General features: G+C 73.5%; 50 protein-coding genes and 1 riboswitch (2 of these 51 cut by a window edge). Of the genes, 19 read left to right on the forward strand and 31 right to left on the reverse strand.

What is annotated here, in order from left to right; all coding sequences use genetic code 11:
- From AB0K03_RS07030 to AB0K03_RS07040, 3 genes are all read right to left on the reverse strand, one after another.
- Window positions 1–449 carry the 5' portion of a protein kinase domain-containing protein gene (locus AB0K03_RS07030; protein ID WP_364681596.1) on the reverse strand. It extends 994 nt beyond the left edge of the window, so only the first 449 of its 1,443 coding nucleotides appear in the window; the start codon lies at window positions 447–449; its stop codon lies off the left edge, out of view.
- A gap of 116 nt (window positions 450–565) precedes the next feature.
- Window positions 566–1,726 (reverse strand): DNA polymerase IV, encoded by a 1,161-nt coding sequence (locus AB0K03_RS07035; protein WP_364681598.1) that lies wholly within the window; start codon window positions 1,724–1,726, stop codon window positions 566–568.
- Window positions 1,727–1,775: 49 nt separating this feature from the next.
- Window positions 1,776–2,540 (reverse strand): alpha/beta fold hydrolase, encoded by a 765-nt coding sequence (locus tag AB0K03_RS07040; RefSeq protein ID WP_364681600.1) that lies wholly within the window; start codon window positions 2,538–2,540, stop codon window positions 1,776–1,778.
- A 153-nt stretch (window positions 2,541–2,693) separates the two neighbouring features.
- On the opposite strand from AB0K03_RS07040, the gene AB0K03_RS07045 reads away from it, so the two are divergent.
- The gene (locus tag AB0K03_RS07045) at window positions 2,694–3,134 is read left to right on the forward strand and encodes a MarR family transcriptional regulator (RefSeq protein WP_364681601.1); all 441 of its coding nucleotides are present in this window, start codon (window positions 2,694–2,696) and stop codon (window positions 3,132–3,134) included.
- 49 nt (window positions 3,135–3,183) lie between these two features.
- On the opposite strand, the gene AB0K03_RS07050 is transcribed toward AB0K03_RS07045, so the two are convergent.
- The 4 genes from AB0K03_RS07050 to AB0K03_RS07065 form a co-directional block, all read right to left on the reverse strand.
- Window positions 3,184–4,302, reverse strand: coding sequence for a GNAT family N-acetyltransferase (locus AB0K03_RS07050; RefSeq protein WP_364681603.1), 1,119 nt, complete (start codon window positions 4,300–4,302; stop codon window positions 3,184–3,186).
- A 134-nt stretch (window positions 4,303–4,436) separates the two neighbouring features.
- Entirely contained in the window at window positions 4,437–5,207 is a 771-nt protein-coding gene (locus tag AB0K03_RS07055; RefSeq protein WP_364681605.1) for an AbfB domain-containing protein, read from the reverse strand.
- A gap of 131 nt (window positions 5,208–5,338) precedes the next feature.
- On the reverse strand, window positions 5,339–6,334 hold the full coding sequence (locus AB0K03_RS07060) for a hypothetical protein (protein ID WP_364681607.1): 996 nt from the start codon (window positions 6,332–6,334) through the stop codon (window positions 5,339–5,341).
- Window positions 6,335–6,585: 251 nt separating this feature from the next.
- Complete coding sequence (locus AB0K03_RS07065) at window positions 6,586–8,289, reverse strand: alpha/beta hydrolase (protein WP_364681609.1); 1,704 nt, start codon at window positions 8,287–8,289, stop codon at window positions 6,586–6,588.
- A gap of 185 nt (window positions 8,290–8,474) precedes the next feature.
- Here AB0K03_RS07065 and AB0K03_RS07070 point away from each other — a divergent pair, with 185 nt between their 5' ends.
- Window positions 8,475–8,849 (forward strand): hypothetical protein, encoded by a 375-nt coding sequence (locus AB0K03_RS07070; RefSeq protein WP_364681611.1) that lies wholly within the window; start codon window positions 8,475–8,477, stop codon window positions 8,847–8,849.
- Between the two features lie 189 nt (window positions 8,850–9,038).
- On the forward strand, window positions 9,039–14,522 hold the full coding sequence (locus tag AB0K03_RS07075; RefSeq protein WP_364681613.1) for a carboxyl transferase domain-containing protein: 5,484 nt from the start codon (window positions 9,039–9,041) through the stop codon (window positions 14,520–14,522).
- Window positions 14,523–14,570: 48 nt separating this feature from the next.
- On the opposite strand, the gene AB0K03_RS07080 is transcribed toward AB0K03_RS07075, so the two are convergent.
- The gene (locus tag AB0K03_RS07080) at window positions 14,571–15,980 is read right to left on the reverse strand and encodes an NADP-dependent succinic semialdehyde dehydrogenase (protein WP_364681615.1); all 1,410 of its coding nucleotides are present in this window, start codon (window positions 15,978–15,980) and stop codon (window positions 14,571–14,573) included.
- 74 nt (window positions 15,981–16,054) lie between these two features.
- Between AB0K03_RS07080 and AB0K03_RS07085 the strand changes: the two genes are divergently transcribed.
- Complete coding sequence (locus tag AB0K03_RS07085; protein ID WP_364681617.1) at window positions 16,055–16,627, forward strand: cyclic nucleotide-binding domain-containing protein; 573 nt, start codon at window positions 16,055–16,057, stop codon at window positions 16,625–16,627.
- Window positions 16,628–16,629: 2 nt separating this feature from the next.
- Here AB0K03_RS07085 and AB0K03_RS07090 read toward each other — a convergent pair whose 3' ends face one another.
- The 3 genes from AB0K03_RS07090 to AB0K03_RS07100 form a co-directional block, all read right to left on the reverse strand.
- A complete protein-coding gene (locus AB0K03_RS07090; protein WP_364681619.1) occupies window positions 16,630–17,730 on the reverse strand; it encodes a CaiB/BaiF CoA-transferase family protein in 1,101 nt (366 codons plus the stop codon).
- A gap of 64 nt (window positions 17,731–17,794) precedes the next feature.
- Window positions 17,795–18,133: a hypothetical protein gene (locus AB0K03_RS07095; protein ID WP_364681620.1), complete on the reverse strand. Its 339-nt coding sequence runs from the start codon at window positions 18,131–18,133 to the stop codon at window positions 17,795–17,797.
- Between the two features lie 445 nt (window positions 18,134–18,578).
- The gene (locus AB0K03_RS07100; protein ID WP_364681622.1) at window positions 18,579–19,130 is read right to left on the reverse strand and encodes a hypothetical protein; all 552 of its coding nucleotides are present in this window, start codon (window positions 19,128–19,130) and stop codon (window positions 18,579–18,581) included.
- Window positions 19,131–19,390: 260 nt separating this feature from the next.
- On the opposite strand from AB0K03_RS07100, the gene AB0K03_RS07105 reads away from it, so the two are divergent.
- The 4 genes from AB0K03_RS07105 (at window position 19,391) to AB0K03_RS07120 (ending at window position 23,326) form a co-directional block, all read left to right on the forward strand.
- Window positions 19,391–19,948: an HD domain-containing protein gene (locus tag AB0K03_RS07105; RefSeq protein ID WP_364681624.1), complete on the forward strand. Its 558-nt coding sequence runs from the start codon at window positions 19,391–19,393 to the stop codon at window positions 19,946–19,948.
- Between the two features lie 660 nt (window positions 19,949–20,608).
- A complete protein-coding gene (locus AB0K03_RS07110) occupies window positions 20,609–21,013 on the forward strand; it encodes a hypothetical protein (RefSeq protein WP_364681626.1) in 405 nt (134 codons plus the stop codon).
- A 470-nt stretch (window positions 21,014–21,483) separates the two neighbouring features.
- Complete coding sequence (locus AB0K03_RS07115) at window positions 21,484–22,365, forward strand: alpha/beta hydrolase (protein ID WP_364681628.1); 882 nt, start codon at window positions 21,484–21,486, stop codon at window positions 22,363–22,365.
- A 487-nt stretch (window positions 22,366–22,852) separates the two neighbouring features.
- Window positions 22,853–23,326, forward strand: coding sequence for a hypothetical protein (locus AB0K03_RS07120; RefSeq protein ID WP_364681629.1), 474 nt, complete (start codon window positions 22,853–22,855; stop codon window positions 23,324–23,326).
- 58 nt (window positions 23,327–23,384) lie between these two features.
- On the opposite strand, the gene AB0K03_RS07125 is transcribed toward AB0K03_RS07120, so the two are convergent.
- The 3 genes from AB0K03_RS07125 to AB0K03_RS07135 are packed head-to-tail and all read right to left on the reverse strand — an operon-like array spanning window position 23,385 to window position 26,146.
- Entirely contained in the window at window positions 23,385–24,188 is an 804-nt protein-coding gene (locus tag AB0K03_RS07125; RefSeq protein ID WP_364681631.1) for an SAM-dependent methyltransferase, read from the reverse strand.
- A gap of 36 nt (window positions 24,189–24,224) precedes the next feature.
- On the reverse strand, window positions 24,225–24,758 hold the full coding sequence (locus AB0K03_RS07130; protein ID WP_364681633.1) for an AAA family ATPase: 534 nt from the start codon (window positions 24,756–24,758) through the stop codon (window positions 24,225–24,227).
- A 2-nt stretch (window positions 24,759–24,760) separates the two neighbouring features.
- Window positions 24,761–26,146: an APC family permease gene (locus AB0K03_RS07135; protein ID WP_364681635.1), complete on the reverse strand. Its 1,386-nt coding sequence runs from the start codon at window positions 26,144–26,146 to the stop codon at window positions 24,761–24,763.
- 102 nt (window positions 26,147–26,248) lie between these two features.
- Between AB0K03_RS07135 and AB0K03_RS07140 the strand changes: the two genes are divergently transcribed.
- Complete coding sequence (locus AB0K03_RS07140; RefSeq protein WP_364681637.1) at window positions 26,249–26,665, forward strand: universal stress protein; 417 nt, start codon at window positions 26,249–26,251, stop codon at window positions 26,663–26,665.
- Between the two features lie 15 nt (window positions 26,666–26,680).
- Here the strand turns inward: AB0K03_RS07140 and AB0K03_RS07145 are convergent, their stop codons facing one another.
- From AB0K03_RS07145 to AB0K03_RS07170, 6 genes are all read right to left on the reverse strand, one after another.
- The gene (locus AB0K03_RS07145) at window positions 26,681–27,013 is read right to left on the reverse strand and encodes an STAS domain-containing protein (protein ID WP_199509676.1); all 333 of its coding nucleotides are present in this window, start codon (window positions 27,011–27,013) and stop codon (window positions 26,681–26,683) included.
- Window positions 27,014–27,068: 55 nt separating this feature from the next.
- Entirely contained in the window at window positions 27,069–27,902 is an 834-nt protein-coding gene (locus AB0K03_RS07150) for a cyclase family protein (protein WP_364681639.1), read from the reverse strand.
- Between the two features lie 78 nt (window positions 27,903–27,980).
- Complete coding sequence (locus AB0K03_RS07155; RefSeq protein ID WP_364681641.1) at window positions 27,981–29,528, reverse strand: serine/threonine-protein kinase; 1,548 nt, start codon at window positions 29,526–29,528, stop codon at window positions 27,981–27,983.
- Between the two features lie 82 nt (window positions 29,529–29,610).
- Window positions 29,611–29,850, reverse strand: a complete 240-nt coding sequence (locus AB0K03_RS07160; RefSeq protein WP_364681643.1) for a PspC domain-containing protein — start codon at window positions 29,848–29,850, stop codon at window positions 29,611–29,613.
- A gap of 107 nt (window positions 29,851–29,957) precedes the next feature.
- The gene (locus tag AB0K03_RS07165) at window positions 29,958–31,157 is read right to left on the reverse strand and encodes an aminotransferase class V-fold PLP-dependent enzyme (RefSeq protein ID WP_364681724.1); all 1,200 of its coding nucleotides are present in this window, start codon (window positions 31,155–31,157) and stop codon (window positions 29,958–29,960) included.
- A gap of 63 nt (window positions 31,158–31,220) precedes the next feature.
- Window positions 31,221–31,337, reverse strand: a riboswitch (SAM riboswitch).
- A gap of 85 nt (window positions 31,338–31,422) precedes the next feature.
- Window positions 31,423–31,974 (reverse strand): ABC transporter permease, encoded by a 552-nt coding sequence (locus AB0K03_RS07170; RefSeq protein ID WP_364681645.1) that lies wholly within the window; start codon window positions 31,972–31,974, stop codon window positions 31,423–31,425.
- A 188-nt stretch (window positions 31,975–32,162) separates the two neighbouring features.
- On the opposite strand from AB0K03_RS07170, the gene AB0K03_RS07175 reads away from it, so the two are divergent.
- From AB0K03_RS07175 to AB0K03_RS07185, 3 genes are all read left to right on the forward strand, one after another.
- The gene (locus AB0K03_RS07175; protein ID WP_364681647.1) at window positions 32,163–33,170 is read left to right on the forward strand and encodes a DMT family transporter; all 1,008 of its coding nucleotides are present in this window, start codon (window positions 32,163–32,165) and stop codon (window positions 33,168–33,170) included.
- 115 nt (window positions 33,171–33,285) lie between these two features.
- Window positions 33,286–34,890 (forward strand): methyl-accepting chemotaxis protein, encoded by a 1,605-nt coding sequence (locus AB0K03_RS07180; RefSeq protein WP_364681649.1) that lies wholly within the window; start codon window positions 33,286–33,288, stop codon window positions 34,888–34,890.
- Window positions 34,891–34,898: 8 nt separating this feature from the next.
- The gene (locus tag AB0K03_RS07185) at window positions 34,899–35,933 is read left to right on the forward strand and encodes a BMP family ABC transporter substrate-binding protein (protein ID WP_364681651.1); all 1,035 of its coding nucleotides are present in this window, start codon (window positions 34,899–34,901) and stop codon (window positions 35,931–35,933) included.
- A 1-nt stretch (window position 35,934) separates the two neighbouring features.
- On the opposite strand, the gene AB0K03_RS07190 is transcribed toward AB0K03_RS07185, so the two are convergent.
- Complete coding sequence (locus tag AB0K03_RS07190) at window positions 35,935–36,921, reverse strand: DUF6461 domain-containing protein (RefSeq protein WP_364681653.1); 987 nt, start codon at window positions 36,919–36,921, stop codon at window positions 35,935–35,937.
- Between the two features lie 53 nt (window positions 36,922–36,974).
- On the reverse strand, window positions 36,975–37,379 hold the full coding sequence (locus AB0K03_RS07195) for a four-helix bundle copper-binding protein (protein ID WP_364681655.1): 405 nt from the start codon (window positions 37,377–37,379) through the stop codon (window positions 36,975–36,977).
- Window positions 37,380–37,490: 111 nt separating this feature from the next.
- Between AB0K03_RS07195 and AB0K03_RS07200 the strand changes: the two genes are divergently transcribed.
- Window positions 37,491–39,134, forward strand: coding sequence for a serine/threonine-protein kinase (locus tag AB0K03_RS07200; protein WP_364681657.1), 1,644 nt, complete (start codon window positions 37,491–37,493; stop codon window positions 39,132–39,134).
- A gap of 2 nt (window positions 39,135–39,136) precedes the next feature.
- Here AB0K03_RS07200 and AB0K03_RS07205 read toward each other — a convergent pair whose 3' ends face one another.
- Entirely contained in the window at window positions 39,137–39,484 is a 348-nt protein-coding gene (locus tag AB0K03_RS07205; RefSeq protein WP_364681658.1) for a hypothetical protein, read from the reverse strand.
- Between the two features lie 395 nt (window positions 39,485–39,879).
- Here AB0K03_RS07205 and AB0K03_RS07210 point away from each other — a divergent pair, with 395 nt between their 5' ends.
- Both AB0K03_RS07210 and AB0K03_RS07215 read left to right on the forward strand, forming a co-directional pair.
- Window positions 39,880–40,089 carry an endonuclease/exonuclease/phosphatase family protein gene (locus tag AB0K03_RS07210; RefSeq protein ID WP_364681660.1) on the forward strand — a complete coding sequence of 70 codons (210 nt, stop codon included), beginning with the start codon at window positions 39,880–39,882 and terminating at the stop codon, window positions 40,087–40,089.
- Between the two features lie 127 nt (window positions 40,090–40,216).
- The gene (locus AB0K03_RS07215) at window positions 40,217–40,615 is read left to right on the forward strand and encodes a DUF1992 domain-containing protein (protein ID WP_364681662.1); all 399 of its coding nucleotides are present in this window, start codon (window positions 40,217–40,219) and stop codon (window positions 40,613–40,615) included.
- Here AB0K03_RS07215 and AB0K03_RS07220 read toward each other — a convergent pair.
- Entirely contained in the window at window positions 40,612–42,276 is a 1,665-nt protein-coding gene (locus AB0K03_RS07220) for a DUF6114 domain-containing protein (RefSeq protein ID WP_364681663.1), read from the reverse strand. The two genes, AB0K03_RS07215 and AB0K03_RS07220, sit on opposite strands and share 4 nt — an antisense overlap.
- Before the next feature lie 87 nt (window positions 42,277–42,363).
- Window positions 42,364–42,993 carry a DUF6230 family protein gene (locus AB0K03_RS07225; RefSeq protein WP_364681664.1) on the reverse strand — a complete coding sequence of 210 codons (630 nt, stop codon included), beginning with the start codon at window positions 42,991–42,993 and terminating at the stop codon, window positions 42,364–42,366.
- A gap of 441 nt (window positions 42,994–43,434) precedes the next feature.
- On the opposite strand from AB0K03_RS07225, the gene AB0K03_RS07230 reads away from it, so the two are divergent.
- Together AB0K03_RS07230 and AB0K03_RS07235 are read left to right on the forward strand one after the other, a co-directional pair.
- Window positions 43,435–45,063: an ATP-binding protein gene (locus tag AB0K03_RS07230; protein WP_364681666.1), complete on the forward strand. Its 1,629-nt coding sequence runs from the start codon at window positions 43,435–43,437 to the stop codon at window positions 45,061–45,063.
- 1 nt (window position 45,064) lies between these two features.
- Window positions 45,065–46,984, forward strand: a complete 1,920-nt coding sequence (locus AB0K03_RS07235) for an ATP-binding protein (RefSeq protein ID WP_364681668.1) — start codon at window positions 45,065–45,067, stop codon at window positions 46,982–46,984.
- 8 nt (window positions 46,985–46,992) lie between these two features.
- Here AB0K03_RS07235 and AB0K03_RS07240 read toward each other — a convergent pair whose 3' ends face one another.
- Together AB0K03_RS07240 and AB0K03_RS07245 are read right to left on the reverse strand one after the other, a co-directional pair.
- Window positions 46,993–48,345, reverse strand: a complete 1,353-nt coding sequence (locus tag AB0K03_RS07240; RefSeq protein WP_364681670.1) for an AI-2E family transporter — start codon at window positions 48,343–48,345, stop codon at window positions 46,993–46,995.
- Window positions 48,346–48,845: 500 nt separating this feature from the next.
- Window positions 48,846–49,601, reverse strand: coding sequence for an SGNH/GDSL hydrolase family protein (locus AB0K03_RS07245; RefSeq protein WP_364681672.1), 756 nt, complete (start codon window positions 49,599–49,601; stop codon window positions 48,846–48,848).
- Window positions 49,602–49,872: 271 nt separating this feature from the next.
- On the opposite strand from AB0K03_RS07245, the gene AB0K03_RS07250 reads away from it, so the two are divergent.
- Entirely contained in the window at window positions 49,873–50,445 is a 573-nt protein-coding gene (locus AB0K03_RS07250; protein ID WP_364681674.1) for a hypothetical protein, read from the forward strand.
- A 52-nt stretch (window positions 50,446–50,497) separates the two neighbouring features.
- On the opposite strand, the gene AB0K03_RS07255 is transcribed toward AB0K03_RS07250, so the two are convergent.
- The 4 genes from AB0K03_RS07255 to AB0K03_RS07270 form a co-directional block, all read right to left on the reverse strand.
- Window positions 50,498–50,863 (reverse strand): hypothetical protein, encoded by a 366-nt coding sequence (locus tag AB0K03_RS07255; protein ID WP_364681675.1) that lies wholly within the window; start codon window positions 50,861–50,863, stop codon window positions 50,498–50,500.
- 132 nt (window positions 50,864–50,995) lie between these two features.
- Window positions 50,996–51,910 carry a carbohydrate ABC transporter permease gene (locus AB0K03_RS07260; protein ID WP_364681677.1) on the reverse strand — a complete coding sequence of 305 codons (915 nt, stop codon included), beginning with the start codon at window positions 51,908–51,910 and terminating at the stop codon, window positions 50,996–50,998.
- On the reverse strand, window positions 51,907–52,848 hold the full coding sequence (locus AB0K03_RS07265; RefSeq protein ID WP_364681726.1) for a sugar ABC transporter permease: 942 nt from the start codon (window positions 52,846–52,848) through the stop codon (window positions 51,907–51,909). The genes AB0K03_RS07260 and AB0K03_RS07265 overlap by 4 nt, the downstream gene beginning before the upstream one ends.
- A 110-nt stretch (window positions 52,849–52,958) precedes the next feature.
- Window positions 52,959–54,329 carry an ABC transporter substrate-binding protein gene (locus tag AB0K03_RS07270; RefSeq protein WP_364681679.1) on the reverse strand — a complete coding sequence of 457 codons (1,371 nt, stop codon included), beginning with the start codon at window positions 54,327–54,329 and terminating at the stop codon, window positions 52,959–52,961.
- Window positions 54,330–54,707: 378 nt separating this feature from the next.
- Here AB0K03_RS07270 and AB0K03_RS07275 point away from each other — a divergent pair, with 378 nt between their 5' ends.
- Window positions 54,708–56,466, forward strand: the 5' portion of a protein-coding gene (locus tag AB0K03_RS07275) for a diguanylate cyclase domain-containing protein (protein ID WP_364681681.1). 101 nt of this gene lie beyond the right edge of the window; the window shows 1,759 of its 1,860 coding nt (coding positions 1–1,759); its start codon is at window positions 54,708–54,710; its stop codon lies beyond the right edge, outside the window.

Raw genomic sequence — 56,466 nt, forward strand, 5'->3', positions numbered from 1 at the left:
ACCTTCACGCCGCCGGGAGTGAGCATGACGTTGCGCGGCTTCACGTCGCGGTGCACGAGGTTGCGCTCGTGGGCGGCGGCCAGCGCGGCGGCGGTGTCGGCGCAGATCGCGGCCGCCTCGCGCCAGTCGAGCGCGCCGGACGCGGCCAGCCGGTCGGCGAGGGTGTCGCCCTCGAGGAACTCCATCACCAGGTACGGCACCCGCTGACTGCCCTCGGTCGCCTCGCCGTAGTCGTACACCCGGGCGACGTGGGGGTGGTTGAGCGCCGCCGCGGTGCGGGCCTCGCGCAGCACGTCGATGGAGGGCGCGGTGCTGTCCGGCCGGTACGGCGAGAACAGCTTGATGGCCACGCGGCGCTTGAGCGTGCGGTCGTAGCCGCGGTGCACGACGGCGCTGCCGCCCCGCCCGACGGCCTCCTCGACCCGGTAGCGACCGGCGAGTGATCGCATCGTGACCCCTCCCCGCCGTCGTCTTCGCACCGGCTGTGATCAAGCTGTGAGTGCCGCAGATCCTACCCGACCAGGGGCTGCGGGAAACACCCGCGAGTCGTGGCCCGGGCAGGCCTTCATACCGGTCGTTCCGGGACGGCCGGGGCCCAGTCGGGCGGCCCGGCCGGGTGCAACGCGGGGTCGTCGGCGGCGAAGGTGCGTACCGGGCCGGGCGGGGTGGTGGGGCCCTCGAAGCGGACACTCACCCGTCCGAGCCCGCTGCCCCAGACCCAGCCGGCCCCGTACGTGTCGTGCCGGACGTCCTGGCCCGGCCGCCATCCCGCGGTGGCCGCCGGCGCCGGGGGTGATTCGCCGGCCGTCTGCGGCTGCTCCTGCGGCCCGTCCGCCTCGGCGGTGGCGGGGGTGGTGAACAGGTCGTCCTGGACGAAGCCGGCCAGCGTGGTGACCCCGACGCCGAGCAGGCGGATGCCGGCCGACGTGTCCACCTCGGCGAGCAGCCGGTGGGCGAGCTGGGCGACGAGCCGGGGGTCGTCGGTGGGCTGGGAGCGGGTGAGCGAGCGGGTGATCGTGGTGAAGTCGTAGTGGCGGATCTTCACCGTGACGGTGCGTGCGGACAGGCCCGCGGCGCGCAGCCGGGCCCCGACCCGGCCGGCGAGCTGATCGATCTCGGTCCCGAGGCGGACCCGGTCGGTGAGGTCCACATCGAACGTCTCCTCGGCCGACAACGACTTGGCCTCGTGCTCGCCGATGACCGGACGGTCGTCGTCGGCGCGCGCCAGCCGGTACAGCCCGGCGCCGTGGGCCTGGCCGAACCAGTCGAGCAGGTCCGGCAGCGGCACCCGCGCGAGGTCGCCGATGGTGCGTACGCCGGAGCGGCGCAGGCGTTCGTCGGTGGCCGGGCCGACACCGGGCAGCCGGGTCACCGGCAGCGGGTGCAGCACGGCCTGCTCGTCGCCGGGCGCGACGACCGTCAGCCCGCCGGGTTTGCGCAGGTCCGATCCGATCTTGGCGACCAGCTTGGACGTGCCGGCGCCGATCGAGGCGGTCACCCCGCCGGTCGCCGCGGCGATCGCGGCCCTCAGCCGGTCCGCGAGCGCGGTGACCGCGGGTACGGACAGGTCGTGGCCGCCCGCCGCGAGATCGAGGTACGCCTCGTCGATCGAGACCTGCTCGACCAGCGGTGACACGTCGCGCAGCAGCGCCATGACGACCTCGCTGGTCCGGCGGTACGCGGCGAAGCGCGGCGCGAGGAACGCCCGTCCTCGCACCGGCCCCATGCCCCCAGTGTCCAGCCCGCGGGCGGGGCCGGACGTCCGGGGGCGCTGATCAGGCGCGGGCGGGGCCGGCGGTGGCGTGCTTCTCGGCGAAGTCCCACACGGTGGTCAGGGTCTGCTGCGGGGTCTCGATCTGGGGCATGTGGCCGGTGTTCTCCAGCGGCTGGTAGGTGGCGGTGGGAATGGCGGCCGCGTACGCGCGCCCGTAGTCCGGGTCGACGACGCGGTCGCTTCGGCCCCACAGCACCAGGACGGGGACGGTGACCGCGGAGAGCCGGCCGGCCAGGGTGGGGTCGGCCATGGCGTGGCCCGCGTACAGCTCGATGGCCTGCCGGTTGCCGGCCATGAGGGCCTTCTGGGCCTCGGGGAGGCTCGCGGGGTCCATCCGGAACTTGTCCGGCTCGTGGTACGACAGGTCCGTCAGCTGGTCCATGGTCAGGGAGAAGAAGTCGGCCACCGGGTGGCCGGGCACGTCGATCCCCACCCCGTTGACGATGACGACGCTGCTGACCCGGGGGCTCGCCAGCAGGGCCATCTCGGCGGCGATCCACCCGCCGATCGAGTTGCCGACCACGGTGACGTCGCTCAGGCCGCGCTCCTCGAGCAGGCCGGCGTAGAGCCGGGCCAGCCCCGGGACGTCGGTCAGCCCGCCGGGCCGCGGGGTGCCGTTGAATCCCGGGTGGGTCGGTACGAGCACGCGGGCCGGCCGGGCCGCGGCCAGGCGCTCGGCGAACCCGGCGACGGACACCGGGCCGGCGCCGCCGTGCAGGAGCAGGAACGGGTGGCCGGAGCCGGTCTCGGTGAGGGTGACGGTCATCGGGTTCTCCTTGCGGCAGGGGTGGGGTTCCGGCGGCGCGGGAGCGCGCCGGGACGTCAGCGGCGGCCGGCGAGCACACTTTAAATCAGCAACCTGATATAAGCAACCTTGGATAAGGACGTTGATTTAAGCAACCTGGGTTAGGCTGCCCGCATGGCAACCACCGCCGAGGAACTCGGCATGCTGGTCAAACGCGCGCAGCACCGGCACCACCGGGCCCTGACCGCCGCCCTCGCCGATCTCGGCATCTCGCTCGTGCAGTGGGACACCCTGCGACACCTGCACCGGCAACCGGAGGCGTCGCTGCACGATCTGGCGCAGCTCACGTACCAGACCGACCAGTCCTTCGGCACGCTCGCGGCCCGGATGGTGGACCGCGGGCTGATCGAGCGGGTGCCGGGCCCCGGCCGCGCGGTACGGCACCGGCTCACGACCCGCGGCGAGCAGCTGCGGGCGGCGGGGGAGGAGCGCGTACGCGCGGTCCTGACGCAGTCGTTCGCGGGGCTGGGCGAGGAGGATCTCGACCACCTCGCCGCTCTGCTGCGCCGGGTGCTGGAGCAGCCGCTGTCCCCGGTGTCGGCCGCGCCCGTCTGAGCGGCGGCCGGGCAGGTCAGCGGCTCCGGCGGGTGCCAGACGCTCGGCCTCACACCCCCGGCCGGAGCAGCGCGTACGTGTAGATGTCGGCGCGCCCGCCGCTGCCGTCGGGGATGCGCCGGCGCTCGTGTCCTTCCCGGACGAAGCCCGAGCGTTCCAGCACGCGCTGGGACGCGAGGTTCGCGGTGTGCACGCCGGCCACCAGCCGCTCGACGGCCGTACGCGTGAACGCCCACCCGCACAGCAGGTTCACCGCGCGGGCCGCGTACCCGTGTCCCCGCCACGTCGGCGCGAGGTAGTAGTCGATCTCCGCCTGTCCGGCTTGCGGGTCCTGGAGCTGCAGGCCCACCTTGCCGGCGAAGGCGCCGGTGGCCGCGTCCCGGACGGTCAGCCGGACGTCGTGGTCCGCCAGCCAGGCGGCCTGCGCGCGGGCGCAGTACCGGGCGGTGTCCTCGGGGCCCGGCGCGATCCCGGTCACGGTGTTGCCGACGACGTCCGGCGCGGACCGGACCGGGTGCACCTCGGCGGCGTCGGCGGCCCGCATCGGCGACAGGCGCACGACGCCGTCGGTCAGCTCGCCGCCGGGCAGGTCGGGCAGGTGTCGCGGGGTCGGGCCGGGCGGGTCGCCGGCCACCCGGGCCCAGACGATCAGGTCGTGGCGGCGGCCGCCGCGGTCCGGCCCCGCCGCGCGCGCCACGCCCTCCCGCGTGTACCCGGCTGCGAGCGCGACCCGCTGGCTGGCCGCGTTCTCGAACTCGGTGCGCAGCTCGATCCGGCCGTACCCGCAGGTGAAGGCGTACTCGCTCAGCGTCCGGGTCGCCGCCGTCGCGACACCGCGTCCACGGGCGCCTGGCGCGACCCAGTAACCGATGCTGCCGTAATCCTCCTGGATGTGCATCAGGCCGATGCCGCCGATGAGCCGGTCGGTCGCCGGATCGGCGACGGCGAAGTTCCCGCCGCCCGTGGCGAATCCCGCGGCGGAACCCTCGGCCACCCACCACAGCGCATCCGCCTCGGTGTACGGCCTGGGCAGTGCCGGCAGGAACCGCTGGGTCAGCGGATCGTCGCAGGCGGCCCGGACCGCGGGGGCGTCCTCGGTCCGGAACCGCCGGATCCGGACCCCGGCGCCCTCGACGGCGTCGGCGCGCAGCATCGGCGTGGCATCCATGATCGCGATCCTGCCCGACGGCGGCGACCGCAGCCGCATCCGGCCCTCGGCCGGGCGGGTCGCCCGGCTGGGCAGCGCGCGCTCATCTCGTCCCGACGAGGGCGGTCACAGCGGCGGCCGGACGACGTACGCGGTCACAGCGGCGCCCGGACGACGTACGCGGTCGCGTCGGCCGGCCGACGGGCCGTGAGCACGAGCGCCGACCGCTCCTCGTTCACGAAGTGGTCCGGGTAGTTCCAGCCCCGCAGCGAGATGGTGCGCCCGCCGCCCCGCGGGACCGCGCAGAACGTCGCGTCGGCGGCGTACAGCGGCGTGTCCTGCCGGGTGTCGAGGCGGATGACGAAGTCGCGGTGGCGCAGGAAACGGCCGGGGTAGTTGACCGACTCGAGGGAGACACAGCCCCGCCCGGCCAGTCCGGCGCGGACGGTGAACGTCGCGTCCAATTTGTCCGTGGCACTGCCGGCTGCGGTGATGGGGTCGGCGCGGCCCACGAAGTTGCGGTGCCGTACGCGGACTCCCTTGCGGCCGGCGAGCTCGAGGCCGACCGTGCTGCCGACCGTCAGATCGGCGACCGGGGCCGCGGTCCGGGGCGGTGCGGTGGTGCGCTCGGCGACGGGGGAGAAGGTCCGGCCGGCGGGGGTGTGCCGGGAGGGCGGCCCGGCCGCCCGGTCCGGGCCCGTGCCGGGCTGCGGGGCAGCCGACTGCAGCTCGATCGCCGACGGCAGCGGCTCAAACGAGAAGGCGATCGGCGGCTGCGGGGTCATCGGCGCGGCCCCCTCGTCCTTGAGCACCACGTACGCGGCCAGGACCATCAGCAGGCCGGTGGCGGCGAGCGAGCCGAGGAGCAGCGCTCTGCCGCGGGGATCGTTCGTGCGGGAGTCGGCCGGGTGCGGCTCTGCGGGCATGGTGGGGCCATCTCTCCGACGGTGGTCAGCGGGGGCGTGCCGGAACGGGCCCCGTCATACTCGGGGCCGCGCGGCCGGAAAGCAAGGGGTGATTCGCCCGCCGCTGGCTGTTACTGATCAGAGCCCGGCGATCATGGCCGGTCGCGGTGCACCGTGACCGCCCCGAGGCCGTGCACGGCGTCCACGTCGATGCCGGGGCCGCCCTGGCGCCAGCGCGGCGACTCGAACGAGGTGTTGCGGGCCACCCCGGCCACGGTCCGGCCGTCCAGGGTGGCCTTTCCGGCGCCGCGGCGCGCCCGGATGCGCACCGGCGCCTCGCCGGGCACGGTGATCCGCAGCCGGTTGATCCCGCCGGAGACCCGGACGGGCAGGGTGCCGGCCGGTTGCGGGAGGACGAGCTGCATGTCCGCGGCGTCGCCGGCGAGCAGGACCCGGGTGACCTCCCCGCCGGAGACGTCGATGTCGCCCAGCCGCAGGTCGCTGCCGATGTCGAGGAACCACCGCACGCCCTCCGCGAGGGTCACCGTGACGGTGGCCTCGCCGCGCCGGCCGCTGTCGCGAAGCGTCGCGCGGACCGTGCCGGCGCCCAGCGTGGCGGAGGGGAGGACGGCGCTGTCGGCGGCCGCGCTGATGCGGTACAGGGTGTCGTCGAGGTCCGCGGTCCGCACGACCACCGTGGCGGCGTCGCCGGTCAGATGGAAGCTCGCCTCCCGCACGTTCTGGTTCGGGCCGGTGAGGACGACGGGCTCGGCGAAGCGCGGCGCCGGGCCGGCCGAGGTCGGCACCGGCACCGGCACCGGCCGGCCGGCCGCCTGGCCGGACGTCTGCCGGTGCCACCGGGAGCCGGCGTACACGGCCGCGCCCACCACGAGGACGAGGGCCACGATCGCGGGGACGGCCCGGCGCCGGCGGGGCCGCGACGGCGGTGCCGCGACGGTCCGGGGCCCGGCCGGAATCTCCGCCGTGCCGGCTCCGGCCGCGGGAGCCGTCGCCGCGACGGAGGCGTCGCCACTGTAGAAGTCCGCGGCCGGGGCGATGCGGTGCGGCAGGTCGGGCCAGTAGTCCGACACCTTCGGCCAGCCGGCCGGCGCCGGAGGATGATCACCGTACGGGTCGACGTCGGGCATCGGCTTCCTCCTGGCGTGGCGGCGGCATGAGGCGTCGTGCCCCGGCACGGACGTCCGGAGCCTGCGAGCGTGCTCCTCTGTCCATACGTGATCGCGGGGATCAACGGATCAACGGCCGGTCCGGGTTCCTCCGCCGGTGGCGGCCGGTGGCCGACCGGGATCCGAGGCCGCCGGACGCGCCGATGTGATCTTTCTCAGTCACGCCTCCGGGATCGACCCCGCAGCCGCCGATGTCCGTGAACGATCGCGGCCTAGAGACGCGGGCCGGCCCCGAGGGGTCCGGCGATCGGAGGCAGCTGCTTGCCCGCGTCCGCCGCGGCGGCGTTCCGGCCGAAGAACATGCCGTTGTCGCCGGTGAAGGGTTGCATCGGCGAGCGGCACAGGGTGCCCGCGCGGGGCAGGGCGCCGCGCAGCAGGTACGCGTCCACGGCCCGGTTCACGCAGGTGGACGTGCCGTACGCGGTGTGCCCCCAGTTGTCGCTGGTCAGCAGCCGGCTGTTCGGCAGCAGCTTCGACGCCGAGACGGCTTCCCGGTAGTTGGTGGCCGGGTCCCAGTAGTTGCCGACGAACAGCACGGGCGCGCTGGTACGCCGGTCGAACGGGCCCAGGTAGGCGTCCTCGTCCTGCGCGGTCCACGTCTGGCCGGCGCAGGGGGCGCTGCTCCAGCCCCACGCCCGGCCGAAGTACGGCGCCCGCCGGTCCGCCGCCGCGGTCAGCGCCGGCCACCGGGTCGCGTCGGCGGGGTGCCTCCCGTCGGTGCACATCACCCCGGCGAACGCCTCGAGCGAGTTGTCGTACGGGAAGTCCCGCGCCGGCGTCCGCAGCTGCGTGACGCGGTCCAGCAGCGCCGTACCGGCCGCGGCGCGCAGCCGTGCCTTCGCGGCCGAGCCGGCCTGCATCGTCTCGACCTCGGCCGTCATCTGCGTGACCATGTCCCCGGCCATCGGGGTGTAGAGCGCGCTGAGCGTCAGGCCGATGAACAGCGCGTACGTGAGGCGCACGGTCCCGTTGACCGGGTCCTTGCCGAGCACCAGCGGCTTGGCGCGCAGCTTGCGCGCGACCGCGGCGAACCGCTTGGCGGGGTCACCCTTGGCCAGCTCGCACCGCTTGACCCCGGCCCGGTCGCAGCGTTCGAGCAGCTTCGTCAGCGCCCGGTACGCCCCGTCCGCGGACCGCAGCCGGTCGTCCTGGAGCTGCCCGCCCGTCGTGTCGGTGCCCACCCAGGACACCGGATCGATGACACCGTCGAGCGCGAGGGCTCGGACGCGGTCGGGAAACATGTTGGCGTAGTACTGGCCGAGGGCGGTGCCGTAGCTGAACCCCAGGTACGTCAGCTTGGCGTCGCCGAGGGTGCGCCGCAGCACGTCCATGTCCCGGGCGGCCTCGGCGGTGGACATCGCCCCGGCCAGGGCCGCGCCGGTGCCCGAGCAGCCGCGGCCGAGGGCCTGGGCGGACCTGATGTAGCCGCTCTCCTCCTTGGCCCCGTACGGGAAGAAGACGTTCATGCGGGCCAGGGCGACGCTCTGGTCGCGGGTGGTGGGGAAGCACTTGAGCGCGTCGCTGGACCCGACGCCGCGGGGGTCGAACCCGACGATGTCGAAGCGGTCGAGCACCGCGTCGCTCAGGAAGCCGGACGCGGCCAGCGCCATGTCGGTGCCGGAGCCGCCGGGGCCGCCCGGGTTGAGGAAGAGGCTGCCGATGCGGCTCGCCGGTTTGCGGGCCTTCACCCGGACCACGGCGATCCGCACCGTCTCGCCCTGCGGCTCGTCGTAGTCCAGCGGCAGCTGCGCGGTGGCGCATTGCGCGGTGCCGTAGCAGGTGAACCAGGCCAAGTCCGGAGCCGGCACGCTGTCGACGCGCTGCGCCTCCAGCGCGCTGGTCTGATCAGAAGCGGGGGCCGCGTGTCCCGCGGTGGGCATGACCAGGGAGGCGGCGACCATCAGTGCCGCGGTCACCGCTCCTGTCGTACGAGAGCTCAGCGACACCGGTTCCTCCTGGCTTCTGCGGCCGGGCTGTCACCCGCCGCCGGACATGGGAGCCTGAAAAGTATTCATATATGAGTCTGGCGTATATCACCCGAGCGGTCAGCATTTGCCCGCTTCCGGCCCGCGTGGCGGCCGTGCGGGCCTACCGTGCCGCCATGATCAACCCGGGTACGGCCCCCGTCGAGGACGCCGACGAGCAGACGGCCGCCGCGAACCTGACGGTGTTCCTGGACGCCGTACGGACCCGCGTCGCCGGCATGGGCGGCCCTCCCGCCGTCCGCGTCAGCGACCTGACGGGCGAGCCGGCGCGCGACCCGGCGGCGGACCGCGACGGCCGGTTCGGCTGGGATCTGCCGTTCACCGACGGCAGCCGGCTGCGGCTGCTCCTGCCGGGCGTCGACGTCGCCCGGCTGCGCGACGACCTCACCGCGCAGGCGCCGTGCCTCTACGTCAACGGCACCGCCTACTGGTGGGACGCCGCGGTGGCCCGCGTCGCCGCCGAAGGGCTGGTCGTGGCCGGTCTCCGCTGACTCGAGGCGACGTCCGGCCGTAGGCTTCGGCCAATCGCGTTTGTAGGAAACCTACAACGGGGCGACCCGGGGCATGGTGGCGCCGGACATCGGTGTGACGGGGTCTCATCCAGCAAGGTAGAGGGTGGAGACAGGCGACGCTCCGATCGGGCGGCGCCTGACGTCGACATGTCCTGGGAGGCTCGGCCGGTGTTCAGTCGCGTGGCGATCGTCAACCGTGGAGAGGCCGCGATGCGGCTCATCCACGCAGTCCGGGACCTCTCGGCGGAAACGGGCAAGCGGATCGAGACGGTCGCGCTCTACACCGACGCCGACCGTACGGCCACCTTCGTGCGCGAGGCGGACATCGCATACCCGCTGGGTCCCGCCTCGGCGCGGCCGTACCTCGACCTGGCCGTGCTGGAGCGCGCGCTGGTGGAGACCGGCGCCGACGCCGCCTGGGTGGGTTGGGGCTTCGTCGCCGAGGACCCCGCCTTCGCCGAGCTGTGCGACAAGATCGGCGTCACCTTCGTCGGACCGAGCGCCGAGGCCATGCGCCGGCTCGGCGACAAGATCGGCGCGAAGCTCATCGCGGAGGAGGTCGGCGTCCCGGTCGCGCCCTGGAGCCGCGGCGAGGTCGCGACGCTCGAGGCGGCGCTGAAGGCCGGTGACGAGATCGGCTACCCGCTCATGCTCAAGGCCACCGCGGGCGGCGGCGGCCGCGGCATCCGCATGGTGGCCTCGGGCGCGGACCTCGCCGAGGCGTACGAGCGCACCAGCCAGGAAGCCCTGCGCGCGTTCGGCTCCGGCGTGGTCTTCCTCGAGCGCCTGGTCACCGGCGCCCGGCACGTCGAGGTTCAGGTGATCGCCGACGGCCAGGGCACCGCGTGGGCGCTGGGCGTGCGCGACTGCTCGGTGCAGCGGCGCAACCAGAAGATCATCGAGGAGTCGGCGTCGCCGGTGCTCGCCCCCGGCCAGGTCGCGGAGCTGAAGGCGGCGGCCGAACGGCTCGCCGTGGCCGTCGGCTACCGCGGCGCCTGCACCGTCGAGTTCCTCTACCACCCGGGCGACAAGCTGTTCGCGTTCCTCGAGGTCAACACGCGGCTGCAGGTCGAGCACCCGATCACCGAGATCACCACCGGCACCGACCTGGTCCGGCTGCAGCTGCACGTCGCCGGCGGCGGCCGTCTCGAGGGGGAGCCGCCGGTCGAGGCCGGTCACGCCGTCGAGGCGCGGCTGAACGCCGAGGATCCGGACCGCGACTTCGCCCCGGCGCCCGGGCACATCACCCGGCTGGTGCTGCCCGCCGGCCCCGGCATCCGGGTGGACACCGGCGTCAGCGAGGGCGACACCATCCCCGCCGACTTCGACTCCATGATCGCCAAGATCATCGCGTACGGCCGGGACCGTGAGCAGGCACTCGGCCGGCTGCGCCGGGCGATGGCCGAGACCACCGTCATCATCGACGGCGGCACCACCAACAAGAGCTTCGTGCTCGACCTGCTCGATCAGCCCGAGGTGATCGACGGCAGCGCCGACACCGGCTGGATCGACCGGGTCCGCGCCGAGGGCCGCCTCGTCGGGCACCGGCACTCCGCGATCGCCCTGGCCGCGGCCGCGATCGAGGCGTACGAGGACGAGGAGGAGGTCAGCCGCGGGCGGCTGCTGTCCACCGCGCACGGCGGACGCCCGCAGGCCCGGCACGACAGCGGCCGGCCGCTGGACCTCAAGCTGCGCGGGGTCGGCTACCGCGTCCGGGCCGCCCGCGTGGGACCGGCGCGCTTCCGGGTCAGCGTCTCCTCCGGAGCCGACACGCGTACGGCGGACATCGAGCTGGAGCGGTTCGACTCGCGCAGCGGCCGCATCGTGGTCAACGGCCACCGCTACCGGCTGGTGACCGCGTCGTACGGCCCGATCCACCTGGTCGAGGTCGACGGGGTGGCGCACCGGATCAGCCGCGACGAGGGCGGCGTCGTGCGCTCGCCCGCCCCGGCGCTCGTGGTCGCCACCCCGGTGGCCGTCGGCGCCGAGGTCGAGTCCGGCGCGCCGATCCTGGTGCTGGAGAGCATGAAGATGGAGACGGTGCTGCGCGCGCCGTTCCGGGCCCGGGTCCGCGAGTGTCCCGTGTCGGTGGGCAGTCAGGTGGAGACGGGCGCGGCCCTGATGCGCCTCGAGCCGCTGGCCGACGGCGCCGCCGAGGAGACGCCCGAGGACACCCGTACCGTCGAGATCGACCTGCCGGACGAGCCGGCCGGCGTCTCCGCCGCCGACCTGGTGGAGCGCGGGCTGCAGGACCTGCGCGCGCTGCTGCTGGGCTTCGACGGCGACCCGGACGACCCGCGGCGCCTGCTGGCCGGCTACCTGGCCGTTCGCGGGCAGGCCGGGGACCGGCCCCAGCCCGGCGAGCTGGACCTGCTGACGGTGTTCGCGGACCTGTGCGAGCTCAGCCGTAACAAGCCCGGCGGGGAGCTCGACGTCGAGCCGGGCAACCCGGTGCACAGCCCGCGCGAGTTCCTCCACAGCTACCTGCAGAGCCTCGACGTCGAGCGGGCCGGCGTGAGCGCCGACTTCCAGGCCCGGCTGCGGCGCGTGCTGGCCCACTACGGCGTGTCCGACCTGGACCGTACGCCGCAGCTCGAGGCGGCGGTCTTCCGGCTCTTCCTCGCCCAGCAGCGGATGTCCACGGACGTCGCCGTGGTGTCCGAGGTGCTGCGGCAGTGGCTCGCGGGCTCCGCGCCGGTGGGTGAGCTCAAGGAGCGGGCCGGGCTCGTGCTCGAGCACCTCATCGAGGCCACCCAGGTGCGCTTCCCGGCGGTCTCCGACCTGGCCCGGGGCCTGGTCTTCCGCTGGTTCGCGCAGCCGCTGCTGCGCCGCAACCGCGCCGAGGTGTACGCCGACGTGCGCAGCCACCTGAGCCACCTCGACCAGAACCCCGGCGCGCCGGACCGCGCGCAGCGCATCCGGGCGATGGTGAACAGCGCGGAGCCGCTGGTCCGGCTCATCGGCCAGCGGATCGGGCGGCCCGGCCGCGACCACGCGCCGCTGCTGGAGGTGCTGACCCGCCGCTACTACGGCAACCGCCGGCTCTCGGACATCACCGTGCGCGAGGCGGGGGGCTGCCGCTTCGTCACCGCCGAGCACACCGGCGCGGAGCGCACGACCCGCGTGGTGACGACCGCCGTCGACATCGGCGCGCTGCCCGCCGCGATCGGCGCGCTCGCGACCCTCGCCGAGGGCGTCCCCGAGAAGGGCCTGGTCGCCGATCTCTACGTCACCTGGGCCGGGCAGCCCGACGCCGAGGAGATGGCCGACCGGCTCGGCCGGATGCTCGCCGAGCACCCGCTGCCCGCCGCGGTCCGCCGGATCACCACCACCGTGGCCGGCACCAGCGGCGCGGTCATGCACCACCACTTCACGTTCCGCCCCGGCGAGAACGGCATCGCCGAGGACCGGCTGATCCGCGGCCTGCACCCCGAGATCGCCCAGCGCCTGCAGCTGCACCGCCTGCGCGACTTCGAGCTCACCCGGCTCCCGTCGCCCGACGAGGAGATCTACCTGTTCAAGGCGGTCGCCCGGGACAACCCGGCCGACGAGCGGCTCGTCGCCCTGGGCCAGGTCCGCGACCTGACCCCGCTGCGCGAGGCCGACGGCCGGCTCGTCGCGCTGCCCGCGGTCGAGAACGCGATCACCGCCGGCCTGGACGCGATCCGCAACATCCAGGCGCAGCGGCCGCACAACAAGCGGTTCGACACCAACCGCATCCTCATGTACGTGTGGCCGGCCACCGAGCTCAGCACCGACGAGCTCAGCACCGTGGTGGACCGGATCCTGCCGACCACCGCGGGGGCCGGGCTCGAGGAGGTCCAGTTCGTGGCCCGCCAGCGCGTCAACGGCGGGGAGCTCACCGAGGTCGCCGTCCGGATCAGCATGGACCCGGGGCACCGCGTACGCCTGCACATCGGCGAGCCGTCCACCGAGCCGATCCAGCCGCTGGACGACTACCGCCAGAAGGTGCTGCGCGCGGCCCGCCGCGGCACCGTGTACCCGTATGAGCTGACCGACATCCTCGCCGGCGCCGGCGGCCGCTTCGTCGAGCACGACCTCGACGAGACCGGCGCGCTCGTGCCGGTGGACCGCCCGAAGGGCCGCAACTCCGCGGCGATCGTCGCCGGGGTCGTCACGACCCCGACCGAACGGCACCCCGAGGGCGTCACGCGGGTCGTGCTGCTCGGCGACCCCACCAAGGCGCTCGGTGCGCTGTCGGAGCCGGAGTGCTCCCGGGTGATCGCCGCGCTCGACCTGGCCGAGCGGATGCGGGTGCCGCTGGAATGGTTCGCGCTGTCGGCCGGCGCGCGGATCTCCATGTCGTCCGGCACGGAGAACATGGACTGGGTGGCGGCGGCGCTCAAGCGCATCGTCACGTTCACCCAGGCCGGCGGCGAGATCAACATCGTGGTCGCGGGGATCACGGTCGGCGCCCAGCCGTACTGGAACGCCGAGGCGACGATGCTCATGCACACCAAGGGCATCCTCGTCATGACCCCCGACTCGGCCATGGTGCTCACCGGCAAGCAGTCGCTGGACTTCTCCGGCGGCGTGTCGGCCGAGGACAACTTCGGCATCGGCGGCTACGACCGCGTGATGGGACCCAACGGCCAGGCCCAGTACTGGGCGCCCGACCTGCCCTCGGCCCGCGACGTGCTGATGGCGCACTACGACCACACGTACGTCGTCCCGGGCGAGACGGCGCCCCGCAAGGCCGCCACGACCGACCCGGCCGACCGGGACGTGTCGAGCTTCCCGCACACCGTGGCCGGCAGCGACTTCGCCACGGTCGGGCAGATCTTCTCGGCCGAGCACAACCCGGACCGCAAGAAGCCGTTCGACATCCGTACGGTGATGCGCGCCCTGTCCGACCAGGACCACCCGGTGCTGGAACGCTGGGCCGGCATGGCCGACGCGGACACCTCCGTGGTGCAGGACGTGCACATCGGCGGGCGACCGGTGTGCCTCATCGGCATCGAGTCGAAGCCCGTGCCGCGGCGCGGGTTCCCGCCCACCGACGGACCCGACACGTACACCGCGGGCACGCTGTTCCCGCGCTCGTCGAAGAAGACCGCGCGGGCCATCAACGCCGCGTCCGGCAACCGCCCGCTGGTCGTGCTGGCGAACCTGTCCGGTTTCGACGGCTCACCCGAGTCGATGCGCAAGCTGCAGCTGGAGTACGGCGCCGAGATCGGCCGCGCGATCGTCAACTTCCGCGGCCCGATCGTGTTCTGCGTGATCTCGCGCTACCACGGCGGCGCGTTCGTGGTGTTCTCCAAGGCGCTCAACCCGGCCATGACCGTGCTGGCGCTGGAGGGCTCGTTCGCCTCCGTGCTCGGCGGCGCGCCGGCGGCGGCGGTGGTCTTCTCCGGCGAGGTGAACAACCGCACCGCGACCGACCCGCGGGTCACCGAGCTGCAGGCGCAGATCGCGGGGGCCAGCGGCGCCGAACGGTCGGCGCTCAACGCCCGCCTCGCCGAGGTCCAGTCTCAGGTGCGGGCCGAGAAGCTGGGCGAGGTCGCCGCGGAGTTCGACCGGGTGCACAGCATCGAGCGGGCCGTCGAGGTCGGCTCGGTGGACGCGATCATCAGCACCGCGCAGCTGCGGCCGAGCATCATCGAGGCCATCGAGCGCGGCCTGCAGGGCTGAGACGTGCGGCTGTGCCCGGGGGAGACCCTCCGGGCACGGCCGGCTCACTCACTCGGTGGCGGAATCCACGTCGGCGCCGCCGCTCTCGCCCACCCACACCGTCTTCAGGTTGCAGAATTCCCGGATGCCCGCGGCCGACAGCTCGCGGCCGTACCCGGAGTTCTTCACCCCGCCGAACGGCAGCTGTGGGTACGAGGTCGTCATCCCGTTGACGAACACCGCGCCGGAGTCCAGCCCGGCGATCACCCGCTCCTGCTCCTGCGGGTCGCTGGTCCACGCGTTGGCGCCCAGCCCGTACGACGTGCTGTTGGCCAGCTCGAGCGCCTCGTCCAGCGACGCGGCCCGGTACACGCCGGCGACCGGGCCGAAGACCTCCTCGGCGTACATCCGCATGTCCGGGGTGAGGTCGGTGACCACGGTCGGCGGGTACCACCAGCCGGCCCCGTCGCCGCGGGTGCCGCCGCAGCGCACGGTGGCGCCCTTGGCGCGGGCGTCGGCCACCTGCTCCTCGACGTCGGCGCGGCCCTGCTCGGTGGCGAGCGGCCCGACGTCGGTGCCGTCCGCCATCGGGTCGCCGACGGTCAGCGCGGACATCCGGGCGACGAACTTGTCGACGAACCGGTCGTAGACGTCGGTGTGCACGATGAACCGCTTCGCCGCGATGCACGACTGGCCGTTGTTCTGGCAGCGGGAGGTGGTGGCCACCTCGGCGGCGCGGTCCAGGTCGGCGCTCGGCAGCACCAGGAACGGGTCGCTGCCGCCCAGCTCGAGGACGGTCTTCTTGAGCTCCCGCCCGGCGATCCCGGCGATGGAGCGGCCCGCGTTCTCGCTGCCGGTCAGCGTGGCGGCGCGCACCCGGGGATCGCTGAGGATCGCCTCGACCGCGTCCGAACCGACCAGCAGCGTCTGGAACGCGCCGGCCGGGAAGCCCGCCCGGGTGAACAGCTCGCCCAGGTACAGCGCGGTCTGCGGCACGTTCGAGGCGTGCTTGAGCAGACCCGTGTTGCCGGCCATGAGCGCCGGGGCGGCGAAGCGCATCGCCTGCCACAGCGGGAAGTTCCACGGCATTACGGCCAGCACCGGGCCCAGCGGCTGATAACGGGCGTACGCGCGGACCGCGCCCACCGCCTCGGCGTCGGCCGGCTCGTCGGCCAGGAACGTCTCGGCGTGGTCGGCGTAGAACCGGCACGCCTTGGCGCACTTGACGACCTCGGCCTTGGCCGCCGCGTACGTCTTGCCCATCTCCAGGGTCATCAGCGCCCCGACGTCGTCCTGCTCGGCCTCCAGCAGGCCGGCGGCGGCGCGCATCCAGCCCGCCCGCTCGGCGAAGGTCGTGTCCCGCAGCGCGCGGAAGCCGGCCACCGAGCGGCCGATCGCCGCGTCGATCTGCTCCGGCGGCAGCGCGTCGAACGTCTTGACCACCTCGCCGGTGGCCGGGTTCGTCGTCGCGATCGGCATTGATCCCACCTCAGTTCCTCGTCCTCGCCTGCTCAGCTACCCGCGTGGCCCATACCTATGCGAGGCCCGGGCCCATGGACCCCGGTCCGCCCGGCCGCATGGCCCTGAACGACGGGCCCCGGGTCGCGTTGTCTGAGGGTGTCATCCCCGCCCCCGAGGAGGAAGTCGTGTTCGTCACCGCCGACATGCTCGCCGAGCAGCCGTTCCTCGAGGGGCTGACCGAGCATCAGCTCGCCCGTCTGACCCCGCTGACCAGCCGCACCATGTTCCACGCCGGCAACCGCATCTTCCGCCAGGGCACCCCCGCCGACCAGTTCTGGCTGATCACCGACGGCTCCGTCTACCTCGACAGCGAGGTCCCCGGCTACGACAACTTCGTGCTCGAGACGCTGCGGTCCGGCTCGGTGCTCGGCTGGTCGTGGCTGTTCCCGCCGTACCGCTGGCACTTCGGCGCGGTCGCCGTCACCACCACCCACGCGATCACCTTCAACGGCGCGCTGGTGCGCGCCCTCTGCCAGCAGGACCCCGCCTTCGGGTACGAGCTGAACAGCCGGTTCCTGAGGGTCATGGGGGAGCGGCTGCAGTCCGCCCGGCGCCGCCTGGAGGACTGCCAGCGGCAGCTCGGGCACCACCACGACGAGCTCTGACCTCATCGCGGCGCCTCCCACTCCCGCAGCACCGCGGCCACGCCACCGGCGTCCCGCTCGGGCACCGGCTCGGCGGCGGGCGTACGGCTGAAGCGCGGCGCGGGGGCCGGCTGCACCTGGTCGCCGACCGTGACGAACGTGCCCCGCGCCCGGTTGTGCGGGTGCCCGGGCGCCTCCGCCGGGGACAGCACGGGCGTGACGCACGCGTCCACCCCGGCGAAGACCTCGCTCCACTCGTCGCGCGTACGCTGCGCGAACCGCTCGGCGAACCGCCGCCGCAGGGTGTCCCACCCGGCCGGGTCGTCCCGATCCGGCAGCTCCGGGTCGCCGTCGAGCCCCAGCCCGGCGAGCAGCGCGGCGTAGAACTGCGGCTCCAGCGCGCCGACGGCCATGAACCCGCCGTCCGCGGTGGCGTACGTGTCGTAGAACGGCGCGCCGCCGTCCAGCAGGTTCGTGCCCCGCGGTCCCGGCCACCGGCCCTCGGCGGCCATCCCGTGCAGGAACGTGGTGAGCAGCGCCGAGCCGTCCACCATGGCGGCGTCGACGACCTGCCCCACCCCCGAGCGCTCCCGCTCCAGCAGCGCCGCCAGCACCCCGACGGCCAGCAGCATGCCGCCGCCGGCGAAGTCGCCCAGGAGATTGATCGGCGCGTGCGGCGCCTGCCCGGCCCGGCCCAGCGGCTCCAGCGCACCCGCCACCGCGATGTAGCCGATGTCGTGCCCGGCCCGCCCGGCCAGCGGGCCGTCCTGACCCCAGCCGGTCATCCGCGCGTACACCAGGCGGGGGTTGCGGTCCCGGCACTCCTGCGGGCCCAGGCCGAGCCGCTCGGCCACGCCGGGCCGGAAACCCTCCACGAAGACGTCCGCCCGCCCGGCCAGCCGCAGCACGTCGGCGACCCCGCCGGGCGAGCGCAGATCGACGGTCACGACCCGCCGGCCCCGCCGCAACGCCGCCGACTGCGGCAGCCCGGGCCCGCCCGGCCGGTCCACGCACACCACGTCGGCGCCGAGATCGGCCAGCACCATGCAGCCGAACGGCCCGGGCGCGAGGCCGGCCAGCTCGACGACCCGGACACCGGCCAGTGGCCCGCCACGCTGAGGCATACCGCCAGCACACACCCGGCCCCGGGACGGCCGCAAGGTCCGTTCGCCGGCGCGGCGCGGTCGGTTACGCGGGCACCGTCGACACGTCCGTGCCCAGCGCACCGGCCAGCTCGTTCACCTCGGCCAGTTCCTGCCGCAGCCGCTTCTTGAAGTCCGGGTTCTCGGCGCGCCGCAGCGACTGTGTGAGGGAGGCCAGCCGGCGGGCGACCGCGCCGCGCACGGCGGGGAGGGCGTGATCGGGGATCTCGCCGGCGTGAACGGCCAGCAGCCCGGCCTTCTCCGCGCGCAGGCGCAGCTTCAGAGGGGAGAAGGCTCGGGTACGGCGGATCTCGGTGCCGAGAGTGGCGATCCGGCCGTGCAGGAGGGTGTCGAGAAGCTCGGCGTTGTGAACCCGGGTGCTCATGATGAGACTCCTTGGGCTGAGTGACCCCACCTCTTCGTGGAGTGTCCACACAGCTCATCGGCAGGTTCGCTCCGAAGAGGAGGGACTCCACCTGTGAACCGGGTCTCTCGCATCGTCCCCGGTTCGGCCCGGACGGGGCCCGCGAAGCTCCGGGCCGGATCGTCCCCGGCTCGGAGGGGGCCCGCGAAGCTCCGGGTCGGATCGTCCCCGGCTCGGAGGGGGCCCGCGAAGCTCCGGGTCGGATCGTCCCCGGCTCGGAGGGGGCCCGCGAAGCTCCGGGCCGGATCGTCCCCGGCCCGGACGGGGCCCGCGAAGCTCCGGGCCGGATCGTCCCCGGCCCGGCCCGGCCCGGCCCGGACCGGGCCCGCGAAGCTTCGGTCCACGAAGGCCGGACACGCAACCAGGGCCGCCCGCCGGGGCAACCCTCGGTGCGCCGAGCCGTGGATCAGGCCACGGGCAGATGTCCGCTGGCCAGCGCCTCGGGCGAGGCGGGCACCACGACCTTGGGGGTACGCAAGCTGAACGCGGTGACCCCGAACACGGCGCCGAGCGCGACGAACAGCGCGCCGAGCCCGCTGACCAGCCAGGTGACCTGCTCGGCCTGGTAGGCGCTCATCAGCGAACCGCGCAACGTCTCACCCATGAAGGCGGTCTGCCGGGTCTGCGCGAGCTGCTCGTCCTTGCGGCCGCCGGCGATCCACTCGTCGGACACCTCGGAGTACGTCCGGCCGCCGGTGGCCTTCGCGATGTGCGTGGCGATCAGGTCGGCGTACGCCTTCGCGTCGGAGCCCGTGGTGACGTGCCGGCCGGCGTACCCCTTGAGGTCGTCGGGCAGCTGCGCCTTGTCCGCCGGGAACTCGATCTTCTGAGCTCTCAGCTCGTCCTTGATCATGCTCTGCCCGTGCACGCCCTCGTACACCATGACCGGGCCCGCCGCGACCATCCCGGCCCCGACGAGAGCCATGAGCACACTGGCGATCTTCCGCGACCTCAGCATCGTCCTGCCCCTTCCCTGTGGCGGTGTGCTGCCCGGTTGGTGCGCTACCGCCTCTTGCGCCAGGACAGATCGGCGGGCCCGGGCCCAACCCGAGATGCGGAAGGGCCCCTCTGGCGCGGCCGAAGGTCCCGTCCCGGCCGGGGACTTCGGCGCCCCGCCCCCGGGCCGACGGTCCCCGATATGTCCCGCAGGCGTCCCCGTTCAGGCCGTTGCAAGATCGTCGTCGCCTGCTGTTCATCTTCACCGGCGACGATCCGGCCATGAGCGTACGGACCAGGGCCTTCGTGGTCGCCGCGCGGGAGATCGCCCACGACCTCCTCGCGCCGCTGCCCAACCGCTGGCGGCACACCGCGGGCGTCGCCGCCCGCGCCGCCGAGCTCGCGTCCGCGCTCGACCTCGACCCGGACATCCTGGTCGCGGCGGCCTGGCTCCACGACATCGGGTACGCCGAACCGACGGTCGTCACCGGCTTCCACCCCCTCGACGGCGCGGACCACCTGGCGGCCCACGGCTGGCCCCTCACGGTCGCCACCCAGGTGGCCCACCACTCCGGCGCCCGCTTCGTCGCCGCCGCCCGCGGCCTCGCCGACCGCCTCGCGGCCTACCCGTTCACGGAAGACCTCCTCTCGGACGCCCTGACGTACGCCGACCAGACGGTGGGCCCGTGCGGCGACCGGGTGACCGTCGCCGACCGGCACCAGGAAATGCTCCGCCGGCACGGCCCGGCATCGTGGAACGCACAGGTGGACGAGGTGCGCTTCCCATACGTGGCCGCGGCGGCCGCACGGGTGGAGCAGCACCTGGCCCACGCCCTCTGAACCGGCGGCGGCCTTCGGGTTCGGGGCCGGCGGCGGCGTTCGCGCCCTGGCCTGGCGGCGGCCTTTGGGTTCGGGCGGGTGGGGGCGGCGTTCGCGTCCTGGGCTGGCGGTGGCCTTCGGGTTCGGGCGGGTGGGGGCGGCGTTCGCGTCCTGGCCTGGCGGTGGCCTTTGGGTTCGGGCGGGTGGGGGCGGCGTTCGCGTCCTGGGCTGGCGGTGGCCTTCGGGTTCGGGCAGCGTTCGCGTCCTGGGCTCGCGGTGGCGTTTCGCGTCGGGGGCCGGCGGTCGCCCTCGCCGTTGATGTCGGCGGTGGGCTTCGCCGTTGGTGTCTCTCCCTCGTCGCACACGGCCGTCTGCACCACCGACCAGTCTGTCCGTCTCGCCCGCGGACCGAGCAGTGAATGAGGGTGCCGCACCGGACAGCGGAAACGCACCCGCCTGGTTGATCCGACGTATTTCTGAGCCGGCAATTCCGTTGGGCGGGACTCTGTCGATGCGATCAGTATTGATGTGGTGTCTTTCGCGGCGAGTACGCTCCGACGTTCCACCCGACATGTGCGAGTAGCGAACCCGCGCGCCGGAAATGTGGCGGCCCGCGATTTTGCCGGCTGCGTGGTATCTGGTGCAGCTGCCTGCTGTGCAGTCCTGCCCTGCGAGTTGCTCGTGTGCGGATTGCTCGCGTGCGTGGAGTTCGCGTGCGTGGAGTTCGCGTGCGTGGAGTTCGCGTGCGTGGAGCTCGCGTGCGTGGAGCTCGCGTGCGTGGAGTTCACCTGCGTGGAGTTCGCGTGCGTGGAGTTCGCGTGCGCGGAGTTCGCGTGCGCGGAGTTCGCGTGCGTGGAGTTCGCGTGCGCGGAGCTCGCATGCGCGGTCCTCGCCCCGGCGCCCTCTGACGCGGAAGCCTCCACCGCGTGGGAGGTCGTCGCCGCCCCGTCCGCTGGCGCCGTCGGCCTGGGCCGGGTCATCGGGTATCGCCGGCCGCCCGCGTCTGGCGGCCGCTCCGGGCTGCGCTCGGCGTGCAGGCGGCGCAGCTTCGTGGCGTGCCTTTGCGCCAAGCCCCAAGCTCGGTGACGAGCGTGCTCGCGGCGAAACTCCTCCCGCGCTGCGGAATGGTTCCGCGACGCGGTCCGGTCACGCATCGTGGCCAATTCCGTCACCGAGAAGAATTGCAGCTGTCCCACCCATGAATTGTTTCGCCAGCCGCTTGCCGGCACCACTAAACGATCACCCTGAAAAAGCGACGCTCGCCACGTTGAATCACGGGACGGAAATAGGCACTATCGGCGAGTGGTCCGGGCCGGCGTTCCGGTTGATCGAGCGGTCCCCGGGCGTCATCGCTCCGACACCATCAGATCGGGCAGGCGTCTGGTCGGCCTTGTTCAGAGCACCCACCACGTTCGTCGGGTCCTGAAAGAGGTCACCATGGGTCTCCTGTTCTGGCCGGGACAGCTGTATGAGACAGGCGACTCCTGTCGATGCCGGGGTCAAGATCTGGCAAGCTCGCAGAGACGCCCGCCCATCGATGAAGAAGAGGTGGCATCGTGCCCGTGGCGCACAGCAACGGCATCGACATCGCGTACGAGACCCTCGGCGACCCGGGCGCACCCGCCCTGTTGCTGATCATGGGGCTGGGGGCCCAGCTGATCGACTGGCCGCAGGAGTTCTGCGAGCTCCTGGCCGCCGAGGGGCTGCGGGTGATCCGCTTCGACAACCGCGACGCCGGGCTGTCCACGGTTCTGCACGACCGCGGCGTACCGGACATCGCGGCACTGCGCGGCGGCGACCGGTCGCAGGCGCCTTACCTGCTTGCCGACATGGCGGCGGACACCGCCGGCCTGCTCGACGCCCTGGACGTGGACCGGGCACACGTCGTCGGCGCCTCCATGGGCGGCATGATCGCCCAGCAGCTGACCGTCGACCGGCCCGACCGGGTCGCGAGCGTCTGCTCGATCATGTCGACGACCGGCGACTTCTCCGTGGGCCGCGCCACCCCGGAGGCAGCCGCCGCGCTGGGCCGGCCGCCGGCGGGCAGCCGCGACGAGGCCATCGCCGGCACCGTCGCCGGTTCGCGCCTCATCGGCTCGCCCGGGTTCCCGGCGCCGGAGGACGAGCTCGTGCGCCGAGCCTCGGCGAAGTATGACCGCGGCTACCACCCGCTGGGCACACTGCGGCAGTACGCGGCGATCCTCGCCTCGCCGGACCGTACGCCGGCCCTTGCCGGGGTCACCGCGCCCACGCTGGTCATCCACGGCGAGGACGACCCGCTCGTCGACGTCAGCGGCGGTCACGCCACGGCGGCCGCCGTACCGGGCGCGGAGCTACTCACGTACCCCGGCATGGGCCACGACCTGCCCCGCGAGCTGTGGCCCCCGATGGTGGAGGCCATCACGGCCAACACCCGCCGGGTCCCCGCCGGCCGCTGAGCCGTCGAAGCGCGCCGGGCCGCTGCCGGCCGTCGGGCAAGGCGCGGGCGGTTCGGGGTCGGCCGCGGGGAGGGCGCGGGCGGTTCGGGGTCGGCCGCGGGGAGGGCGCGGGCGGTTCGGGGTCGGCCGCGGGGAGGGCGCGGGCGGGTCAGGGCCGGCCGCGGGACATGGCCGGCGGTTTGCGGCGGGCCGGCAGCAAAGGAAAGGCCGGCGGTTTGCGGCGGGCTGGCGGCAGAGGAAGGGCTGGCGGTTTGCGGCGGGCTGGCGGCAGAGGAAGGGCTGGCGGTTTGCGGCGGGCCGGCGGCAGAGGAAGGGCTGGCGGTTTCCGGCGGGCCGGCGGCAGAGGAAGGGCCGGCGGCAGAGGAGGGCCGGCGGCCGGGGAGGGGCTGGCGGATTGTGGCCGGCCGTCGGGAAGGCGCCGCCGGCCGCTGAGCAGGGTCAGCGGGTCGTCGTTGAGGGCGACCCGCGGCTCGCCTACGGTTGCCGGATGATTCTCTGCGACTTCGCCGGCTCCTGGGCGGGCACCAACGGCTTCCGGCTCATGCCCGGCGACCCGCTCGCCGAGGCGCCGGCGACGGTCACCGTGACGACGGCCGCCGGCGGGCACCTCACCCTGGTCGCGTACACGTGGGCGCACCCCGGGGACGGGCAGCAGGACGGCCTGCTGATGATCGCCGCGGCCGGCGAAGATGCCCGGGACGGTTCGCTCGTGGCCGTCTGGGGCGATTCCTGGCACCAGAAGCCGGCGACGATGTCCCTGCCCGGCGGGCCGGCCGGTGAGGCGAGCTTCGTGTTCGCCGGCGACTACGGCGGCGGCTGGGGCTGGCGGATCCGGTTCGACGCCACCGACCCCGAGAACCTGCGGATGGGGATGGACAACGTCATCCCCGCCGAGCACGCCTCCGGCGACGAGGTCGCCGGTCCGTACCCGGTCATGGTCATGGATGTCCGCCGCGCGTGACCGGTCAGGTTTTGCGGCTGGGCATGCCCGGCTGGGGCTTACGGCCGACCGTGACCGGTCAGGGCTTGCGGCCCACCCCGGCGTACTCGGAGACCTTGTCGGTGATGCCGGGGTGGCGCGGGTCGGGCCGCCACGCCGTGCAGGTGACGATCCCGGGCTCGAGTAGCTCCAGGCCGTCGAAGAAGGTGGCGATCTGCGCGGGGGTCCGCGCGGCGATCGGCGCGGCGCCGCTCTCGTTCCACTGGCGCATCGATTCGCGGACGGCCGGGCCGTTGACCTCCTCGGTCGGGTGTGACATCACCAGGTAGCTGCCCGGCGGGACCGCCGCCAGCAGCCGCCGCACCACCGTGTGCGCCTCCTCGTCGTCCACGAGGAAGTTCACGATCCCGAGCAGCATGATCGCGATCGGTTGGGTGAAGTCCAGCGTGGCCTCGGCGCGTGCGAGGATCCGCTCGACGTCGCGGGCGTCGGCGTCCACATAGTCGGTCGCGCCCTCGGGTGTGCTGGTCAGCAGGGCCCTGGCGTGCACGAGCACCATCGGGTCGTTGTCGACGTACACGATCCGGCTGTCGGGGGCCGCGAGCTGCGCGACCTCGTGCGTGTTGTTCGCCGTCGGCAGGCCCGTACCGATGTCGAGGAACTGCCGGATGCCGGCCTCGCCGGCCAGATGCCGCACGGCCCGGCCGAGGAATTCCCGGTTGGCTCGTGCGGACTGCACAAGCTCGGGCATGAGCGCGAGCGCGTACTCGGCGGCCTCGCGGTCGGCGGCGAAGTTGTCCTTGCCGCCGAGCAGGTAGTTCCACAGCCGCGCGGAGTGCGCGACCTCGGTGTTCAGCGTGGCCGGCAGCTCGGGATCCGTCACGATCCTCACCCCTAAGGAATCGATGTGGACGGCAGTCTAGCCCCCCGCCCCCGCGCTGCGAACGGCGCGGACCCGCCCGATCAGTTCGTCGAGGTCCACCGATCGGCCGGTGGCGACGACGAGGGTGGTCCCGACCCCCAGCGGCCTGCCCTCCGCGACCCACCGCGGCCAGGACTCGCGGGCCCGGCGCTCGTCGTCGTGGACCGCGGCGCGCCGCCGGCCGCGGTACCGGGCGAGCGCCACGTCGGCAGGGACGTCGCACCAGACCTCCACGATGGCCGGTGCACCGCACCGCCGGAGGCCGGCCGTGACGAACCCTAGGTCCCGGGGCCGGAACCACCACGATTCCAGGACGACGCAGCCGGGCGTGGCCGCCGCCAGTTCCCACATGGCCTGCGCGGCGGCGATGCCCAGGGCCCGCGACGGGAGGCCGGGTGCCGCGGCTGCCATCGCCTCCTTGAGCGCGTCCTTGCTGATCAACGGCACGCCCAGAGCCGGGGCCAGGCGCCGGGCCAGGGTCGTCTTCCCGGCGCCTGGCAGGCCGTTGACCAGGACGAGCCGGTCGGCCATCGTCAGCCGCGGCCGGGTGCGGCGCGCTCGCCGGTCATGCGGTGATGGGCGTACGTGGCCGCCCACAGCGCCACCCCGATCACCAGCAGCACCCCCGCCACCCGGTAGTCGCTCCCGGCCCGGCCCGACAGCGGGCTCGCCAGGTACGCGCACAGCGCCGCCCCCACCACCGGGATCGCCGTCGGCGCGCGGAAGTGGCGGTGCTCGACCCGGTCGCGGCGCAGGACCAGGACCGCGATGTTGACCACTGTGAACACGCAGAGCAGCAGCAGCGACGTCGTCCCGCCCAGCGCGGTCAGGTCGGCGAACCAGATCAGCCCGAACGCCACGAGCGTCGTGAAGACGATCCCGACCCAGGGTGTACGCCGGGTGCGGTGCACGAGGCCGAGCACCCGGGGCAGTACGCGCTCGTTGGCCATGCCGTACAGCAGGCGGCTGGCCATCAGCATGTTGATCAGCGCGGAGTTGGCCACGGCGAACATGGTGATGAACGCGAAGATCGTCAGGGGGAACGCCGGCGCGCCCGCGGCGACGACCTTGAGCAGCGGTGCGTCGCCCTCGCCGAGGTCCTCGGGGGAGACCAGGGCGATCGACGAGACGGCGACCAGCACGTAGATGAGGCCGGTGATGCACAGGCCGGTCAGCATGACCTTCGGGAAGATGCGTACGGGGTCGCGGGTCTCCTCGGCCATGTTCACCGAGTCCTCGAAGCCGACCATCGCGAAGAACGCCAGGGCGGTCGCCGCGGTCACCGAGAGCACCGCGTTCTCGCCCGGCGGCGACCGGAACTCGACCAGCCGGGACAGGTCGCCGTCGCCGCCGCCCATGGCCCACGCGCCGATCCCGATGACGATCAGCAGGCCGGTCAGCTCGACGCAGGTGAGCAGGACGTTGATCTTGACGCTCTCGCCGACGCCGCGGAAGTTGACCAGGGCGATCAGCGTCATGAAGGCGACCGCCACGGCGGTCAGCCCGGTGCCCTCGCCCAGCGACAGGTCGAAGGCCTCGGCGAAGTTGCCGGCGAACGCCTTGGACGCGCTGGACGCGGACGTCAGGCCCGAGCACATCACCGCGAAGGTCACCATGAACGTCAGGAAGTGGATGCCGAAGGCCTTGTGCGTGTACAGCGCCGCGCCGGCCGCCCGCGGATACTTGGTGACGAGCTCCAGGTAGCTGCACGCCGTCAGCAGGGCCACGACGAACGCCAGCAGGAACGGCAGCCACACCGCGCCGCCGACCTCGGCCGCGACCTTGCCGGTCAGCGCGTACACGCCGGTGCCGAGGATGTCGCCCACGACGAACAGCAGCAGCAGGCCGGGGCCGATGACCCGGTTGAGGGCCGGCTGCCCGTCGGTCCGTACCGCGTCGTCCGTGCCTGCCTCCGCCACTGCGGCCCACCTCCGGCGTCGGGTCCGGTTCGAGCGTCGTACACAAAGGCCGCCCTGTCGAGCCGCCTTGTTCCCCGGCGCGTCGTGCATCAGGATCGACGCATGCGTATCGTGCTCGCCGCGAACCCGGAGGCCGATCAGCCGTGGGTCGCCGACGCGGCCGCGGACCTGGCCCGGCAGACCGGCGCCACCGTCGCGGTGGTCGCCGTCGACGAGGTGGAGATCGAGCGGCTGGCCGCCGCCCCGCGCGCGGTCTTCACCGAACGGGCCGAGCGGGCCGTCGCGGTGGCCGCCGACCGGCTCGTGGCGGCCGGCGTGGAGGTGACCCGGACCGTGCTGCCGGGACGCCCGCTGCACCGGATCCTGGAGTTCGCCGACGAGCTGGAGGCCGATCTCATCGTGGTGGGCTCCAGCACCCGGCCGGCCGTGGCGCAACGGCTGCTGGGCAGCGTGCCGCTCGACCTGATCAGGAAATCGGCGCGCCCCGTCGTGGTGGTGACCCACCCGCACCGGGCGTGACGGCGCGGCGCGGATTCACTCGCCCGGGGGAAGCCCGAAGACGTCGGCCAGGCCGGTCACCTGGATCGCCTTGCGCACCGGCGGCGACGGGTTCGTCAGGGTGAGCGTCACCCCGGCGGCCGCGGCGCTGTTGCGTGCGCTGACCAGCGCGCCCATCGCGTACGAGTCGATGAAGGTGAGCCCGCCGACGTCGACGTGCAGGTAGCGGCATCCGGTGCCGACGGCCGCCGAGGCGAGGCTGTCGCGCACCTCGTCGGCGCTGTCGAGGTCGAGCTCTCCGTCGAGCGCCGCGACGAGCAGGCCGTCCGTGGTGACCGGCTCGTACGCGACCAAGGTGTTCCTGGACATCTGCCCGAGGATAGCCGCCACCCGGGGATGCGGCATCCGCACGGACGCCGCGCGCTCACCACACGGCGAAGATCCGGGCCTGCCCGCCGGAGCCCTGCTCGAACGGGATCAGCCCGACCACCACCGTCGCGCCCCGCGGCGGGACAGCGGCCAGGCCGGCCAGGTTCTCCATGCCGTACCGGTCGGCGCCGGTCAGCGTGACGTGCACCGGGAAGTCCGCCGAGACGCCGGGGTCGATGCTCAGCGTGTCGACGCCCAGGCTCCGGATCGCCCGGCGCTCCAGCAGCCACTCGCAGGCGTCGGCGCTGAAGCCCGGGAAGTGCAGCACCCCGTCGGCGTCGGTGCCCCGGTACGCGGTGGCCGACCCCACCTTGGCGCCCCACCCGGAGTGCATGAGCACCGCCGCGCCCCGGGGGATGCGGCCGTGCCGGCGCTCGAAGGCCCGCAGGTCGGCGACCGTCACCACGGCGTCCGGGTCGGCGGCGGCCTTGTCCGCGATGTCGACGACGACCGCGGGCACGATGAGCTCGTCGAGGGTCAGGTCGGTCGACAGCCGCCCGCCCGCGGTGAAGTGGCCGGGCGCGTCCACGTGCGTGCCGGTGTGTTCGACGATCCGCCATTCCTGCATGTAGTACCCGTCGTCCTCGATCGTCACGTACGTGCGGCGACGGGCCTCCTCGCCGTCGGCGAACGCCGGGAACGACGGGGACAGCGGGTAGGTGAGGTCCTGCAGGCCGCGGCGCTCACCGGTCAGCGGGGAGGCGGCGGGCGACGCCTGCGCCGTACCCGGGACGGCCAGGACGCCGGCCGCGGCCGCTCCGGCCAGCGCGGCACGCCGGGTCACCCCCGGGCCGTCGGCGGACTGGTGCAGACACTCGTCGGTGCACATCGTAGGGCTCCCCTCGAAGACGGCCATCCGAGGCCATCACAGCCGGGCGGACCCTGGCAAGACCCCGGGGCGCCGGGGTCAGCGGGGGCCGCGGTCCACGAAGCTGAACGTCAGGTCCACCTCGGCGTCGCCGATCTCCTGGACGTAGACGGTCCGGCTGCTCTCGCTCCACTGCACCAGGCCGTACGTGTCGTTGCTGATGACGTACGTCGGCCGGCCCTTGTCGTCCTTGCCGCCGGCCTCGCCGATCTCGAAGATCGTGGCCTTGGCGGACGTGCACTCCGTCGCGACCAGTGAGGCCGGCCCGTCGGGGTCGGCGCGTACGCCGAGGCAGCGCTCCCGGCCGCCGGCGGAGGGGCGTACCGACTTGATGAGGTAGTCGACGCCGTACGGCTCGAGGACGAACTGCGCGTCCTCGCTGGTGCCGTCGGAGGCCCGGGCGGCCCCGGTGGCCGGGAGCGCCAGGTCGCGGTCGATCTCGGCCATGTGCAGCAGCGTGCGGCGGCTGCCGGCGAGGATGGCCTCGGGGTTCGTGGGCGCCGCCGCGGGCGCCGGGGAGCCGGACGGGCGCGCGCCGCCGGAGGCGGCCGGGGTGGGTGAGGCGCCGCGGTCGCCGCTGTCCGCGTTGGCCACGAGCAGACCGCCGCCGACCCCGACGGCGGCGAGCAGCACGAGCGCGCCGAGGAACGACGCCACGCGGCCGCGCCGCCGCGGTGGCGGGCCGGTCACGGGCAAGGCGGGCGGGGGCTGCCATGCCTGCGGCGGGACGGCCGCCGTCTCGCGCGGCACGGGCGGCTCCTGCGCCGGCGGCTGGGTCGCCAGGAGCCGGTCGAGCAGCTCGCGCGCCGTGGGGCGGTCGGCGGGGTCCTTCGCGAGGCTCTGCCGGACGAGGGCGGCCAGCGGCCCGGGAACCCCGGTGAGGTCGGGCGGCTGGGTGAGGATCCGCATGGCGGTGGCCGGGGCGGAGTCCGCGCCGAACGGCGTGCGGCCGGTCGCGGCGTACGTGACGACCGCGCCCCAGGAGAAGATGTCGGCGGCGAACCCGGTCGTGCGGGCGCTGTCGGCGTCGAAACGCTCCGGCGCCATGTACGCGACCGTGCCGATCATCTGGTCGGTGGCGGTGTGGTGGCTGGTGGCCTCGAAGGCGCGGGCGATGCCGAAGTCGATGACCTTGAGACCGCCGAGGGCGAGCAGCACGTTGCCGGGCTTGAGGTCGCGGTGGATGACGCCGGCGCCGTGGACGGCGGTCAGGGCGGTGGCGATGCCGACGGCGACGCCGTGCAGCGCCGAGCCGGTCAGCGGGCCGCGGTCGCGGACCACGGCGGCCAGCGAGGGGCCGTCGACGTACTCGACGACGAGGTACGGCGGCTCGTGGTCGGGGTCGGCGTCGAGGACCTCGGCGGTGGAGAACGGCGGCACCTGCCGGGCCCGGTTGACCTCGCTGCGGAACCGGCCGCGGAACTCGGGGTCGTGGGCGTGCTCGGGGCGGACGACCTTGACGGCGACCCGGCGGCCGTCGCTCGCGCGGCCGAGGAAGACGGCTCCCATGCCGCCCTGGCCGAGGCGGGCCTCGAGGGCGTACCCGCCGAGCCGCCGGGGGTCCCCGGGCAACAGCGGCCCGCTCATCCGTCGTTCACCTCACCCCGCCCGCGCACACCGGTGGAACCCTACCGTCCGTGCGCGAGCGTGGTGATCGCCCGGGGAGCCGTCAGATCGTGGAGGGGGTGCCGAAGCCCGGACGCTCGGCCGGCATCAGCACCCACAGCAGCGGGTAGACGAGGATCTGGCTGCCCGGCACGGCCAGCAGGACGAGCACGAACAGCAGGCGGGTGAGCCAGGGGTCGAGACCGAAGCGCCGCGCGAGACCGGCGCACACGCCGCCGAGGATGCGACCCTCGCGCGGCCGGGTGAGGCCCTGGCGGGTCATGGAGTCGGAGAACGAGGTCATGGTCTGCGCCTTCCGTACGCGGAACTGGTGATTCCAGACTCCGCCCAGGGACGCCGCCGCGGCATCGGGAACCACCCGGATCCGTCCCTGATCCGCGGCCTGAGGGATCACCCTGCGGTGAGCTCCGCGAGCGCCGCGACGAGCCGGTCGACGTCGTCGTCCGGGGTGCCCAGCCCGAAGCTGACGCGCAGCAGGCTCGCGGGCCCGGCGCCGCAGCCGGACACGACGGCCGAGCCGGTGAGGCGGCGGGTCAGCGGGTGGGCGCAGAACTGTCCCGCGCGCACGCCGATGCCGTACCGGTCGGCGAGCCGGGCCGCCACGACGGCCGGATCGTGCCCGGGCAGGGCGAGCGAGACGATGCCGACGCGGGGGTGGTCCGGGCCGAAACAGCTCACCTCCACCGCGCCCGGCACGGCCGCCAGCCCGTCCCGCAGCCGGCGCAGCAGGCTCTGCTCGCGCTCGTGCAATCCCACGCGGTCGGTGCGTTCCAGCGCGGCGCAGACGGCGGCGACGCTCACCGCGCCGAGCAGGTTGGGGGTGCCGCCCTCGTGCCGTGCCGGGCCGGTGGCCCAGTGCACGTCGTGCGCGTCGGCGCCGACCGCGGCGCTGGCCCCGCCGCCGCTGAGGTACGGCGGCGCGGCGTCCAGCCAGTCGGCGCGGCCCGCGAGCACCCCGGCGCCGAACGGGGCGTACAGCTTGTGCCCGCTGAACGCGAGGTAGTCGGCGCCGAGGGCGGTCAGGTCCACGGGGGCGTGCGGGGCGAGCTGGGCGGCGTCGACGACGACGCGGGCGCCGTACGCGTGCGCGACGTCGGCGAGCCGGCGGACGGGCCACACCTCGCCGGTGACGTTGCTCGCGCCGGTGACCGCCAGGACGGCGGGCCCGCGTACGGTGCGCAGCGCGCCGTCGACCGCGGCGACGGCGGCCTCGGGGCTGCGCGGGGTGGCCAGCCGCAGCTGCCGCGGCCAGGGCAGCAGGTTGGCGTGGTGCTCGCCGTCGAAGACGATCGTGGTGGTGCCCGGCGGCAGCGCGCGGGCCAGCAGGTTGAGCGCGTCCGTGGTGTTGCGGGTGAACACGACCGTGTCCCCGGCGCGGGCCCCGACGAACCCCGCGACCACGTGGCGGGCGTGCTCGTAGGCGGCGGTCGAGGCCTGCGACCGGATGCCGGTGCCGCGGTGCACGCTGCCGTAACGGGGGAGCAGCTCCGCGACGGCGTCGGCGGCGGCGCGCACACACGGGGCCGAGGCGGCGTAGTCGAGATGCGCGAAGCGCAGGCCCGCGGGGGTGGTCAGGTCGGCGCCCACCACGTCAAGGTCGTGCTGGAGAGTCAGCGTCACGGAAGCCTCCGGGAGGTCGGGGACCCGCCCGGGGGTCCGCGCTTGCCCGCGTCGGGATCGACGCCGGCCCGGTCCTCACCCGGGGCACCCCATCGCGAACGCAAGGGTTGCCGGCCAGCAAGCCGGGGCTACGCGCTGGCACTCATGACCACCGCCGACCGTAGCAGATCCGCCGGCGCGAAGCCGACCTGCCGGATGCCGAGGCGTGGGCACCTCGGCATGCGGCGCCGGCCCGTCAGGGCTCGGCCAGGGCCTCGACCGGCAGCGCCCGGGCGGCCCGGCGGCCCGGCAACACGGAGGCGAGCACCCCGGCGACCAGGGCCACGGCTGTCACGGCGCAGAGCTGCGGCACGGGTACCGAGAACACGGCCGTCCGAAAATCGATCTCGTCGCTGACGGCGCGCGTGCCGACCCAGCCGAAGAACGCGCCGGCGGCCGTGCCGATCACCGCGCCGGCGAGACTCAGCAGGACCGCCTCGCCGGCGAGCATCCAGCGCAACTGCCGCCGGTGCAGGCCCAGCGCGCGCAGCAGCGCGGACTCGCGAGTGCGTTCCAGCACCGACAGGCCCAGCGTGTTGCCCACGCCGATCAGCGCGATCAGGACGGCCACGCCCACGAGCGCGGTCGTGACGGCCGGCAGCCGGTCGAGGAACTCCCGGTAGCTCGCCTTGGCCGTCAGCCCACCGCCGACCTCGGCCCCGGCCACCGGTGCGACGGCGGCCCGCAGCTGCGAGCGCAGGCGGGTGATGTCGGCGTCCGGCGGGGCCCGCGCCCACGGGGAGCGCACATCGCGGCCGCGACGCCGACGGCGGGTGCGGACGGCCACGCGAAGGCGGCGCACACCAGCGCGGCGCCGAGCGCGAGGGCGGCGTCGCGGAGCAGGGCGGGCGTGACGGATCCAGGCATGACGCCGTCACGCTAGTCATCGCCGGCGGGCCGGGCATCCGACCGCGGTCGGAGAAAATGCGCGGAGAAATGTCGTACCCCTCCGGCAGAGTGTCACGGGTGGAGACGAGAACCGCCCCTGACATCCCGGTGCGCGCCTGGCTGCCCGGCTTCCTGGCGCTGGCCGCCATCTGGGGGACCAGCTTCCTGTTCATCAAGGTCGGCGTCCGCGAGCTGCCGCCGCTGTGGCTCACCTTCGCCCGGGTCGCGGCGGGCGCGGTCACGCTGCTGGTGATCCTCGCGCTCACGCGCGACCGGCTGCCGCGCGACGGCCGGCTGTGGGCCCATCTGATCGTCGTGGCCGCGCTGGGCGTGACGATGCCCTTCACCTTCTTCGGGTACGGCGAGCAGCGCGTGTCCTCCGTGCTCGCTGGGATCTGGAACGCCGCCACGCCGCTGGTCGCGCTGCCGCTGGCGGTGCTGGTGTTCCGCACCGAGTCGTTCACCCGCCGCCGGGCGGCCGGCATCGCGATCGGGTTCGCCGGTGTGCTCGTCGTGCTGGGCGTCTGGCGTGGCGTCGGCGGCACCGAGCTCACCGGGCAGCTGCTGTGCTTCGCCGCGGCGATGTGCTACGCCGTCGCCATCCCGTACCAGAAGAAGTTCGTCGCCGGCCGGACCGGGTCCGGGGTCTCCATCGCCGCCGCGCAGCTGCTGGTGGCGCTGGCACAGCTGGCCGTCGTGGCGCCGCTGATCGCCGGCGCCCCTCCGCGGCCCGCCGCGCTGTCGGCGGACGTCGTGCTCTGCGTGCTGGCGCTCGGCGCGCTGGGCACGGGCCTGGCCTTCGTGCTGAACTTCCGGGTCATCCGGATGGCGGGCGCGAGCACCTCCGCGTCGGTCACCTACCTGATGCCCGTGGTCGCGACGGTGGTCGGCGTGTCCGTACTCGGCGAGCACGTGCGATGGCACCAGCCGGTCGGCGCGCTGATCGTGCTGGCCGGGGTGGCGATCTCCCAGGGGGTGTTGTCCCGGCGGAAATCGGCAACTTCCGCCGACCCCGTGACGGCGCGTGAGGTAATGGCAACGCGATCCTCGGCGTGATCGACCCCGGGCGTCGGCCGTCACAGCCGGCAAGACCTCAGAACCACCGCCCGCAGGCCGAAGGATCTCCCGGGCGGCGCCAGGGTCGCACCGGAACGTCCGAAGGGATCACCACGTGCGGCGGTTCACCATCGGCACCCGGCTGGTCGGGGCCTTCGCCGCGGTTCTCGTGCTGCTGCTGGGCGTCGCGGCGATGGCCTTCGCGACCATCGTCGAGCAGCGCTCCTCCGCCAACGAGGTCCGCCGGCTCGAGGTCCTCACCCGGCAGGCCGAGGAGATCAAGACCCACGCCGCCACGCTGAACGGGTGGCAGGCAAGCTACATCAACGACATCTACCGGCTCGGGGCGGCCAGGGCGCTGGGTGGCGACTCGGTCGCGTACCAGGCGTGGCAGCAGGAGCGGGACACGTTCCAGCAGTTCCTGCGGCAGGTCGACGCGGGCGCCCTCACCGCCGCCGAGCGGGTGCTGTTCCAGCAGGTGAGCGCGGAGCTGGGCACGTACGTCCAGGTCAACGACAAGCTCGTGGCCGCGTACAAGCCGGGTACGCCGCAGGCCCTGTGGAACGCCGACCAGATCGCCATGTACGACAGCTGGAACAGCTACTACCGGATCATGGTGGCGGCCCAGAAGCTGGCCGGCTCGGTCGACGCGCGCAGCGTCCAGGCCGTACGCACCTCCGCCGACGACGCCACCCGCGCGCAGTGGGCCATCGGCATCGCCACCGGGCTGGCCCTGCTGCTCGGCGCCGCCTCCGCGCTGGTCGTGACCCGCAGCATCGTGCGCCCCGTGCACGCCGCCCGGGACGCCCTGCGCCGCGTGGCGGACGGCGACCTGACCGTCGTCCCGGCGAGCGGCGGCCGCGACGAGGTGGCCCAGATGTCCGCCGCGCTCGGCCAGGCCGTGTCGTCCGTCCGCGCGATCGTCTCCGACGTCGCCGAACAGGCCGACGGGCTGGCCCGAACCTCCGCCGAGCTCGACGCCGTCTCCGCCGCGTTCACCCAGGCGGTCACGGACACGTCGCTGCAGGCGGACCTGGTGGCGGGCGCCGCCGAGGACGTCAACCGCAACGTCGACACGATGGCCGCGGGCTCGGAGGAGATGGGCATCTCGATCGAGGAGATCGCCCGCTCCGCCGTCGCCGCCGCGGAGGTGGCCGCCCAGGCGGTCGCCGGCGCCGAGACCGCGAACGGCACGGTGGCGAACCTGGGCACCTCGTCGTCGGCCATCGGCGACGCCGTACGCCTGATCACCACCATCGCCGGGCAGACCAACCTGCTGGCGCTCAACGCCACCATCGAGGCGGCCCGGGCCGGCGAGATGGGCAAGGGCTTCGCGGTCGTGGCCGGCGAGGTCAAGGACCTGGCCCAGGAGAGCGCCCGGGCGGCCGAGGAGATCGACGGGCTGGTCAAGGCGATCCAGAACGACACCGAGGCCGCCGTGACAGCGATCGCCCAGATCGGCGGGGTCATCCGGCGCATCAGCGACTACCAGACCAGCATCGCCGGCGCGGTGGAGGAGCAGACCGCGACCACCGGCGAGATGAACCGCGGCGCGGTCGCCGCCTCCAGCGGCACGGCGAGCATCGCCGAGAACATCCGCGCGGTGGCGGCGGCGACGTCCGCGACCTCCGCCGAGGTGGCCCGCGCCCGCGAGGCCGCCGCCGAGCTGACCCGCATGTCCACCACCCTGCGCGACGCCGTCGGGCAGTTCCGGTACTGAGGATGCAGATGCGCACGAGGATCACCGCAGCGCTGCTCGCCGCCGCGCTCGCCACCCTGTCGGCGTGCACGGCGGCGCCGGTCACCGTCTCGACCGATGCGATGACCGGGCTCGGCCGCGAGACCGTCCACGTCGGCATCGCGTACGACAGCGCGGGCCGCGGCGACAAGAGCTTCAACGACGCCGCGGGCGCCGGCCTGGACCGGGCGAAGAAGGAGCTGCTCATCGAGGCGACCGAGGCGACCACCCAGGCGGAGACCGACGAGGGCCGCGCGGCCGTGCTGCGGGAGCTCGCCAAGGGCGGCAGCAACCCGGTCATCGCGGTCGGGTTCCTGTACGCCGGCGCGGTCGGCACCGTCGCCAAGGAGTTCCCCGGCACGCTGTTCGCGATCATCGACGACGACTCGGTGCAGGCGAAGAACGTGGTGTCGCTGCTGTTCTCCGAGGAGCAGGGCTCGTACCTGGTCGGGGTGGCCGCCGGCCTGGCGTCGGAGAGCGGGCGGGTCGGCTTCATCGGCGGCGTGGACGTGCCGCTGATCCACAAGTTCGAGGTCGGGTACACCGCCGGCGTGCACAGCGTCGACCCGGGCATCCGCGTCGACGCGCGCTACCTGAGCAGGCCGCCGGACTTCAGCGGCTTCAGCTCGCCGGACAAGGGCAAGGCAGCGGCGCTGGCGCTGCTCGCCGGGGGCGCCGACGTGGTCTACTCGGCCGCCGGCGGCTCCGGCGGCGGCGCGATCGAAGCGGTCGCCGCGGCGGGCGCGTGGGCCGTGGGCGTGGACTCCGACCAGTACGCGAGCGCCGCCGCCGGCGTGAAGGGACGCATCCTCACGTCGATGCTCAAGCGCGTGGACAACGGCGTCTTCCAGGAGATCCAGGCGTTCATCAAGGGCGACCGCTCCGGCGGTGTCAAGCGGTACGACCTCAAGGTCGACGGTCTCGGGTACGCGACCTCGAACCCGGCGATCAAGCCGTACCAGGCGGGGCTGGAGAAGGCCCGCTACCGCATCCTCAGCGGCGCGGTGAAGGTGCCCACCGCCTAGGTCACGAGGCCCGCAGCGCGGCGGTGACGGCCTCGCGGGCCGTGTCCGGGTCGAAGAGCGATCCGCCGGCCCGCAACGGCCGCAGCGCCGCCCGCAACGCCACGTCGGCGTCGCGGTCCAGCACTCCGCGCAACGCGGTCGTGAGCAGCCCGAGACCACCGGGGTCGGCGGCCTCCAGCCAGGTCCGTACGTGGCGGCCCAGCTCGGAGTCCATCGGCACCGGGCGGCCCGCCCCGCGCGCGGCCTCGTCCAGGGCCGTCGCCAGCCCCGGCGTGCCGGCGACGCCGAGCAGCCCGGCCAGGCGGCGTACCTCGGCGACCGCGACCGTCCGCTTGCGCTCGTCCGGCGCGGCCTGCGCGGCGGCGAACAGATCGGCGAACCGCGGGCCCGGCCGCAGCAGGTCGGCGGGGCGTGGCCCGCCCACGAACCACGGCTCGATGCGCGCCGACAACCGCGGCCCGGCCAGTGCGTCCTCCGGCACCCGTACGCCGGTGAGCCGCTGCGCCAGCACCAGCGACTTCGCCTCGGCGTCGCGCCACGTCTCCTCGTCCTCACCGGCCGGCTCGCGCAGCCCGACCGCCTGCATGAGGTGCTGCAGCAGGCCCGGGTCGGAACCCCACGTCACCTCGGGGGCCGGGAACGAGGGGTCGAAGGCGACGGTGGTCGTGCCCTTCACCGCGTACGTGAACCGGGGCGTGGCCGCATCGTCGCGCAGCACCGACACCGCCTCGGTGCCGCGCGACACCGCCTCCAGCAGCACGTGATCGGACCCCGCCGCCCCACCGGGCTCGATCACCAGGGTCCAGGCGCCGGCGGTCAGGGCGGCCGCGTGGCCCGCCGGTTCCGGCCCGGCACGCTCGCCGACGGTGTCGGGGTACGCACCCATCCGCGCCAGCGCCTCGCGCTCGTCGACGCCCTTGACGAAGGTCAGGCAGAACCGCTCGCCCAGCTCGGCCACGCGGCTGCGGGCGTACCCAAGGTCATCCACGCCGGGAAGCGTAGCGCCGCGGCCGCCCGGGCCGCGCGTGGCGCCGCGGCCGCTCAGCCGAGCGCCATCAGCGCGCTGCGGCACTGCTCCTCGCAGACCCGGCACATCTGCGCGCACGTCCCGCAGTGCCGGTGGCTGTCGACGTGCCGCAGGCATTCGTCGGCGCACGCGGCGCACGCCACGGCGCAGGCCTGCAGCAACGCCCGGACGATCGCGGTGTCGCGGCCGTCGGGCCGGGCGAGGACCCGGGCCGTGGTCGCGCAGATGTCCGCGCAGGCCAGGTCGAGCCCGATGCATTCGGTGAGGCCCGCGGCGAAGCCCGAGCCCAGGCAGGAGTCCGCGCAGGCCGCGCAGGTCTGCCCGCAGGCGATGACGGTCTCGGCGAGCGTGGCCAGCTCGTCGGCGCCGAGGTCGCCGGCCGGCCCGGAGCCGAGGATGGTCCGGATGGTGGTCGTCATCCCGGATGGCTACCCCCTTTGCGGGCCATCCTCACGTGTCGATCCCGTGCCGCGTAAAGGTCTGACCGGCAAACGGTTCAGAAGCCGGCCGAGGGGGGTATACCGGCCCGCATGACTGCCGGATCCGTGGCCGTCGCCGGACGCTATCTGCTCGGCGACACGCTCGGCGTGGGCGGCATGGGTCGGGTGTGGCTGGCCCGCGACGAGATCCTGCAGCGCGACGTGGCGGTCAAGGAGATCATCCTGCCGGCGGACCTCGTCGCCGCCGAACGCGACGCCGTGCACCGGCGCATGCTGCAGGAGGCCCGGGCCGCGGCCCGGCTCAGCCACCCCAACGTGGCCCAGGTGTACGACATCTTCGAGGACGACGGCCGCGCCTGGATCGTCATGGAGTACGTGCCGTCCCGGTCGCTGCAGGAGGTCGTCAAGCAGGACGGCCCGATGGAACCGCGGCGGGTGGCGGCGCTCGGGCTGGAGATCCTCGCGGCGCTCGAGGCGGCGCACGGCAGGGGCGTACGGCACCGCGACGTCAAACCGGCCAACGTCCTGCTCGGCGACGACGGCCGGGTGGTGCTCACCGACTTCGGCATCGCCTCCATCGAGGGCGACAGCGTCGTCACGACGAGCTCCGAGCTCGTTCTCGGCTCCCCGCAGTACATGTCCCCGGAACGGGCGCGCTACGGCACGGCCGAACCCGCCTCGGACCTGTGGTCGCTGGGCGCCACCCTGTACACCGCCGTGGAGGGACGGTCGCCGTTCGAGCGGCCGTCCGCGGTGGAGACGCTGACCGCCCTCGCCGCCGACGAGCCGGACCCGCCGCGCCGGGCGGGCCCGCTGCGGCCGGTGCTCGACGGCCTGCTGCGCAAGGACCCGGCCGAGCGCATCGACGCGGCCGGGACGCGCCGCCTGCTCGAAGCCGCGATGGCCGAGCCCGCCGCGTCCCCGCCTTCCCCGACGGCCGCTGCGTCCCCGGTTTCTCCGGCGGCCGCTCCTGCCCTGGAATCCCCGGCGTCCCCGGCGGCGTCCCCGGCCGCCGCCGTTTCCTCCACCGGCCGGCGACGTCGGCCGGTGGCGATCGCCGCCGTGGTGACCGTGCTCGTCCTGCTGGCCGGCGCGGTCGCGACCTGGTTCGCCACCCGCCGCGGCGAGCACACCGAGACCCGGAAGCCACCGCCGGCGACGGCTCCCGCCACCAGCGCGCCGGCCACCAGCGCGCCGGCCGCCCCGGCGCCCAGCCCTTCCGGTGGCCGTCCCTCCACCACGACCTCGCCGCCCACCGCGAAAGCCACGACCACCGGCCGGCAACTGCCGCCGCGGCCGGCCGGGTGGCGCGACTACCGCGACAAGACCGGCTTCGCCCTTTACGTGCCCGAGGGCTGGACCCGATCCCGCGAGGGCTCGATGGTGTACTTCCGCGACCGCAGCACCGGCCGCACGCTCGGCATCGACCAGACCGACCAGCCGAAGTGGGACCCGGTCGCCGACTGGCGCGGCAAGGCGGACTACCGGGTGGCGCGCGGCGACTTCCCCGGCTATCACGAGATCCACATCCGCGAGGTCCGCTACTTCCGCAAGGCCGCCGACTGGGAGTTCACGTTCGACGGCGGCTCGCGTCAGCACGTCAACAACCGCGGGGTCGTGACCTCCGCGGATCAGGCGTACGGCATCTACTGGCAGACCCGTGACGCCGACTGGGCCGCGGCCCGCGACGACCTGCAGCTTGTCTTCGACAGCTTCCGGCCGGCCTCGGACTGAGCTCAGCCCACCTGCATACGCTCGCACAGGCCGCGCAGCTCCGTACCGCCGGCCGCGCGGCGTGACCGCTCCAGCAGGGCGCGGGTGGTCTCCCGCGCCACCGCCGAGGTGTGCACGTGCTGTGGCGCGAGCCGTTCCGCGGTGAGCAGGTAGCGGACGGCCTCCCGGTCCCGGCCGCGCATCCGGGCCAGGGCGCGGGCGGTGTCCGCGTAGTAGAAGACCTGCCGGAGGCCGGCCGGGACGCCCGCCAGGTTCGTGGTCCGGGCGATCTGCGCGGTGCGCCCGGGATCGCCCCCGTCGACCTCGATGCCGATCCGCCAGATCCCGGCGTTGGTGGGGCCGAAGTACATCCCCAGCGCGGTCGTCTCGCCGGTGCGCCGGGCCGGCGCGGCCGCTTCGTCCGCCCAATCGCGGCCGCCGGCCGCCGCGGCTCGCGTATGCGCCGGCCAGCAGCAGCGACCCGAGCATCTCCGTGCCGCCCGGGCGTCCGGCGTGCGGCCGCAGCTCGTCCACCGCACGGCCGGCCAGCGCCAGGCCGCGGTCGTACGAGCCGCAGGCGTTCGCCGCGCAGGCCCGGGCGTACGCCGCGGTGTCGGCGATGAGCAGCCGGGGGCCCGTTCGGTCAGGGTGAACATGGCGTGCTCCCTCGTCGAGGCGGGGCATCAGCCTACCTCACCGATAGAAATTGTGGGTTCGATGGCCGGCGGGCCGGAGGTGGCGGATCATCGGTGGGATCCGGCTGTGCGTGCTGACCCTCAACGTCCAGAACGACGCGGGAGACCCGCGCTGGACGCCGCTGCTCCGCCGGGAGATCGCCCGGTGTCGCCCGGATCTCGTGGCGTTGCAGGAGGTGCGGCGCCGTCCGGCTGATCGCCGACCGGCCGGTCCGTGGTGTGGGCTCAGCGACCACGCCGGCGTCCTGGCCGGCCTGCTCGTCTCGCGGGGGCTGTTGTGAAGCGACGCCGCCGGCGTCCCGGCCGGCCTGCTCGTCTCGCCGGGCTGCTGTGAAGCGACGCCGCCGGCGTCCCGGCCGGCCTGCTCGTCGGGCCGGGCCCGTCGTGACCGGTCGTAGACTCGGGTCCATGGCGAGCTGGTACGAGTCGCACATCGACCGCAAGATCCGCGAGGCGCAGGAGCAGGGTCAGTTCGACAACCTGCCGGGCTCCGGCAAACCGTTGAGCGACCACGGCCACGAGTACGACGAGGACTGGTGGGTCAAGGACTGGCTGCGCCGCGAGGGGGCCACCGCCGGTGCGCTGCCGCCTACCCTGGCGCTGCGGCGTGAGGCCGAGGACCTGCGCGAGACCGTGGACCGGCGCGGCTCCGAGGCGGAGGTGCGGGCGTACGTGGCGGCCCTCAACGAGCAGCTCCGTAAGGCTCGCGCCGGACTGATGGACGGGCCGCCCGTGCTACTGCCGCCGCTGGACGCCGACGAGGTCGTCCACGGCTGGCGCGAGCGCCGGGCGGCGCGCGCGTCCTAACTCTTCTCGCTGAGGTCCAGGGGATCGGCGGTCAGCGTGTCGCAGCGGACGAAGGCCAGGTTGATCGTCACGTCGGTGAACCACAGCACCGGCAGGGTCAGCGGGGGCGGCGAATCCGGCGTGAAGACCACGGGGATGAGGCCGAACAACTTGCCCTCGAACCGCGGGGTGTAGAAGCGCACGTTGCCGTCGGTCGTGAGCTCGTTGCTCTTGATGAGGGTGGTGGCGCCGCCCCGCTCCGCGATCGTCAGCTTGAACGGCTTGTTCACCGCCTTGTCCATGCTGAACTTGAGCGCCTTGATCGTGCCCTCGGCGGTCGGCAGCTCCGCCACGCCGTCATAGGTGGAGTTGTACATGGTCAGGCGGTCGGTCTCCAGCGTGCCGCCCTTGAGCGACACCTGCGGCACGTCGTCCGGGCCGGCCTCCTTGAAGACCCGGGGGCCCAGGCACGGGATGTCGGACGAGCTCGGCGCCGGGGACGGTGACGCCGAGCCCGCCGACGACCCGGAGGGGTCCGCCGACGGTTCGCCGCTGGGCTGCGGTGCGGGGGCGGACGGCCCTTCGGTGGCCGGCGCGGAGGTCGCCGGCGTGGACGGGTCCGCCGGCGGGACGCTGGGGGAAGCGCTCGCCGACGGTTCCGCCGTCTCGTCGTCGCCGATGCCGAGCAGGTCACCGACGCCGTCGACCAGGCCGTTCCAGCCGTCGACGATGGGGTTGCTGCTCTTGCTCGGGTCGTCCTCCTCGGGCTCGTCGGCCTTCGCCGGTGAGCTCTTGGTGGCCGCCGCCGCGGGTGCGGCGCTCTTCTTGACCGCCTTGGCCGACGCCTGCGTCTTGGCCCGCGCCTTCGCGGCGGCCGGCGACTGCTTGGCGCTCTCCTTGCCGGCGGCCGCGACCGAGCGGGACGGCAGCCCTTCGGGGCACTCGTTGTCCGCGCGCGCCGGGGTACGGCCACCCGCGACCAGGACCGCGGTCGTGACCACGAGCGGTACGAGCGTGATGACGAACGCCTTGCGGTACCCGCCGGACGAGCGGGGCGGCTGCTCCGGGTCGTCGGGCGCGGGGGTCATCCCGTCGCTCGAGAAGCCGGGTACGAGGCCGGAGCCGTTCGCCGGACGCAGCACGGCGGTGTCGTCGGGGCGCGCCTCGTCCGGGGCCGCCGGGTACGGGCGCAGGTCCTCCTCCTCGGGTGGGGCGCCGTACGGCAGCTCCGCACCCGGACTGGAGGCGCCGTCGAGCGGCGCGGTGTCGTCGGGGTCGCGGGTCTCGGCGACGTCGGCCGGGATCGGAACCTCCGGCTGCGGCCGGGCCGGCGACCACGCCAGCACCAGCGCGCCACCGAAGATGCCCAGGAGCATGCCGAGACCGAAGCCGCCGAAGTTGAGGCCGATCAGCGTGTACACCGCGGTGAGCAGGCCGAGGATGCCGTAGAACAGCCGCTGGCCCGGGCTCACCCAGGTCAGCACGCCGCAGAGCAGCAGGATCAGGGGGAGCAGGTAGGACAGGAAACCCTGCGGCCCGAAGTGCACCTGCAGGTCGCCCAGCGTCAGATTGGCGCTGAGGAACAGCTCCAGCCCGGCGAGCACGAGCAGAAGCCCGCCCCAGAAAGGCCGGCTGCGCCGCCAGAGACGGAAGCCGCCGGGCGGCGTGCTTGGTGGTGCCACGTACGTCCTCCTACTCGGGTGGTGCCGGGCGTGACCGGCATGGGTGAGGCCCGCGGACGGTGCGATCCGCGGGCCTCGGGTCGTGCGTCAGAAGCACTCCGCCGGCTTGCCGTCGCTGCCGGGGCCGTTGACCTTGAGGTTGAGGCCCTTCAGCTTGAAGGTGCCCGCCGAGGTCGACGTCGACGTCTGCTTGAGGCCGGTGATCGTGACGCTCTTGGCCTCCTGCCCGAACATGCCCTTCGTGCCCTTCGCGCCCTCGCCGCCCAGGCCGAGCGTGGAGGCGTCCTGGCCGATGTTGATGTCGGTGAACTCGGCGTCGCCGCTGAGCTCGCTCATGCCGATCAGCAGATCGGTCGCCTCGGCCGGCTTGCCGGACTCGCGGCCGGCCCGGATGGTCAGGCTGACCGGCAGCCCGGGAACCTTCACCGACTGGCAGAGGTTGTAGAGCTTCGCCGAGGAGATGCCGGAGACGGCGACCGGAATCTCGGTGCCGTCCTTCGTCGTGTCCTTGTCACCGTACTGGGCGAAGCCGGTGCCCTCGAGCTTGTCGGCAGAGATCTTGAACGACTGACCGGAGACCGCGAACGAGGCGGCGAACGCCCCGTTGGCCATCCCGACGGTCAAGGCGACGACCGCGCCGACGGGCACCGCCGCCGCTACGGCGAAACGGCGCCAGTTGGTGCGACCGTATGCCGGACCGCCTTGCGCATCCTTCACGGATCCTCCTACGTACTGATGGGGTAACGGCTCGGCCGCACCGCCATGCGGCTCGCACCGCGGTCGACTCCAGGTCGGTTCCTGCAAGTGAGACCCGTCGATGCGGCCGGTCTTGACGTGCGAGGAATGTTGCCTGTCCCGCCGGGTGGGAACAAGAGGTCTGGCTACCGGCCGGTAACGTTCCTGAAACAAGATCGCTTACGCAGCGTGATGAATGACGAGAATGTGGCCCATGCAATGCGTCGGTAAAGGACACATCGGCCCGCGGGTCATGGTGTGACCGTCACCACACGTACGCACCGATCCAAGGTTACGGATAGGTAACAACTTTCAGGAAGCTCACAGGACTGTGCACTCAGCGTGCGGGGTCTTGGTGTTCAGATCGTCGCAATTCCGGCCGAACTACCTCACGTCGGCACAACGACGGAGGGCGACTGCACGGTGAGCGCAGACGAGCGGCAACGGCTGGCCGCGCTGCACGAGTACCGGCTGCTCGACGAGCCCGCCGACGACGAGCTGGAAGCCGTCGTCCGGGTCGCGGCGATGGTCGCCGGCGTGCCCACCGCCACGCTGAACCTCATCGACGAGAACCGCCAGTGCCAGCTGACCACCACGGGGTTCGTCGGCGGCGACTCACCGCGTGCGGACTCCATGTGCGCCATCCGGTTCGAGGCCGGCGAGTTCGTGTACGTGCCCGACGCCAGCCTCGACCCGGTCTACGCCCGTAACCCCTGGGTGACCGGGCTGCTCGCCGACGTCCGCTTCTACGCCTCCGCCCCGCTGGTCACGCCGCAGGGACACGCGCTCGGCACGCTCTGCGTCTTCGACTCGCAGCGCCGCGAGCTGACCGCCGGCCAGATCGCCCGGCTCAAGGACCTCGCGCAGGTCGTCCTGGCGCTGTTCGAGCGCCGCCGCCAAGCCCGCCTCAACGCGCAGCTCGCCGCCGAGGCGGATGCCCGCCAGCAGTTCACCGACGCCGTGCTGGAGACCATCGACGTCGCCGTCGCGGCCGCCGACCCCTCCGGTCACCTCACCCTCTTCAACCGGGCGGCCCGCGACTGGCACGGCCTGGACGCCGACCCCGGCCTCGAGCCCGGCGACTTCAGCGACCGGTATCGGATGTTCCGCACCGACGGCGTCACGCCGCTCCCGGTGGACGAGATCCCGTTGCTGCAGACCCTGCGGGGCGGCACCGTCCGCGGCGCCGAGATGGTGATCCAGCCCGCCGGCCGGGCGCCCCGGCACGTCGTCGCCGGCGGCCGCCGGCTCAGCACCGCCGGCGGCACGCCGCTGGGCGCCGTCGTCGCGATGACCGACGTGACGGCCGACCGCGCCCAGCGCAGCGCCCTCGAACAGGCCCACGCCGACCTCGCGGACACCATCGCCGAGCTGCGGCGCTCCAACACCGAGCTCGAGCAGTTCGCCGGGGTGGTCAGCCACGACCTCGCCGCCCCGCTGGCCGTCGTCAACGGCTACCTGGAGCTGCTCGAGGACACGTACGACCAGGTCCTCGACGAGCAGGGGCGGCGGTGGATCGCCGCCGGCACCCGCGCGGTCGCCCGCATGCAGGCCCTCATCGAGGCGCTGCTGACGTACGCCCGGGCCGGCAGCGAACCGTGCCGGCGCGACAAGGCCGACCTGCGCGAGGTGGCCGAGCTGGCGATCACCGACCTGCGCGACAGCATCACCGCGGCGGGCGCCACGGTCACCGTCGACCCCGGCCTGCCGATGCTGGCGGTCGACCCGACGCTCCTGCGCCAACTGCTGCAGAACCTGATCGGCAACGCGGTCAAGTACCGGCGCCCCGGGCTGCCCAGCGTCGTGACCATCGCCGCCGAGTGCCGCGACGAACAGTGGCAGGTGCACGTCACCGACAACGGCATCGGCATCCCCGCGGCCCAGCGCGACCGCGTCTTCGACATGTTCGCCCAGGTGGAGGCCGGGAACCCGGGGTACGGCGTAGGCCTGGCCACCTGCCAGCGCATCGTCGAGCGCCACGGCGGCCGCATCTGGGCCGGCCCGGCGCCCGGCGGCGGCACCACGATCACCTTCACCCTGCCGGGGGCCTGACATGGACTCCATGCGGCGCCGCGCCGTCTCCGGCCTGGTCACCCTCATCCTGCTGTTCCTGGCCGTCGTCACCGTGCAGCTCGTCGCCGGCGACCGGCTGCAGACCCGGCACGCCGAGCGTGCCGAGCGGCTGGAGCGGGCCCGCGACGCCAACACCGCCGCGCTGCAGCACATGACCGACGCGGAGACCGGCGTACGCGGCTTCCAGCTCACCGGGCGCACGCTGTTCCTGGAGCCGTACGAGCAGGGCCGGGTGGGCGCCTTCACGTCGTTCGACGAGATCACCGCGAACGCCTCCGACCCCGGCGTGCTGCGGCTGGTGGCGCTCGAACGCGCGGCCGCCGCGCAGTGGCTGTACGCGTACGCCACCCCGATCGTCAACGCGGGCGAAGCCGACCCGCGCTTCCCGCAGACCCAGCGTGGCAAGGAGCTCTTCGACGAGCTGCGCGCCGCCAACGCCGCCGTGGACCGGGCCGTACGCGCCGAGCAGGCCGACGCCGCGGCCGCCGCGCGCAGCGAGTCCCGGCTGGCCCAGCTGCTCTTCGCCGGCCTGGGCGCGGCCTTCCTCGTGGTCACGCTGGCACTGGCCGGGTGGGCCCGCCGGTCCCTGCTCGCCCCGCTGGAGCACGTCCGCGCCACCCTGCACCGGCTCACGGCGGGCGAGCTGCAGGCCCGGGCGGTGCCCGCCGGCGACCCCGAGATGCGCGCGGTGGCCACGTCCGTCAACCGGCTCGCCGACGAGGTGGAGCGGCTGCTCACCGCCGACGAGGCCCGTCTGGTCCGCGCCGATCTGCGCCAGGCCGTCGCCGCGGCGGTCCGGGACAGCCCGGACGCCACCGCCGGCGCCGTCCGGGTGGCGCGGCTCATCGGCGAGGCTCTCGGCTCCGACGCCGTGCACAGCCGTATCTCGCTCGACTCGTCCAACGGCATCAGCGCCTGCTGGCCGCCGGAGGCGCCGTCGCTGTCGCCGCGTACCGTCCGCGACGTGCTCGCCGGCGAACCCGGCACCGTCATGACCGTGCCGCATGTGCAAGGAGCACTGGCGGTGCCGCTCGGCGGCGACGCCGACTGCCCGCCGGGCCTGATCTACGTGGTGCGCCGCGAGCCGGGGGAGTGGACCGCCCACGAGCGCCGGCTGCTCGCCGGCGCCGCCCGCGAGGTGGAGCACGCCGTACGCCAGCAGCGCCTGCAGCACCGCCAGGCCCGGCTGATCACCGAGCTGCGGGTCCTCGACGAGCGCAAGGACGCCTTCGTCGCCACCGTGACCCACGAGCTGCGGACGCCGCTGACCAGCATCATGGGCTACACGGAGATGCTCGCCGACGGCGACGGCGGTGAGCTCCCGCCGATGCACCGGCGCAGCATCGAAGCGATCCTGCGCAACGCGCACCGGCTGCACGACACCGTCTCCGACCTGCTGCTGCTCGACCGCACCGGCGCGGCGCCCGGTGCGGACGCCGTACCCGTGGACCTGGCCGCCGTGGCCGCGACCGTGCACGCCGAGATGGAGCCGGTCGCCCGGTCCCGCGGGATCGGGCTGACCGGCGACGCCGCCGAGCTGTGGGTGCACGGCGACGCCCGGCGGCTCGAGCACGTCCTGCGCAACCTGCTCGACAACGCCGTGAAGTTCACCGGTGCGGGCGGGCACGTCGGCTACCGCGTGCACGCCGACCGGGACACGGCCGTGGTGGAGGTGAGCGACACCGGCATCGGCATCCCGGAGGCGGACCAGCCCGGCCTGTTCACCCCGTTCCACCGGGCGGCGAACGCGATGGATCGGGCGGTGCAGGGCTCCGGGCTGGGGCTCGCCATCGTGCGCACGATCGTCACCGAGCACGGCGGCACAGTGGCGGTGGACTCGAAGCTGGGCGAGGGCACCACCTTCACCGTCCGGCTGCCGCGTGCCGCCGTACTCGATTAGGGAGGATCTCAGCCGGTCTTCGCGGCCGGTTCCGGGTCCCTCGCCAGCGAGGTGTCCGCCGGCGGCGGATTCTGCGGGTCCACGCTGCGCATCGCGTCGGCCCGCGCGTCCTCCGCCTCCGCCTCGTCGTCGTCCGCGGGCTCGGTGCCCGGCGATTCCCCGTCCGCGGTGGGCTCACCCGCGGGATGGCGTACCAGATAACGGATCGCGGTGTTCAGTACCGCGAGCAGCGGTACGGCGACGAGACCGCCGACGATGCCCGCCACCACGATGCCGATCGCGATCGCCAGGATGACCGCGAGCGGATGCAGCGCGACCGCCCGTCCCATGATCAGTGGTTGCAGCACGTGCCCCTCGAGCTGCTGCACCGCGATGACGATGCCGAGCACGATCAGCGCGCTGACCGGGCCGTTCGCCACGAGGGCGACGAGCACGGCGACCGCACCGGTGACCGTGGCGCCGACCACCGGGATGAACGCGCCGAGGAACACCAGGGCGGCCAGCGGCAGCCACAGCGGCACCTGCAGCACGAAGAGGCCGATGCCGATGCCGACCGCGTCCACGAGAGCCACCAGGACGGTCGCGTGCACGTACGACACCAGCGTGTGCCACGAGTAGTGACCGGCCCGGGCGGTGGGCACACGCGCGTCCCGCGGCAGCAGGCGGCACAGGAACGACCAGATCTGGCCCCCGTCGCGCAGGAAGAAGAAGAGCGTGAACAGCGTGAGGAAGAATCCGGTCACGACCTCGCCGAGCGTGGTGGCCGTGCTCAGCGCGCCCGAGGTGAGCGCCCCCTGATTCTCGGTGATCGCCTGCTGCGCGCGGTCGACGTACTGGCTGAGCTGGGCGTCGCTGAGGTGCAACGGACCCTTGGCCAGCCAGTTCTGCACCTCGGTGATGCCGTCGCTGACCTTCGCCGACAGCGTGTCGATCTGCGAGATGAACGTGCTGATGATCAGGCTGAGGCCGCCGAAGACGACCACCAGGCCGGAGATGAGCACGATCGCCGCCGCCAGCGACCGCTTGACCCCGCGCCGGGTCAGCGCCGCCGCGGCCGGCTGGAGCAGTGCGGCGAGCAGCACCGCGACGATCACCGGAATGACCACGACCCGCAGCAGGCTGACGACCCGCAGGAAGACGTACGCCGCCGCGACCAGCAGGATGAACCGCCACGCCCAGGCGCCGGCGGTCCGGACACCCCGCGGCAGCAGGTCGTCGGGGCCGGTGGGCTGCACCACCATGACCGGCGGCGCCGGATCCTGGAACTCGGGGCCCGCGGTGAACGGCGGCGGGGCGCTGCGGCTCGCCGCCGCGGCGAGCCGGCTCCGCGCCCGCTCACGGACCGTACGTGCCCATGTCATCGGGCCCTCCCAGGTGGTCGTGCGTGTCCCGGCGCCTTCGGCCGGTGCCACCCTGGTGCCCGCATTCGACCCGGTTCATACGTCGGGGCGGATTCGACGTCACCGTTCGTGAGGACGCGGGCGCGCGAACAACCCCGGTGGGTATCCTGCGGGTACTGCACTGCCTACCCCAGGACCGCGTACGCATGCCGCCTGAGCAGGACCCCGAGCCCGCCGGGCGGGGCCCGCAGCCGCCGCGGTGCCGCCGGGACTGGGAGGCCCCCGCCGCTGTGATGGCGCCGGGACGGCGGGGCAGTACGGCCGCCTACCGCGGTCCGCGGACTCGTCGGACATGGTGGCCTCCCTCGACGGATGGAGGTCGGCGGAGAGGCTCTGCCGGAGAGAACGTTCGTCCGTACTGCGCTCGATGGTCATCGTGGGTCCGCGGCCGGGGAGCGGGCGCCGTCAGGGTGGGTCGTGACTGTGACCGCGCCCGGCCCGAGCCGAGGCGGCTCTCGGGTTCACAAGCCGGCGGTGACCGGTGTCCACTGCGGCAGTTTGGCGGTGCGGTGGTCGCCGGACGAGCGGCCGCGGACGCGCCGGCTGATCCAGGGCAGGACGTGTTCGCGGTAGTAGCGCGCCTCCGTGGCCAGGCGGCGGCCGGGGGCGGGGCCCGGGTCGACGACGTGGGCCGCCGTCGGGTGGCCCATCGCGGCCAGGACCAGGCCTGCGGCGCGCTGGTGGCCCGCGGCGTTGAGGTGCAGGCGGTCCGCGGACCAGTAGGGGGCGCGGCGGATCTCGGTGTCGTGGAAGACGTCGGCGAAGACGAGGCCGTGGCGGGCGGCGAGGCCGGCCACGGCCGTGGTGAGGACGTCGCCGCGGCGGCGCATCATCGCGCCGAAGGGCAGGTGCTGCGACGGGTCGGCGCCGCTGAGCAGGACCAGCTGGACGCCCGTGGCCAGGCACCGTTGCACGGCCTGCTCGGTCAGCCGGATGAGCCGGTCCAGGTCCACGCCGGGGCGCATCATGTCGTTGCCGCCGCCGTTGAGGGTGATCAGGGTGGGCGCCGGCGTCAGGGCGAGCGCGGCCTCCAGCTGCTCGGTGACGATCGGTTCGAGCAGGCGTCCGCGGATGGCCAGGTTGGCGTACTCGACCGGTTCGTCGCCGGCCGCCGCGAGCCCGGCGGCGACCCGGTCGGCCCAGCCGCGCGGTGTGCCGTCCGGCAGGTCGTCGCCGAGGCCCTCGGTGAAGCTGTCCCCGATCGCCACGTAGCGCATCGACGTCGTCCTCTCATCGCCCAGGCCGCCGTCGATCCGAGCCGGACGCGGCGGCGGTGTCGTCTGCAGAGCCTGCCACCCGGCGGTTGCGCCGGTGCCCGAGGGGCGGACCGGTGTGAGATCGGCGGGGGAGCGGACCGGCAGCGCGTCGCAGCGGTGGCCGGGGGTGCAAGGGGGTAGGTGCGCAACCGGGTTGCAGGGGGTGCGCAACCGTCCGGCAACCGTCCGGGCGAAGCATCGAGTCGTACCCCCGGACCAAGGAGTTCATCGGATGCGTATCCGTCGTACCGCCGTCGCCGCCCTGCTGGCCGCCGGCATCGTCGTTCCCGCGGTCTCCGCCGCCGCCATGGCCGCCCAGCCCGCCGCCAAGGCGCCCGGCTCCGCGAGCGCGTTCAAGGCGCACCCGAAGCCCGTCAAGACCACCAAGGCGCCCAAGCCCGTCCGCTTCACCGCGTCCGGCACGGTCACCGCCGTGAACGCCGAGGCCGGCACCGTCACCCTGCTCGCCAAGGGCGGCACCAAGGACGTGCGCAAGCGTACGGTCACCGTGGCCGTCCCGGCCAAGGCCTCGCTGCGGGTCAACGGCAAGAAGGCCACCCTCGCCGCGGTCGCCGCCGGCCAGCGTGTCGAGGTCGTCGGGCGGCGCTCCGGCAGCGTCTACACGGCCGAGGTCGTCCGCGTGTCGGGCAAGGGCGTGAAGCCGGCGCCGCGCCCGTCGGTCACGCCCACCCCCACGCCGAGCGTCGAGCCGACGACCGAGCCGTCGGACGATCCCACGACCGAGCCGACCGACGACCCGTCGGACGACCCGAGCGTCGAGCCCACCGTCGAGCCGACCGCCTGACCGCCGGCACGATCACGAAAGGGGACGCCGTGCGGCGTCCCCTTTTCGCGTGTCAGCGTTGTGCGACGAGGCGATTCGCCTTCAGCGCCCGGGCCCACCACGGCCGCGGCGTGGCGGACCGCAGCGGCGGCGCGGCGGTGGTTCGCAGGCTCACCCAGCCGCCGTGGCCCATGCTCACCGAGCCGATGGTCGGATGCCGCCGCAGCGCCACGGCGGCCCCGAGTGCCGTGGCGGTCAGTGCGACCGTGGCCAGCGCGGCGACCCCGAGCACGGTCACGTCGATCACCGGCCGGTAGCGGATGCCGTCCGGGCCGGTGACGTACGCGCCGATCGTGCGGTCGCCGCTGCGGACCAGCACCACGCCGGAAGGGTGGATGCGGTCCGCCTGGGCGGCGCCGGCCGGGGCATTGGTCACCATGGTGTCCTCCTGACGTCCCCACCGTCCTAGCACGACCGACGGCCCGGCCCGTAGGGCCGGACGGCCCGGGCACGACACGGGCCCGCGACTGCCGCCTTGCAGGCGACGGCCGCGGGCCCGGGTGGTGGTGTCTCAGCCCTTGACGCTGCCTGCGAGCAGGCCACGGACGAAGTAGCGCTGGGCCAGCACGAACACCGTCACCGGGACGATGATCGACACGAACGCGCCCGCTGACAGCAGGTGCCAGGCGGTGCCCCGGGTGCCGCTCAGGTTGGCCAGGGCCACCGTGATCGGGGCGACCTTGCTGCCGCCGCCGGCGAAGGTGAGCGCGACCAGCAGGTCGTTCCACACCCAGAGGAACTGGAAGATGCCGAACGCGGCCAGCGCGGGCCGCATCAGCGGCAGCAGCACCCGGAAGAAGATCGACACGTGCCCCGCGCCGTCCACCCGGGCCGCCTCGAGCAGACCGGCCGGGATCTCCCGCATGAAGTTGTGCAGCAGATAGATGGCGAGCGGCAGGCCGAAGATCGCGTGCGACAGCCAGATCGTCCAGAACGTGTTCGCCAGGCCGGCGTCGACGTACAGGGTGAGCAGCGGGATCAGCGTGACCTGCAGCGGCACGATCTGCAGGGCGAAGATCGCCAGGAACAGGATGTTGCGGCCGGGGAACTTGATCCACGCGAACGCGTACGCCGCGATCGTCGCCAGGCACAGCGGGATGAGCACCGAGGGGATGGTGATCACCAGCGAGTTGACGAAGTACGAGCCCAGGCCGGCCCCGCTCTCGGCGTCCAGCACCTCGCGGTAGTTGTCCATCGTGAGCATCGGGTTGGAGAAGAACGTCCACCAGCCCGTGGTCTTGATCTGCCGCTCGGGCCGGAACGACGAGACGAGCAGGCCGAAGGTCGGCAGCGTCCACAGCACCGCGATGACGATCGCGACCAGCGAGGCCCACGGCGAGGTGAGCTTGCGCTTGGCGACCGCGGCCGCCGTCGGCTTCTCGGCCTCCAGCACCGGCACGGTGGCCGGCGGGGTCGTGGTGGTCATAGCGCCTCCGAACGGCGGATCTGCCGGATGTTGTAGACGACGATCGGGATGACCAGCAGGAACAGCAGGACCGCGAGCGCCGAGCCGAGGCCCTGGTTGTCGCTGCGGAAGCTCTGGCTGTAGAACTCGTTGGCGATGACGCTGGTGTCGAACTGGCCGCCGGTCATCGTGCGCACGATGTCGAAGACCTTCAGGGTGCCGATGCCGATGGTGGTCAGCACGACGACCACGGCCGGGCGGATCGCCGGCAGCGTGACGAAGCGGAACATGCCCCAGGGGCCGACGCCGTCGAGGCGGGCCGCCTCGATGATGTCCTCCGGGATCGCCTTGATGGCCGCCGACAGCACGGTCATCGCGAAGCCGGCCTGGATCCAGATCATGACCACGATCAGCAGGAACGTGTTGAGCGGCGAGTCGACCAGCCACTGCTGCGGCGAGCCGCCGAGCCAGACGAGCACCTGGTTGAGCAGGCCGATCTGCTTCACGTTGGCCTGGTCCGGGCGGAACTCGTAGACGAACTTCCAGATGATCGACGCGCCCACGAACGAGATGGCCATGGGCAGGAAGATCAGCGCCTTGGCGAACGACTCGAGCCGCGCCTTGTCCACGAGGATGGCGTAGAGCAGGCCGACGCCGGTGGCGACGAACGGGGTGACGACGACCCAGAACACCGTGTTGCGCAGCACGGTCAGCTGATCGGCGTCGGTGAAGATGGTCTTGTAGTTGTCCAGGCCGATGAACGCGTTGCCGGCCGCGTTGAAGAACGACTCGTAGATGGTGCGTACGCCGGGGTAGACCAGCCCGACGAGCAGCATGATCAGCGTCGGCGCGAGGTAGGCGTAGGCGGTCAGGCGGTCCGCCCTGCGCCCGCGGAAGAAGGTGGCGGCGAACAGGATCGCGCCCACCACCGCGGCGAAGAGCAGGATCGCCGCCACCATGAGCACGACCTTGCCGACGTTGGTGTCCGGGGTCGACACGTGACCCGTACCTCCTTGGAGAGGGGTGGGGCCGGTCACCTGCGGTGACCGGCCCCTCGGATGGTCCTAGCTCACTTCTTGGGCCACGCCTTTTCGATGTTGTCGACGGTGGTCTTGGTGTCCTGACCGGTCACCCAGCTCGTCGCCTGCTTCCAGAACGCGTTCGAGCCGATGGCGGCCGGCATCTGGTCCGAGCCGTCGAACCGGAACACGGTGTTCGGGTCCTTGAGGATCGTCGCCGCCAGCTTGTCGATCGGGTTGCTCAGGTTGTTCGGGTCGATGCCCTTGTTGGCGCTGACCCAGCCCTGCGAGACCTTGGCCTTGATGTTGGCCCAGGTGTCGGTCGACAGGTACGTCTGGAAGGCCTTGACCTCGGGCCGGTCGGCGAACGCCACGTTGAACTCGCCGCCGCCGAGCACCGGCTTGCTGCTGGTGTCCTTGCCGGGCAGGTAGAACGCGAAGACGTCGCCGTCCTCGGCCACCTTGGTGTCCTTGTCGAAGTTCGCCGCGTAGAAGCTCGCCTGGCGGTGCAGGGAGCAGGTGCCCTCGGTGATGGGCAGGCCGGCGTCCTGGAACGTGGTGGTGGCGATGCTCTTGACGTCGCCGAGACCGCCGTTGACGTACTTGTCGTTCTTCAGGTACGCGCCGACCGCGTCCAGGGCCGCCGTGGACTCGGGGCCGTTGAACGGGATCTCGTGGTTCACCCACTTGTCGTAGGTCTCCGGCCCGTAGAGCCGGAGCATGAAGTCCTCCATCCAGTCGGTGATCGGCCAGCCGGTGGCCTCACCGCTGCTGATGCCGGCGCACCACGGCTTCTTGCCGTCGGCGACCATCTTGTCGGTCAGCGCCTTGAGCTCGTCGAGGGTCGTCGGGACCTGGTAGCCCTTCTCCTTGAACTCGGCGGGCGAGTACCAGACCAGGGACTTCACGCTCGCGCCGGAGGGCGCGCCGTAGAACTTCCCGTTGACGGTCGCGTAGCCCTTCCAGTCCTTGCCCCAGAACTTGTCCACGTTCGCGGCGACCTCGGCCGGGGCCTCGACGGCCTTACCGGTCTCGACCAGCTGCTTGAGCAGGCCGGGCTGCGGCACGATCGCGATGTCCGGCGGGTTGCCCGCCTTGGCGCGCACCAGGATCTGGGTCTCGAAGGACTTGTCGCCCTCGTAGTTGATCTTTACGCCGGTGCAGTCCTCGAAAGGCTTGTACGAGTCCTTGTACGCCTTGTCCTCCGGCGTGACGATGCCGGTGTACACCGAGACCGTCTTGCCCTTCAGGTCGCCGTACGAGCTGAACTGCGCGCAGTCGATGGACTGCGTGGCCGTCTTGGAATCGTCGTTCGAGTCGTCACTTCCGCCACCGCAGGCGGCAATACCGAACACCAGGCCGACGCCCAGCGTTCCGGCGAGAGCGCCGCGGAAGCGCTGACTCCTGGAATGACCGAACATACCTCTCCCTATGTCACATCACGCCGGGGCGTGACAACACCATCACCGTCTCCGGTTCCCCCGGCTGTCAGTCAAGAGTGGGTGGCCGTCTTTCGCAATGTTTCCGGATGATCAACCGAGTAACGATTCGGCACCGGACCTGCGGCATCCTGAAACGGTTAAGAAAGCTAATAGTGTTCTTGCGCTGACCGCGGGCACTTATCCAGCGGTGAATGTCGATGCGTGCCGGTTTCGGGCTCCGCAAGATTTTTCAGCGGCGGAGCCTGCCGGGCGGCGTACCGCGATGGCATCCTGGCCGCACCGCAGCGGCAACCGGGCCCCGCTCTAGTAGAGGAGCGGGTCCACAGCCGTCCCGCGCCGTGCCCCGGAGGAGGTCCCGTGCAGCGTGCGTACGGCCGCCGTCGCGACGACCCGCGACCGGCGCGGCTCGCCCGCGCGGTCCTGCTGGACCCGCTGGTCCTCGCCGTGGCCGGCGTCAGCGCCGCGGCGATCTGCTGGCTGCTCGCCGGGCCGGGCGGACTGCGGACCGGGCTGCTGGTCCGGGCCGGTGCCGGGGTGTTCGCGACCACCGTGCTCAGCCTCGTCGCGCTGCGCGTCGCCCGGGCGGGCGGCCTGTCCGCCGTCGCCCGCCGGTTCTGGTGGGCCGTGACGCTGATGGGCGCGCTGCTCGCGCTGGGCAACGCGGGCCGCGTCGTGGCGGCGATCGCCGAGCCCGGCCCGCATGCGGTGGCCAACGGCGCCTTCCAGCGCGCCTGCATCGCGGCCGGCGTCGTGGTCCTGCTCGTGCTCGCGGTGACGTACCGCCGGCCGGCCGGGCGCCCGGCCGAGCTGCGCTTCGTCCTCGACGCCGTGTCCGTGGTGGTCGCCGCGGTCGTCGTGGTGTGGTTCATGGCCGACCGGGCCGCCGGCCAGGACGTGCCCCGCGCCGTCGCCCTCACCGGGGCCGCCACGGCGCTGGTCATCGCGGGCGCGGTCGCCCGCCTGCTCGCCTGCGGCTCGAGCCCGATGCGGCCCGGCGCGGCGGTGCCCGTCCTCGCCTCGATGGCGATCCAGTGCTTCAGCGGGGCTTTGCTCCCCTCGGGCACCGGCTCGCGCGCCCAGCTCGCGGCGCAGGTGGCCTCCGTCGCGCTGGCGTCGGTGGCCCCGCGCGTCCACGAGATCCTGGACCGGTACGCCACCACCGGCCCGTGCCGCCGGCAGCGCGCGCAGGGGCTGCTGCCGTACGCGATGCTCGGGGTGGTGTTCCTGGTCCTGCCCGCGGCCCTGCCGCGTGGCCTCGGCGCGACCGCCGTGCTGACCGTCGCCGGCCTGTTCGTGAGCACCGCGCTCGTGGTCGCCCGGCAGCTGCTGGCCTCCGGGGAGAACGAGACCCTGGTCAGCAAGCTCGACGCCAGCCTGCTGACGGTCTCACGGCAGGAGGAGCGGGTACGGCTGATGCTCGAGTACTCCACCGACATCACCTCGCTGATCGACGCGAACGGGGCGTTCATGTACGTGACCCCCGCGACACGCGCGCTGGGGTACGAACCGGAGCAGGTGCTGGGCGTCCGGGTGGTCACGCTGATCCACGAGGACGACCTGCCCGCCCTGTGGCCCGAGCTGCTGCGGCTGATGGCCACGCCCGGCGCGACGTACACCTACCAGGCCCGGTACCGGCACGCCGACGGCTCCTGGCGCTGGCTCGAGGTGATGAGCCGCAACCTGACCCACGAGCCCAGCGTCGGCGCCGTGGTCAGCAACGCCCGCGACGTCACCGAGGCGCGGGAGCTGCAGGACCGGCTGCGCCACGAGGCCACCCACGACCCGCTCACCGGCCTGGCCAACCGCAAACTCTTCGGCGACCGGCTGGCCGCCGAGGCCGGCCGCGGCGTCGCGCTCCTGCACGCCGACCTCGACGGCTTCAAACCGGTCAACGACACGTACGGCCACCACGTCGGCGACGCGGTGCTCGTGGAGGTCGCCCGGCGGCTGCGCGCGGCCCTGCCGCCGGATGCGCTGGCGGCGCGCCTCGGCGGTGACGAGTTCGCGGCGCTGCTCCCCGGGGCGGGGGCGGTGGCGGCTGAAGAGGCGGCGCAGCGGTTCCGCGCGGCGCTGGACGAGCCGGTCCACGTCGACGGGCACACGCTGCGGCTGGGCG

Origin of the sequence: Actinoplanes sp. NPDC049316, assembly GCF_040677315.1 — a bacterium.
Taxonomy (GTDB): domain Bacteria; phylum Actinomycetota; class Actinomycetes; order Mycobacteriales; family Micromonosporaceae; genus Actinoplanes.

Excerpts from the sequence above, each read along its gene's own strand:
- AB0K03_RS07175 (WP_364681647.1), top strand. The coding sequence starts at position 32,163 with ATGTCGTACCCCTCCGGCAGAGTGTCACGGGTGGAGACGAGAACCGCC.
- AB0K03_RS07100 (WP_364681622.1), bottom strand. The coding sequence starts at position 19,130 with ATGCTGAGGTCGCGGAAGATCGCCAGTGTGCTCATGGCTCTCGTCGGG.
- AB0K03_RS07085 (WP_364681617.1), top strand. The coding sequence starts at position 16,055 with ATGGACCCCGGTCCGCCCGGCCGCATGGCCCTGAACGACGGGCCCCGG.
- AB0K03_RS07240 (WP_364681670.1), bottom strand. The coding sequence starts at position 48,345 with ATGACATGGGCACGTACGGTCCGTGAGCGGGCGCGGAGCCGGCTCGCC.
- AB0K03_RS07060 (WP_364681607.1), bottom strand. The coding sequence starts at position 6,334 with ATGCCCGACGTCGACCCGTACGGTGATCATCCTCCGGCGCCGGCCGGC.
- AB0K03_RS07200 (WP_364681657.1), top strand. The coding sequence starts at position 37,491 with ATGACTGCCGGATCCGTGGCCGTCGCCGGACGCTATCTGCTCGGCGAC.
- AB0K03_RS07265 (WP_364681726.1), bottom strand. The coding sequence starts at position 52,848 with ATGGTGGCGGCGATCCTGCTCTTCGCCGCGGTGGTGGGCGCGATCCTG.
- AB0K03_RS07150 (WP_364681639.1), bottom strand. The coding sequence starts at position 27,902 with ATGTGCACCGACGAGTGTCTGCACCAGTCCGCCGACGGCCCGGGGGTG.
- AB0K03_RS07105 (WP_364681624.1), top strand. The coding sequence starts at position 19,391 with ATGAGCGTACGGACCAGGGCCTTCGTGGTCGCCGCGCGGGAGATCGCC.
- AB0K03_RS07270 (WP_364681679.1), bottom strand. The coding sequence starts at position 54,329 with ATGTTCGGTCATTCCAGGAGTCAGCGCTTCCGCGGCGCTCTCGCCGGA.
- AB0K03_RS07245 (WP_364681672.1), bottom strand. The coding sequence starts at position 49,601 with ATGCGCTACGTGGCGATCGGGGACAGCTTCACCGAGGGCCTCGGCGAC.
- AB0K03_RS07050 (WP_364681603.1), bottom strand. The coding sequence starts at position 4,302 with ATGGATGCCACGCCGATGCTGCGCGCCGACGCCGTCGAGGGCGCCGGG.
- AB0K03_RS07255 (WP_364681675.1), bottom strand. The coding sequence starts at position 50,863 with ATGGTGACCAATGCCCCGGCCGGCGCCGCCCAGGCGGACCGCATCCAC.
- AB0K03_RS07120 (WP_364681629.1), top strand. The coding sequence starts at position 22,853 with ATGATTCTCTGCGACTTCGCCGGCTCCTGGGCGGGCACCAACGGCTTC.
- AB0K03_RS07185 (WP_364681651.1), top strand. The coding sequence starts at position 34,899 with ATGCGCACGAGGATCACCGCAGCGCTGCTCGCCGCCGCGCTCGCCACC.
- AB0K03_RS07235 (WP_364681668.1), top strand. The coding sequence starts at position 45,065 with ATGGACTCCATGCGGCGCCGCGCCGTCTCCGGCCTGGTCACCCTCATC.
- AB0K03_RS07055 (WP_364681605.1), bottom strand. The coding sequence starts at position 5,207 with ATGCCCGCAGAGCCGCACCCGGCCGACTCCCGCACGAACGATCCCCGC.
- AB0K03_RS07080 (WP_364681615.1), bottom strand. The coding sequence starts at position 15,980 with ATGCCGATCGCGACGACGAACCCGGCCACCGGCGAGGTGGTCAAGACG.
- AB0K03_RS07095 (WP_364681620.1), bottom strand. The coding sequence starts at position 18,133 with ATGAGCACCCGGGTTCACAACGCCGAGCTTCTCGACACCCTCCTGCAC.
- AB0K03_RS07130 (WP_364681633.1), bottom strand. The coding sequence starts at position 24,758 with ATGGCCGACCGGCTCGTCCTGGTCAACGGCCTGCCAGGCGCCGGGAAG.
- AB0K03_RS07035 (WP_364681598.1), bottom strand. The coding sequence starts at position 1,726 with ATGGGGCCGGTGCGAGGACGGGCGTTCCTCGCGCCGCGCTTCGCCGCG.
- AB0K03_RS07140 (WP_364681637.1), top strand. The coding sequence starts at position 26,249 with ATGCGTATCGTGCTCGCCGCGAACCCGGAGGCCGATCAGCCGTGGGTC.
- AB0K03_RS07090 (WP_364681619.1), bottom strand. The coding sequence starts at position 17,730 with ATGCCTCAGCGTGGCGGGCCACTGGCCGGTGTCCGGGTCGTCGAGCTG.
- AB0K03_RS07260 (WP_364681677.1), bottom strand. The coding sequence starts at position 51,910 with ATGACCACCACGACCCCGCCGGCCACCGTGCCGGTGCTGGAGGCCGAG.
- AB0K03_RS07045 (WP_364681601.1), top strand. The coding sequence starts at position 2,694 with ATGGCAACCACCGCCGAGGAACTCGGCATGCTGGTCAAACGCGCGCAG.
- AB0K03_RS07195 (WP_364681655.1), bottom strand. The coding sequence starts at position 37,379 with ATGACGACCACCATCCGGACCATCCTCGGCTCCGGGCCGGCCGGCGAC.
- AB0K03_RS07040 (WP_364681600.1), bottom strand. The coding sequence starts at position 2,540 with ATGACCGTCACCCTCACCGAGACCGGCTCCGGCCACCCGTTCCTGCTC.
- AB0K03_RS07155 (WP_364681641.1), bottom strand. The coding sequence starts at position 29,528 with ATGAGCGGGCCGCTGTTGCCCGGGGACCCCCGGCGGCTCGGCGGGTAC.
- AB0K03_RS07205 (WP_364681658.1), bottom strand. The coding sequence starts at position 39,484 with ATGTACTTCGGCCCCACCAACGCCGGGATCTGGCGGATCGGCATCGAG.
- AB0K03_RS07215 (WP_364681662.1), top strand. The coding sequence starts at position 40,217 with ATGGCGAGCTGGTACGAGTCGCACATCGACCGCAAGATCCGCGAGGCG.
- AB0K03_RS07160 (WP_364681643.1), bottom strand. The coding sequence starts at position 29,850 with ATGACCTCGTTCTCCGACTCCATGACCCGCCAGGGCCTCACCCGGCCG.
- AB0K03_RS07250 (WP_364681674.1), top strand. The coding sequence starts at position 49,873 with ATGCGTATCCGTCGTACCGCCGTCGCCGCCCTGCTGGCCGCCGGCATC.
- AB0K03_RS07145 (WP_199509676.1), bottom strand. The coding sequence starts at position 27,013 with ATGTCCAGGAACACCTTGGTCGCGTACGAGCCGGTCACCACGGACGGC.
- AB0K03_RS07070 (WP_364681611.1), top strand. The coding sequence starts at position 8,475 with ATGATCAACCCGGGTACGGCCCCCGTCGAGGACGCCGACGAGCAGACG.